This window comes from Streptomyces achromogenes (assembly GCF_030816715.1).
Classification (GTDB): domain Bacteria; phylum Actinomycetota; class Actinomycetes; order Streptomycetales; family Streptomycetaceae; genus Streptomyces; species Streptomyces achromogenes_A.
The window spans coordinates 3,719,188-3,776,858 of sequence record NZ_JAUSYH010000001.1 but is presented as its reverse complement, the minus strand read 5'-3'; the positions used below and the strand labels follow the sequence as shown (position 1 = coordinate 3,776,858).

Genomic DNA, 57,671 nt, shown 5'->3' with positions numbered 1-57,671 from the left:
CCGAACCCCTACGGCCAGCCGCAGCCCAACCCCTACGGCCAGCCGCAGACGAACCCCTACGGCCAGCAGCCGGGGTACGGCTACCCGGGTCAGCCCGGTTACGGATACCCGGGGCAGCAGACCGTGCCCATGCAGCCGCAGGTCGTCGGGAGCGGCGGCCCGCCGGGTTCCGGCCGGAAGATCAACGCGCAGGTGGCGATCATCGTCGCGGCGGTCGTCGCGATCGCGCTGATCGTCGGCGGCGGCGTCTGGTACGCGAACTCCGACAGCGGCGGCAAGAAGGAGGAGGCGAGCTCCGGCGGCGCGAACGGCGGCGGGGGCGACAAGGGGGACACGGGCCAAGGCACCGGCGGCACGACCTCCGGCGGCAGCGAGAAGGCGCCCGCCGACCCCTCCGCCGACGTGCTCTTCAAGCTGGCGATGCCGGTGGTCAAGAAAGACGACAGCGTCGGCGTCCGGGGTTCCTGGCTGACCGACAAGGCGTACGTGAAGACCGGCGTCAACGGGATCACCGGCTACGACCCGGCCAAGGGCACCAAGCTGTGGTCGATCGCGCTGCCGGGCCCGGTGTGCGAGGCCAGCAGGTTCGCCACCGACGACCACCGCACGGCGGTCGTCTTCCAGGCGAGCACCGCTGAGACGGCCCGCTGCGACCAGATCGCGGCGATCGACCTCACCGCCGGCAAGCAGTTGTGGAAGAAGACGGTCACCTCCGGGGACTACGCGATCGACTTCGACAACGTCACGGTCAGCGGGAACACGGTCGCCGTGGGCAGCACGGAGGGCGGCGCGGCCTTCGACATCGACTCCGGGAAGGTGCTGTGGTCGCCGAAGCCGGCCGACACCTGCTACGACGCCGGTTACGGCGGCGGCCCCAAGCTGGTGGCGGTGCGCAAGTGCGGCGCGTACGACAACCCCGAGCTGCACATCCAGACCATCGACCCGGTCTCCGGCAAGGTGCTCTCCGAGTACAAGCTGGCCACGGGCATCGACTACGCGTCCGTCGTCTCCACCGAGCCCCTGGTGGTGGCCGCCGACGTCGGCGACAGCGCCGGTGACGGCAGCGGCATCTCGGACTTCTTCTCCATCGACAGCAAAACCGGCAAGCTGCGCACCCGCATCTCGGTGCCGGGGGCCGAGTACGCGGCCGACTGCGAGGGCATCACCAGGATCGAGGCCTGCACGGGCCTGGCCGTCGGCAACGACCGCATCTACGTGCCCACCGAGGAGCACGACGGCAGCGGAACCTACGGCAGGGCGAACGAGATCGTCGCCTTCGACCTGGCCACCGGCAAGCAGACCGGCCAGCGCGCGGACGCCGGCGACGGCTACACGATCTACCCGCTGCGCATGGACGGCGGCAACCTGATCGCCTACAAGAGGCCGCCGTACGACAAGGGCGGACAGGTCGTCAGCATCGACGGCGGCTCCTTCAAGGAGACCGTGCTGCTGGAGAACGCGGCCACGGACGCGGTGCACGACCTGGAGACCAGCCTGTCCCCGGAGTACTCCGAGGTCCTCTTCGCGCAGGGGCGCCTGTACATGTCGGAGGTGTACGTCGACGACAGCGCCTCCTCGGGCGGCGACCCGGAGTACCTCGCGGTCGGGTTCGGCGCCGCGGGCAGCTGATCGTACTGATCGTCGGGTCACGGCCCCGCCCCCGAGTTGATTTCCGCTCGGGGGCGGGGCCTTCTCATTTATCGCCAACGTCGCCCTCGTGAGAGGAATTTCGGCGATCCGGGCAGTTCTCGCCGGTAGGGGGAGCGCAATGTCGAACAAGCGTGTAGCTTCCGGGGGCATGAGGACAGGGGTGCCGGGGGGCGCCCTTTGTTCGTCCGCGTGGGTTCGCGTGGGTGCGTGTGGGTCCGCGTGGATCCGTGTGGGCATCCACGGGGGGACTGGGGGGTTGCTCGATGGGAGTGCGGCTGATGGTGGTCGACGACCACCGCCTGCTCGCCGAGGCGCTGGCCTCGGCGCTGAAACTGCGGGGGCACCGGGTGCTCGCCGCGGCAGCGCCGGCGGCGGGGGCGGCGGAGCTGGTGATCACCCGCGCCCCCGAGGTGTGTCTGCTGGGCACGGCGGCTCCGGCCGAACCGGGCGTCTTCGACCCCGTGGTCCGCATCAAGCGGGAGCGCCCGCAGGTGGCGGTCCTGGTCCTCGGACCGGTGCCGAGCCCGCGCGGCATCGCCGCCGCCTTCGCGGCGGGCGCCTCCGGCTACGTACGCCACGACGAGCGCATAGAGGGCGTGGAGCGGGCCATCATGAAGGCGCGGGCGGGTGAGGCGGCGGTGGCGCCGCAGCTGCTGCAGGGCGCGTTCGGCGAACTGCTGAACCCGGCCGCCCAGCCCGACGACGAGGGCCAGCGGCTGCTGCAGATGCTCACCCCGCGGGAGGTGGAGGTCCTGGTCCGCGTCGCCGACGGCGAGGACACCCGGCTGATCGCCGCAGGCATGGGCATCGCCCCCTCCACGGCCCGCACCCACGTCCAGCGGGTCCTGATGAAGCTCGGCGTGGGCTCCCGCCTGGAGGCGGCCGCGCTCGCGGCGCGCACCGGCCTGCTGGACCGCGCGGGCCCGCTGCCGCACACGTCCCGCGACCGGGCGACGGAAGCGGAGTAGGGCGCGTGCGAGCACGTACGGTCATCGGTCGGGGCGCGCGCCTCGGGGTGCTCATCGGGGCGTGGCCCGCGGGGGCGGTCGGCGTTCTGTGCCTGGTGGCGGCGTTCGTCTTCCTGACCGGCGGCCTTTACGGGACTGCGTGGGCGCTGACGACGGCGGGCGTGTACGCGGCGCTGGGGAGCATGGCGGTGGGCGTCGCCCTGGGCACGGCCACCGGTCTCGCCCTGGCGATCGCCCCGCGCGGCCTGCTGGTGCGGGCCCCGCTGCGCGGCCTGCTGGCGGCGCTCACCGCGGGGCTGCCGGTCGCCGCGCTGCACATCGTCTTTTTGACCGGAGACGGCTACACCCTGGCGAGTTACCCGCTGTCGACGCACTTCGTCGACTGGGCGGTCATCCTGACGATCGCCCTGGTCGCGGCGGCACGAAGCGGTGAGATCGCCGGATACGGCAGCGATGCGACGACGAGCGGGGCGACGGACGATGCCGGGTCAGCGGAAACGGAAGCGGAAACGGAGCGCGGCGCCGCGCACTGACGGCCGCTGGGACGTGCTGCTCGAGACGCGGGACCGGTCCGAGCTGCGCGCGAGGCTGCTGCGCCTGCGTACGGAGCAGCCGTGCGTCGACGCGGCGGCGGTGCGTGTCGACACGCTGTGCGGCCGGTCGGACCGTCCCACCACGTACCGGCTGTGCCTGTTCGTGCCGACGCCCCGGTCCCCGACGCCCGGTTCCCCGTCGCCCGGGCGGGGCCCGGGCAGGGGGTAATTCGGGGCGGGCCAGGTCCGCGGCTGTCTAGGCTCGCTCCATGCCCACCCCGGAACTGCAGCAGATCAAGGCCTTCCTGTCGGCCTTCGCCCGCCGTCAGGCCGCGCGCGTCGTCGACCTCCCGGGCGGGTTCGCCGTGTACGACGACTCCTTCGCGCACTCCCACGCGGACAACCAGGTCGTCATCGACGCGGCCGTCGACCCCGAGGCGCTGCCCGCCCTCGCGGAGCGGGCTTTGGGGCATCTGCCGTTCCGCATGGTCTCCGTCCTCGACGACGACGTCGCCGGCGCGTGCGCGGAGCCGCTGACCCGGGCCGGGTACGCCCACTCCACCCTGCTGGTCATGCTGCACACGGGCCCGGTGCCGACCGGCGGGGCGACGGCGCGGGAGGTGGACCTCGACGCGCTCCGCGTCCCGCTCGCCCGGCGCTGGCGGGGCTTCCTTCCGGACGTCGACGACGAGGTCGTCCGCCAGCTCGTCGACCGGCGCGAGGCGCGTCGCCGCGGGGCCGACGTGGTCCGGTTCCTCTGCGCGCGCACGGAGGAGGGCGAGGCCGCCTCCTGGGCCGACCTCTATATGGACCCGGCGGCCGGCACGGCCCAGATCGAGGACCTGATCACCGCGGAGGCCCACCTCAGGCGCGGCCACGGCGACGCCGTCCTGAGCACCGCCCTGCGCATGGCCGCCGACCAGGGCTGCGGGACCCGGTTCCTGACGGCGGACGCGGCGGACTGGCCCCGCCACTGGTACGAGCGTCGCGGTTTCCGTGTCGTCGGCCGCTCGCACTGCTTCGAACGGAGCTGACTCGGGCTGACTCGCCGGTGACTGAGGTGCATATCGGACAAATAACGCATACGGTGTGTAATCGTACCGTTTCGTTCAGTGACGGGAATGACGTCGTTCATTGACGAAGCATGCCACTCAGCCGAAAAGGGAACGCAATGCGCAAGCTTCACCAGACCGCTCTCGTGGCCGCCATGATCGCCAGCCTCGGCATGGCCGGGGCCGGGATCGCCTCCGCCGGCGCCTCCGGCTCGGACGGGGACTCCCGCCGGTGCGCCAACCACGTGGAGAACATCTCGTTCGGTCTCATCAACATCCCGAACCTGAACCTCCCCCTCCTCGGCGTCTCGTCCAACCAGACGGCGACCCAGCAGATCTGCAACAACGGGGACGACGCCGTCAACGTGAACGTCGCCGACCGGGAGGACTAGGACCTAGGACCGGTCCGGTCGGCCACGGCCATGACGTGGGGCGGCTCCGGGTTCCGCATGCCCGGACCCCGGAGCCGCCCCGTTCCGCGGCCGGCGCGGCGGCGCGGCCGCCCTGCCGCTACCCGCCCCGCGGCGGTTCCCCCTCCACCGCCTCGGGCGGGAGTTTCGGGGTGACCGGCGCCGCGGGCCGCAGCTTCAGCCAGGCCAGGAAGAACAGGCCGAGGGCCAGCATCCCGAGGCCCGTCCACAGGTTGATGTTGATTCCCTGGGCCTTGTCGATCGCCGCGTCGCCGTCCGTGAGGCCGGCGATCGTGACGATCACGCCGTAGAGGACGAACAGGCCGCCGATGATGCGGCGCAGGTCGAAGATGCGGGCCGCGGTCGCGGACTTCTCCTCGAGTGCCGTGACCTCGCGCTGGACGTCGGCCTCGGACCAGCCCGCCCGCCGCAGCCGCTCGGCGGCCTCGTCGCGCTCGGACGGTTCGAACTGCTCGGACATGGTGTCTCCATCCTCCCGCGGGTGTCGCGAGGGCTCAGAACGAGAACGGGATGTAGCAGAGGGCGGCCAGGATCACCGCGCTCCAGCCCAGCAGCGCGGGCCGGCGGTACCAGGCGTCGTCGCCCGCCGCGGGCGGCTCGGCCATCCCGGGGGAGACGGTGCCGTAGACCAGACCCCGCAGCTCCTCGTCCGTCTTGGGGGCGGTGAACAGCGACACCGCCACCATCACGACCGCGCCCGCCACGAAGCCGGCGATCGCGGAGACGAAGTTGGCGCCCTGGTCGGTGGGGATGCCGATGACGTCCTGCTTGTAGAGGACGAAGTAGTTGACCATCGCCGCCGTGGTGCCCGCGAGCAGCCCCCAGAAGCCCGACTTCTTCGACGCCCGCTTCCAGAACATGCCGACGACGAAGACCACGAACATCGGCACGTTGAAGAAGCTGAAGAGCGTCTGCAGGTAGCTCATGATGTTCGAGAAGGACGACGCGAGGAACGCCGTGCCCACCGAGGCCGCCACGCCGACCGCCGTGATCAGTCGGCCGAAGCGCACGTAGTACGCGTCCTCCCGCCCCCGCACCACGTACCTCGCCCAGATGTCGGTGGTGAACACCGTGTTGAAGGACGAGACGTTCGCCGCCATGCCGGCCATGAACGCCGCCAGCAGACCCGTCACCGCGATGCCCAGCACGCCGTTCGGCAGCAGCTGCTCCATCAGGTACGGGATGGCGTCGTTGTACTGGAGGTCGGAGTCCGCGGTGCCGATCTTCGGCACCAGCACCGCCGCCACCAGGCCCGGGATCATCACCAGGAAGACGATGAAGATCTTCGGGAAGGCCGCGATGAGCGGGGTGCGCTGGGCCGCCGAGAGGTTCTTCGCCGACAGCGCGCGCTGCACCTCCGCGAAGTTCGTCGTCCAGTAGCCGAAGGACAGCACGAAGCCGAGGCCCAGCACGATCGTCAGCCAGTTCGCGCCGAGCGGGTTGGCGCTGCCGATGCCGGTGCCGCCCCAGGCGGTGACGAAGTCGTCCCCGTGGGACGCGGTGAGCTTGTCGGTCAGGCCGTCCCAGCCGCCCACCTTCTTCAGGCCCAGCACGGACAGCGGGATGAGGGCCGCCAGGATCACGAAGAACTGCAGGACCTCGTTGTAGATCGCCGAGGAGAGGCCGCCGAGCGTGATGTACGCCAGCACGAAGAAGCCGGCCACCACGATCGCCACCCACTGCGGCCAGCCCAGCAGCGCCTCGACGACGATGGCCAGCGCGTACAGGTTCACCCCGGCGATCAGGATGGCGGCGAACGCGAACAGGGCCGAGCTCAGCAGGTGGGCCGCCTTGTCGAAGCGCAGCAGCAGCATCTCCGGGACCGAGCGGACCTTGCTGCCGTAGTAGAACGGCATCATCACCAGGCCCAGGAACACCATTGCCGGGATGGCGCCGATCCAGTACCAGTGCACGGTGTACGCGCCGTACTGTGCGCTGTTCGCGGCCATGCCCAGGATCTCGGTGGCGGCCAGGTTCGCCGAGATGAACGCGAGACCGGTGATCCAGGCGGGCAGCGAGCGGCCCGAGAGGAAGAAGTCGAGGGTGGTCTTCACCGAGCGCCGGGCGGCGAAGCCGATGCCGAGGACCACGACGAAGTAGATGCCGAGGATCGTGTAGTCGAGCCAGTTCGTGGGGAGCCGTAGCTCTGCCGCCAGGCAGGTGGGGGTTCGCATGCACCGCTCGCTTCGCTTGGTGTTCTTTGTTTGGTCGTGCTGATGACTCGTCGTGGGGGTTTATGGTTTTATGTGTTCGGTTCTGTTTGAAGCTTCGCTAGGTGTACTGATCCGGGTCCGCGGGCCCGGGGTACGGATGGAGAGTCGCGGTGAAGAAGACCTCGACCCGGCTGGCCGACGGTCGTGAGCTGATCTACTACGACCGGCGTGACGACGTGGTGCGCGACGCGGTGGACAAGCGTCCGCTCGAGCGCACGGTCACCACTTCGGAGGTACGGCGCGACCCGCTGCTCGGCGATTCCGTCGCCGTCGCCTCGCACCGCCAGGGGCGCACCTACCACCCGCCGGCCGACGAGTGCCCGCTCTGCCCCTCCGAGGGCGACCGGCTGAGCGAGATCCCGGACTCGTCGTACGACGCCGTCGTCTTCGAGAACCGCTTCCCCTCCCTCGCCGGCGACTCCGGACGCTGTGAGGTGGTCTGCTTCACCTCCGACCACAACGCGTCCTTCGCCGACCTCACCGAGGAGCAGGCGGGACTCGTCCTCGAGGCGTGGACGGACCGGACGTCCGAGCTGTCACATCTGCCCTCCGTGGAACAGGTGTTCTGCTTCGAGAACCGCGGCGCCGAGATCGGTGTGACGCTGGGGCACCCGCACGGGCAGATCTACGCCTACCCGTTCACCACTCCGCGCACCGCCCTGATGCTGCGTTCGGTCGCGGCGCACAAGGAGGCGACCGGCGGCGAGAACCTCTTCGACGCCGTCCTGCGGCGTGAACTCGCCGAGAACCGGGTCGTCCTGGAGGGTGAACACTGGGTCGCGTTCGTGCCGTACGCCGCCCACTGGCCCTACGAGGTGCACCTCTACCCCAGACGCCGGGTGCCGGACCTGCTCGCGCTGGACGAGGACGCGCGCACAGAGTTCCCCAAGGTGTATCTGGAACTCTTGAGGCGCTTCGACCGGATCTTCGACGAGGCGGACGGAGGGAAGGGAGGGGACGGTGAGTCTCAGACGCCGTACATCTCCGCCTGGCACCAGGCGCCGTTCGGCACGCTGGAGGAGTACGAGGGCGTCAACCGCGACGACTTCGCGCTCCACCTCGAGCTTTTCACCATCCGCCGCACGTCCGGCAAGCTGAAGTTCCTCGCGGGCTCCGAGTCCGGCATGAACGTCTTCATCAACGACGTGCCGCCGGAGCGTGCGGCCGAGCGACTGCGAGAGGTAGCGAGTTGATGAGCAGCGGCAAGTATCTGGTCACGGGCGGCGCGGGATACGTCGGCAGCGTGGTCGCCCAGCACCTGCTGGAGGCGGGGCACGAGGTCGTCGTCCTGGACAACCTCTCCACCGGCTTCCGCGAAGGCGTCCCCGCCGGCGCCGCCTTCATCGAGGGCGACATCCGCGACGCCGCCAAGCACCTCGACGCCTCCTTCGACGCCGTGCTGCACTTCGCCGCGTTCTCGCAGGTCGGCGAGTCCGTCGTGAAGCCCGAGAAGTACTGGGACAACAACGTCGGCGGCACCATGGCGCTGCTCGCCGCGATGCGCGAGGCGGGCGTGCGCAAGCTCGTCTTCTCCTCCACGGCGGCCACCTACGGCGAGCCGGAACAGGTCCCGATCGTCGAGTCCGCCCCCACGAGGCCCACCAACCCCTACGGCGCCTCCAAGCTCGCCGTGGATCACATGATCAGCGGCGAGGCCGCCGCGCACGGGCTCGGCGCGGTCTCCCTGCGGTACTTCAACGTGGCGGGCGCGTACGGCGCGCAGGGCGAGCGCCACGACCCCGAGTCGCACCTCATCCCGCTCGTCCTCCAGGTCGCGCAGGGCCGCCGTGAGGCCATCTCCGTCTTCGGCGACGACTACCCCACCCCCGACGGCACCTGCATCCGCGACTACATCCACGTCGCCGACCTCGCCGAGGCGCACCTCCTCGCCGTCGCCGCCGCCGAGCCGGGCGAGCACCTCATCTGCAACCTCGGCAACGGCAACGGCTTCTCCGTCCGCGAGGTCGTCGAGACGGTCCGCAAGGTCACCGGCCACCCGATCCCCGAGGTCGTGGCCCCGCGCCGCGGCGGAGACCCGGCCGTCCTGGTCGCCTCCGCGGTCACCGCCCGCGAACAGCTGGGCTGGAACCCGTCCCGCGCGGACCTCGCGGGCATCGTCGCGGACGCCTGGGCGTTCGCCCAGCAGATCGCCGACAGCACGACGAGGGAGCGGTAATGGGGGCACAGCAGGTCCGGGACGGCTTCATCGAGCTGTACGGCACGGAGCCCGACGGCGTCTGGGCGGCGCCCGGCCGCGTCAACCTCATCGGTGAGCACACCGACTACAACGACGGCTTCGTGATGCCCTTCGCGCTGCCGCACACCGCGGTCGCGGCGGTCTCCCGGCGCGAGGACGGCCGGCTGCGCCTGCACTCGGCCGACATCGAGGGCGGCGTCGTCGAGCTGGAGCCGGACTCCCTGACGCCCGGATCGGACGACGGCTGGGCCTCCTACCCCGCCGGCGTCGTCTGGGCGCTGCGCGACGCCGGCCACCCCGTCACCGGCGCGGACGTCCACCTCGCCTCGACGGTGCCGACCGGCGCGGGCCTGTCCTCGTCGGCGGCCCTGGAGGTCGTGGTCGCGCTGGCGCTCAACGACCTGTACGAACTCGGGCTGCCGGGCTGGCAGCTGGCCCGGCTGTGCCAGCGCGCGGAGAACGTCTACGTCGGCGCGCCCACCGGCATCATGGACCAGACCGCCTCCGCCTGCTGCGAGAGCGGTCACGCGCTGTTCCTCGACACCCGCGACCTCTCCCAGAAGCAGATCCCGCTCGACCTCGCGGCCGAGGGCATGCGCCTGCTGGTCGTGGACACCCAGGTCACGCACGCGCACAGCGGCGGCGAGTACGGCAAGCGGCGGGCCGGCTGCGAGAAGGGTGCGGCCCTGCTCGGCGTCGACGCGCTGCGCGACGTCCCCTTCGAGGGACTCGACGCGGCACTGGCCCGGCTCGGCGACGAGGAGGAGATCCGCCGGCTGGTCCGGCACGTGGTCACCGAGGACGAGCGCGTCGAACGCGTGGTGCGGCTGCTGGAGTCGGGCGACACCCGGGCCGTCGGCCCGGTCCTCACCGAGGGCCACGCCTCCCTCCGGGACGACTTCCGGGTCTCCTGCCCCGAGCTGGACCTGGTCGTCGGGACCGCCGTCGCGGCCGGCGCCCTCGGCGCGCGGATGACCGGCGGCGGCTTCGGCGGCTCGGCGATCGTCCTCGCGGACGCCGCCGACGTCGACACCCTGACCAAGGCCGTCGAGGAGGCCTTCGCGGCCGCCGGGTACAAGGCCCCGCGCGTGTTCGAGGCGGTGCCTTCGGCGGGCGCCCGCCGGCTGAGCTGAGCGGTCCGGCGTCACGTCAGCGGGGTGCGGCGGTCTCCCGCCGCACCCCGGTCTCCGTCCCGCCGTCCCGGTTTCCGGATCACCCCGGTTGCGGCATCAGCCGCTTCGTCAGCGTGAACTCCGTGACGCCCGGCGGGTAGTCCTCGATCACGCACACCACCTCGTAGCCGTGCCGCCGGTAGAAGTCCGGCGCCTGGAAGTCCCAGGTCTCCAGGCGTACGCGGGTGCAGCCCCGTTCGTCGCGGGCGACGCGCTCCGCCTCGGCGAGGAGCCGGGAGCCCAGCCCCGCGCCGCGGTGCCGGGCATCGACCCAGAGGTAGACGACGTGCAGCCAGGCCGTCCAGGTGTGGCCCACCAGCCCGCCGGCCAGTTCGCCCCCGGGGCCCGTGGCCCACACGTGCAACGGAGACTCGCGTTCGGCCGGGGTCCCGCGCAGGGCGCGCAGCACCGGGGAGGCCTCCGTGTTCGTGGCCCGCAGCCGTGAACGGAGAAGATCGCGCCGGGTCCTGTCGACTTCTGTCTCAAGACGAAACATGTGGCACACCATAAACGCGCTGGCCAACCAGTTCTGCCATTTGCCTTCCGCTCTCCGCCCACAGCCCTACCCTGTGAACAGCACCGGTGGGGGCCGGTGTCGATCAGAGGGCGAGACGGTCGGGTAAGGCGCCCGTGGTGGGGGTAGCAGTCTCTGCACGGCGGCGGCCGGGCGGTCCTGGCCTCCCCGTCGGGGCGTCGTGCCCGCGGCGGTCGTCCGTTTCCCGTCTCCGGACCTTTGGGGTAACCCCTGCTCCGTCAAGGAGCTCGGGGAAGGGGGTTTCGTGGTTCGCATTCGTGTACTGGTCGTCGACGACCACCGTATCTTCGCCGAGTCGCTCGCCGCGGCGCTGGCGGCCGAGCCCGACGTCGACGTGTCCGCGGCCGGCAGCGGCCCGGCGGCGTTGCGCAGCCTGGAGCGCGCGGTCGCCGAGGGACGCCGGTACGACGTGCTGCTCGTCGACGCCGACCTCGGCGGCGGGCTGCCGGGCATACGGCCCGCGGTGCCCGTGCAGGAGGTCGGGGAGGACGGCCCGGTCGACGGGATCTCGCTGGTCGCGGGCGTCCGCGGCGCACAGCCCCACATCCGGATCGTCGTCCTCGCCGAGAAGGACGACCCCCGGCGCGCGGCCCTCGCCCTGCAGGCCGGCGCGGCCGGCTGGGTGGCGAAGGACTGCTCGCTGTCCCGTCTGCTGACGGTGATCCGCGGGGTGCTGCGCGACGAGACGCATCTGCCCGCCGCCCTGCTCACCGGCGTCCTGCGGGAGTTGACGGCCGCCCGCAAGCACCGCACCGAGAGCGAGCGGCTGGTGGAGTCCCTCACGCCGAGGGAGCGGGAGGTGCTGCGCTGCATGGTCGCGGGCCTGGGCCGCAAGGCGGTCGCCGAACGCCTGTTCCTCTCCCCGCACACCGTCCGCACCCATATGCAGAACGTGCTCGGCAAGCTGGGCGTGCACTCCACCCTCGCCGCGGTCGCCCTCGCCCGCCGGGCCGGGGTCGGGCCTGCGGACCTGGGGCAGGCCCTAACCGGGGATGTTGTCGAACGGGGCGGTCAGCTGGCGTAGCAGGCTCGCCAGGTCGCCGCGCTGGGACGGGGAGAGCTCGGCCAGGATCGCCCGCTCCTGGTCGAGCAGCCCGGCGAGCGCCTGGTCGGCGCGGTCCTTGCCGTCGTCCGTGAGGCGCACCAGCACCCCGCGCCGGTCGCTGGGGTCCGGCAGCCGCTCCACCAGGCCCTTCTTCGCGAGCCGGTCGATGCGGTTGGTCATCGTGCCCGAGGTGACCAGCGTCTGCGTCAGCAGCTGCCCCGGCGAGAGCTGGTAGGGCGCCCCCGCGCGCCGCAGCGCCGTCAGGACGTCGAACTCCCAGGGCTCGAGCTGGTGCTCGGAGAACGCCAGCCGGCGTGCCCGGTCCAGATGCCGGGCCAGCCTGCTCACCCGGCTGAGTACCTCCAGCGGTTCCACGTCGAGGTCCGGGCGCTCCCGGCGCCACGCTGCGACCAGCCGATCGACCTCGTCCTCCATGACGATCAGTGTAGTGGTTGTGTCGACATGAAGTCTCTTGATATCGAGCATCTTGACATCAAGATAAATGCCGGGGGACAGTGACGGGCATGACGACCAACCCCACCTGGGACCCCGCCCAGTACCTGCGTCACGCCGGCCACCGCGCCCGCCCCTTCACCGACCTCCTCGCCCGCGTCCCCGACCTGCCCGGCGACCCGCCCCGCATCGGCGACCTCGGCTGCGGGGCCGGCAACGTCACCGCACTCCTCGCCGACCGCTGGCCCACCGCCCACATCACCGGCTACGACAACTCCCCGCAGATGCTCGCCGACGCCGCCGCCCACGCCGGCCCGCGCCTCGACTTCGCCCACGCCGACCTCACCGACTGGACACCCCCCGAGACCTACGACCTGCTCGTGTCGAACGCCGCCCTCCAATGGGTCCCCGGCCACCTCGACGCCCTCCCCGGCTGGCTCGACGGCCTCGCCCCCGGCGGCACCCTCGCCCTCCAGGTCCCGCACAACACCGACGCACCCCTGCACGCCCTCATGCGCGGCCTCGCCGGCAGCCCCCGCTGGAAGAGCCGACTCCGCCATGTCCTGCGTCGCGAGGACTCCGTCCACGACCCCGGCCTCTACCTCGACCGGCTGACCCGCCCCGGCTGCACCACCGACGTCTGGACCACCACCTACCTGCACGTCCTCCAGGGCGAGGACCCCGTCCTCGACTGGGTCAGGGGCACCGGCCTGCGCCCCGTCCTCGACGCCCTCGCCGACGACCCCGAAGCCCGCGACGCCTTCACCACCGCCTACCGCGACCTGCTCCGCGAGGCCTACCCGAGCACGCCCCACGGCACCGTCCTGCCGTTCTGCCGCCTGTTCGCCGTGGCCACGAAGAACGGCGGCCCGGCATGCTGACCGCCGTCGACCACGTCCAGCTCGCCGCCCCGCCCGGCTCCGAAGACCTCGTGCGCCCCTTCTACACCGGCGCCCTCGGCATGACCGAGATCCCCAAACCGCCGGCGCTCGCCGCGCGCGGCGGATGCTGGTTCCAGGCCGGCGCCGTCCAGCTCCACCTGGGCGTCGAGCCCGGCTTCCGGCCCTCCCGCAAGGCCCACCCCGGGCTGCGGGTCACCGGCATCGAGGCGTACGCGGCCCGGCTGGCGCACCACGGCGTCCGCGTCGAGTGGGACGACGCGCTGCCCGGACACCGCCGTTTCTACGCCCTGGACCCCGTCGGCAACCGGCTGGAGTTCCTGGAACCCGACCCGCCTGGGGCGGGCGCGGAGCCGTGAGAGCGGCACGGCATGCGAGGGGCGGGCGGGTTTGACGGGCGTCAGGCGGGTCACTCGCAAAGAACAGACCACACGCAGACCTGACTGGGAGTGATGGACAGTGGCAGGCGAGCAGAAGTCCAAGGCGAAGATGGAACAGGCCAAGGGCAAGGCGAAGGAAACGGTCGGGCGCGCCGTGGGCAACGAGAGGCTCGAGGCCGAGGGCCGCGCCGACCAGGCGAAGGGCGACGCCCGGCAGGCCAAGGAGAAGACCAAGGACGTCTTCAAGCACTGAGCCCGGTCCGCGCACGCGGCAGGCCCCCCGTCCCAAAGGACCGGGGGGCCTGCCGCGTGCGCCGGTCGTGCCGGGCGGCTCAGCTCTTGCGGTGCCCGATCAGCCGCGGCTTGGCCTCCATACCGTCCAGGCCGTGCCAGGACAGGTTCACCAGGTGCGCCGCCACCTCGGCCTTCTTCGGCCGGCGCACGTCCAGCCACCACTGACCGGTCAGCGCGACCATCCCGACCAGGGCCTGCGCGTACAGAGGCGCCAGTTTCGGGTCGAAGCCGCGGTTCTTGAACTCGCGGCCCAGAATGTCCTCCACCTGCGTCGCGATGTCCGAGATCAGCGACGCGAAGGACCCCGTCGACTGCGGGATGGGGGAGTCCCGCACCAGAATGCGGAAACCGTCCGTGTACTCCTCGATGTAGTCCAGCAGCGCGAACGCCGCCTGCTCGAGAAGCTCACGCGGATGGCCCGCCGTCAACGACGACGTGACCATGTCCAGCAGCCGGCGCATCTCCCGGTCCACGACGACCGCGTACAGCCCCTCCTTGCCGCCGAAGTGCTCGTACACCACCGGCTTGGACACCCCGGCCTTCGCCGCGATCTCCTCCACCGACGTGCCCTCGAAGCCCTTCGCCGCGAACAGGGTGCGACCGATCTCCAGCAACTGCTCCCGGCGCTCGGCCCCCGTCATGCGGGTGCGCCGTGCGCGCCGCGGCTTCACATCACTGCTGGGACTGGAGTTACTGCTGGGATCGGTCGCCACGCCGTCAATCATGCAGCCTCGGCGGCCGCCTTCCCCTGCCGGGAGCCGTCCCCGTCCGTGATACGGCGTGAATCGATACGCGAGCGTGACGGCCAGCGCACGTCGTACGCCCAGCCGAGCATCTCGAACCACCGGATAAACCGGGCCGAGGAGTCCACCTGCCCCCGCATCACCCCGTGCCGCGCCGACGTCGGATCGGCGTGGTGCAGGTTGTGCCAGGACTCGCCGCAGGACAGGACCGCCAGCCACCACACGTTGCCGGAGCGGTCCCGCGACTTGAACGGACGCTTGCCCACCGCGTGACAGATCGAGTTGATGGACCACGTCACGTGGTGCAGCAGGGCCACCCGCACCAGCGAACCCCAGAAGAACGCCGTGAACGCGCCCCACCAGGACATCGTCACCAGCCCGCCCACCAGCGGCGGAATCGCCAGCGACACCACCGTGAACAGGATGAACTGGCGCGAGATCGCACGGATCGCCGGATCCTTGATCAGGTCCGGCGCGTACTTCTCCTGCGAGGTCTGCTCCTCGTCGAACATCCAGGCGATATGGGCCCACCACAGGCCCTTCACCAGCGCCGGGACCGTCTCCCCGAACCGCCACGGCGAATGCGGGTCGCCCTCCGCGTCGGAGAACTTGTGGTGCTTGCGATGGTCCGCCACCCAACGCACCAGCGGGCCCTCCACGGCCATCGAACCCATGACCGCCAACGCGATCCGCAACGGCCGCTTCGCCTTGAACGAACCGTGCGTGAAGTAGCGGTGGAAGCCGATCGTGATGCCGTGGCAGCCGAGGAAGTACATGAAGACCATCAGCCCGAGGTCCAGCCAGCTCACCCCCCATCCCCAGGCCAGCGGCAAGGCCGCCAGCACGGCCAGGAACGGGACGACGATGAAGAGCAGCAAGGAGATCTGCTCGATCGAACGCTTCTGCTCACCACCGAGAGTGGCGAGCGGCGCTGTGCTGTCGTCGGGTGCCTTGGAAGGGTCTTCGATCACGTTGGAGCCTGTGGTCATGCGCGTCCCCTGGGGGGTATGGGAATGAGGGAGAAGCCGTACCGCCGGAACCGCACGGTACTTCCTACGGTCCCGTAACCTACGGCATCGTAAGTATGGCAGTGCGCCGCCTCGCGGCAAGAGCCCGCCGACCTGCGCGTCCCCACAGACACCTATCCTTGGAACCGGTCGGACAGCGCGGTCCGCTTAGTTTTCTTCCCGGATGTCCGACCCCGTATGCGACGCCTGCCCGCGGGGAGGATGTCCGAGTTCCCTCTTGGACGAGCTTCAACACTGCAAGGAGCCGCACCTGTGAGCAGTGCCGACGACCAGACCACGACCAGCCCCGAGCTGCGCGCCGACATCCGCAGGCTCGGCGACCTCCTCGGCGAGACCCTCGTCCGGCAGGAGGGCCCCGAGCTCCTCGACCTGGTCGAGAAGGTCCGCCGCCTCACCCGGGAGGACGGCGACGCCGCCGCCGAGCTGCTGCGCGGCATCGAACTGGAGACCGCGGCCAAGCTGGTCCGCGCCTTCTCCACCTACTTCCACCTGGCCAACGTCACCGAACAGGTCCACCGCGGCCGCGAACTGCGCGAACGCCGCGCCGCCGAAGGCGGCCTCCTCGCCCGCACCGCCGACCGCCTCAAGGACGCCGACCCCGAGCACGTCCAGCAGACGGTCCGCCACCTCAACGTCCGCCCCGTCTTCACGGCGCACCCCACCGAAGCCGCACGCCGGTCGGTACTCAACAAGCTCCGGCGCATCGCCGCGCTTCTGGAGACCCCCGTCATCGAGTCCGACCGCCGGCGCCACGACACCCGCCTCGCCGAGAACATCGACCTCGTCTGGCAGACCGACGAACTGCGCGTCGTCCGCCCCGAACCCGCCGACGAGGCCCGCAACGCCATCTACTACCTCGACGAACTCCACGCCGGCGCCGTCGGCGACGTCCTCGAGGACCTCACGGCGGAACTCGAACGCGTCGGCGTGAAGCTTCCCGACGACACCCGCCCCGTCACCTTCGGCACCTGGATCGGCGGCGACCGCGACGGCAACCCCAACGTGACCCCCCAGGTCACCTGGGACGTCCTCATCCTCCAGCACGAACACGGCATCAACGACGCCCTCGAGACCATCGACGAACTGCGCGGCTTCCTCTCCAACTCCATCCGCTACACCGGAGCCACCGAGGAACTCCTGGAATCCCTCCGCGCCGACCTCGAACGACTCCCCGAGATCAGCCCCCGCTACAAGCGCCTCAACGCCGAAGAGCCCTACCGCCTCAAGGCCACCTGCATCCGCCAGAAGCTCGAGAACACCAAGCAGCGCCTCGCCAAGGGCACCCCCCACGAGAGCGGACGCGACTACCTCGGCACCGGCGAACTCCTCCAGGACCTCACCCTCATCCAGACCTCCCTGCGCGAACACCGCGGAGGCCTCTTCGCCGACGGCCGCATGAACCGCACCATCCGCACCCTCGCCGCCTTCGGCCTCCAGCTCGCCACCATGGACGTCCGCGAACACGCCGACGCCCACCACCACGCCCTCGGCCAGCTCTTCGACCGCCTCGGCGAGGAATCCTGGCGCTACGCCGACATGCCCCGCGAGTACCGCACCAAGCTCCTCGCCAAGGAACTGCGCTCCCGCCGCCCCCTCGCCCCCGTCCCCGCACCGGTCGACGCCGCCGGCGAGAAGACCCTCGGCGTCTTCCTCACCGTCAAGCGCGCCCTCGAGGTCTTCGGACCCGAAGTCATCGAGTCCTACATCATCTCCATGTGCCAGGGCGCCGACGACGTCTTCGCCGCCGCCGTCCTCGCCCGCGAAGCCGGACTCATCGACCTGCACGCCGGCTGGGCCAGGATCGGCATCGTCCCCCTCCTGGAGACCACCGACGAACTCAGGGCCGCCGACACCATCCTCGAGGACATGCTCTCCGACCCCTCCTACCGGCGCCTCGTCGCGCTGCGCGGAGACGTCCAGGAAGTCATGCTCGGCTACTCCGACTCCTCCAAGTTCGGCGGCATCACCACCAGCCAGTGGGAGATCCACCGCGCCCAGCGCCGCCTGCGCGACGTCGCCCACCGCTACGGCGTCCGCCTGCGCCTCTTCCACGGCCGCGGCGGCACCGTCGGCCGCGGCGGCGGCCCCTCCCACGACGCGATCCTCGCCCAGCCCTGGGGCACCCTCGAAGGCGAGATCAAGGTCACCGAACAGGGCGAGGTCATCTCCGACAAGTACCTCATCCCCTCCCTGGCCAGGGAGAACCTGGAGCTCACGGTCGCCGCGACCCTCCAGGCCTCCGCCCTGCACACCGCCCCCCGCCAGTCCGACGAGGCCCTCGCCCGCTGGGACGCCGCCATGGACCTCGTCTCCGACGCCGCCCACAACGCCTACCGCACCCTCGTCGAGGACCCCGACCTGCCGACGTACTTCCTCGCGTCGACGCCGGTGGACCAGCTCGCCGACCTGCACCTGGGCTCCCGGCCCTCCCGCCGCCCCGGCTCCGGCGTCTCCCTCGACGGCCTGCGCGCCATCCCGTGGGTGTTCGGCTGGACCCAGTCGCGGCAGATCGTCCCCGGCTGGTTCGGCGTCGGCTCCGGCCTCAAGGCGCTGCGCGAGGCAGGCCTGGACACCGTGCTCGACGAGATGCACGAACAGTGGCACTTCTTCCGCAACTTCATCTCCAACGTCGAGATGACCCTCGCCAAGACCGACCTGCGCATCGCCCAGCACTACGTCGACACCCTCGTCCCCGACGAGCTCCGCCACATCTTCGACGCCATCAAGGCCGAACACGCCCTCACCGTCGCCGAAGTCCTCAAGGTCACCGGCGAACGCGAACTCCTCGACGCCACCCCCGCCCTCAAGCAGACCTTCACCATCCGCGACGCCTACCTGGACCCCATCTCCTACCTCCAGGTCACCCTCCTCAAGCGCCAGCGCGACGAAGCCGCCACCGGCGCCGAACCCGACCCCCTGCTCTCCCGCGCCCTCCTCCTCACCGTCAACGGCGTCGCCGCAGGCCTGCGCAACACCGGCTGACCCCACCCCCCACACCACGACACAGCACGAGGGGCGCCCCCGAGTCCGCACGGACCCGCAGGCGCCCCTCACCCGTCCCCGCTCACACCGTCACGAACGCCGCCGTCAGCAACGCCACCCCCGACCCCGCCAGCACCCAACCCGCCCGCACCCGACCCAGACCCCCCGCCACCACCACCGACGCCAACAACAACGCCCCACCGAACGGCACCCACGCGTACAACACCCCCGCCGGCCCCGAACGCACCGCACGATCACCGCCCGGCTTCAGCACCACCGTGTACGTCCGCCCCTCGCGCACCGCCACCGACTGATCCAGCACCACCCGTGCCCGCGCAGTCGACCCCGCCGACAACGGCGTGTACGGCCCCGCACACCTCCCCCCGGCACACCCCGTCACCTCGACCGTGCCCTGCTCCCGCCCCTTCGTCAGCATCACGTGCTGCGCCGAACCCCAGGAACCCCACACCCCCGCCACCAGGATCAGCACCGCGAGCGCACCCATCACCGCGAACCGCCCGAACCGCAGCACCGCCACGGAGACGGAACCCCCCGCCGCACCCCGGCCCCCGCCCGCACCCCGGCCGGACCTCTTGGCCGAGTGCTTCCCGGACGGACCCGCACGGCGATGCGACGAGACTGCAGAGCCAGACATGGCCGGGATCATCAGCCATCACTGAACCAACGTCAACCTCCGCGGGTGACAAGTCAGGAGTTGTACGTGCTTTGCGCCCGCTCCAGACCCTCCAGCACCAACGCCTCCACCGCGTCCGCCGCCCGGTCCACGAAGTAGTCCAGCTCCTTGCGCTCCGCCGACGAGAAATCCTTCAGCACGAAGTCCGCCACCTGCATCCGCCCCGGCGGACGCCCGATCCCGAACCGCACCCGGTGGTACTCCGCACCCATCGCCTTCGTCATCGACTTCAGACCGTTGTGCCCGTTGTCACCGCCGCCCAGCTTCAACCGCAGCACGCCGTAGTCGATGTCCAGCTCGTCATGCACCGCCACCACGTTCGCCAGCGGCACCTTGTAGAAGTCCCGCAACGCGTTCACCGGACCACCCGACAGGTTCATGAACGACATCGGCTTCGCCAGCACCACCCGCCGGCTCCCCACCCCCGGCGGACCGATCCGGCCCTCCACCACCTGCGCCTGCGCCTTCCCCGCCCGCTTGAACCGCCCCCCGATCCGCGTGGCCAGCAGATCGGCAGCCATGAAACCCACGTTGTGCCGGTTCATCGCGTACTCCGGACCCGGATTGCCGAGACCCACGATCAGCCACGGCGCGTTCGCATCGGTCGTCACCTGCATGTCTCCTTGATACGCGCAGACCGCCGCCCCCCGAAGGGAGCGGCGGCCGACGAAACGAGATACCGGGAAAATCAGGCCTCGGTGGCCTCGGCCTCGGCCTCCGCCGGGGCCTCCTCCGCCTGAGCGGCCAGGACCTGAAGGACGACCGCGTCCTCGTCGATCGCCAGCGTCGTGCCCTTGGGCAGCGGGATGTCCTTGGCCAGGATCGAGGCACCGGCCTCGAGACCCTCGATGGAGACCGTGACCGACTCCGGGATGTGCGTCGCCTCGGCCTCGACCGTCAGCGTGCTCAGCACGTGCTCGAGCAGGTAGGCGCCCGGCGCCAGGTCACCCTCGGTGTGCACGTAGACCTCGACGTTGACCTTCTCGCCGCGCTTCACGAGAAGCAGGTCGACGTGGTCCAGGAAGCCCTTGATCGCGTCACGCTGGACGGCCTTCGGGATCGCCAGCTGCGTCTTGCCCTCGATCTCCAGGCTGAGCAGCACGTTCGGGGTACGCAGCGCGAGCTGGAGCTCGTGGCCCGGCAGCGTGATGTGCACCGGGTCGGCACCGTGGCCGTACACCACGGCCGGAACCTTGTTGGCACGACGGATACGACGGGCAGCGCCCTTGCCGAACTCGGTCCGGGACTCGGCGGCAAGCTTCAGCTCAGCCATGTTCACTCCTCGTAGAACGGGGGAAAGGTGGTCACCCGGCCAAACCATCGGCCTGCTACGAAGAGCGCGTCGATAACGGACCGCCGTACACACGCGCCACACACACGCGTACGGCCTCCCTCGCCGAGCAACTGTCACAGCTTACGCAGCGGGAAGGCCGTACACGAAATCGATCTAGCCCTGTCGTACTAGAACCTGCCCCGGAAGGCAGCCGTCACTGCTCGTCGAACAGGCTCGTCACCGAACCGTCCTCGAACACCTCACGCACCGCGTTCGCGATCGTCGGAGCGATCGACAACACCGTGATCTTGTCCACTTCCAGCTCACCCGGCGTCGGAAGCGTGTTCGTGAACACGAACTCACTCACCTTCGAGTTCTTCAGACGATCCGCCGCCGGACCCGACAGCACACCGTGCGTCGCCGTCACTATGACGTCCTCCGCACCATGCGCGAACAACGCGTCCGCGGCCGCACAGATCGTGCCACCCGTGTCGATCATGTCGTCCACGAGAACACAGACACGGCCCTTGACCTCGCCCACGACCTCGTGGACCGTCACCTGGTTCGCCACGTCCTTGTCACGCCGCTTGTGCACGATCGCCAGCGGCGCGCCCAGACGGTCGCACCAGCGGTCCGCCACCCGCACCCGGCCCGCGTCCGGCGACACCACCGTCAGCTTGTCGCGGTCCACCTTCTGCCCCACGTAGTCCGCCAGCAGCGGCAGCGCGAACAGGTGGTCCACCGGACCGTCGAAGAACCCCTGGATCTGGTCCGTGTGCAGATCCACGGTCAGGATCCGGTGCGCACCCGCCGTCTTCATCAGATCGGCGATCAGCCGCGCCGAGATCGGCTCACGCCCACGGTGCTTCTTGTCCTGACGCGCATAGCCGTAGAACGGCACGATCACGGTGATCGAACGCGCGGAAGCCCGCTTCAGCGCATCGATCATGATCAACTGCTCCATGATCCACTTGTTGATCGGAGCCGTGTGGCTCTGGATCAGGAAGCAGTCCGCACCGCGCGCGGACTCCTGGTAGCGAACATAGATCTCACCGTTGGCGAAATCGAAGGCCTTCGTCGGGACGACCCCGACACCCAGCTGGTGGGCGACCTCCTCGGCAAGCTCGGGGTGGGCGCGGCCGGAGAAGAACATCATCTTCTTCTCGCCGGTCGTCTTGATCCCGGTCACAGCACTGTCTCCTCAGAGGTGTCTCAGCTGGATGTCGAGAACCCTTCGCCGCTGGGCGCGACAAGGACGTCTCAGCTGGTAGGTGCGGGTGTGCACTTATCACGGTACGCCGTGTTCGACGCGCCCGTTTCCGGTCAGCTCCCGCTCTCGCCCTGGCGGGACGCCGCCTCGGCCGCCTTCGCCGCCGCGCTGCCCGGACGCTTACGGGCCACCCAGCCCTCGATATTCCGCTGCTGACCACGGGCCACGGCCAGCGAACCGGGCGGCACATCCTTCGTGATCACGGACCCGGCCGCGGTGTACGCGCCGTCCCCGACCGTGACCGGAGCCACAAACATGTTGTCCGAACCCGTCTTGCAGTGCGAGCCGACGGTGGTGTGGTGCTTGCTCTCCCCGTCGTAGTTCACGAACACGCTCGCCGCGCCGATGTTGCTGTACTCGCCGATCGTCGCGTCACCCACGTACGACAGGTGCGGAACCTTCGTCCCCTCACCCAGCGACGCGTTCTTCGCCTCCACGAACGTACCGATCTTGCTCTTCGTCCCCAGCCGCGTACCGGGACGCAGATACGCGAACGGCCCCACCGACGCGCCCGCCCCGATCTCCGAGTCGTTGGACACCGTGTTGTCGACCCGGGCCCCCGCACCGACCACCGTGTCCGTCAGCCGGCTGTTCGGACCGACCTCGGCACCCTCGCCGATGTGCGTGCTCCCGTGCAGCTGCGTACCCGGATGCACCACCGCGTCCCGCTCGAACGTCACCGTGACGTCCACCCACGTCGTCGCCGGGTCGATCACCGTCACCCCCGACAGCATCGCCGCGGTCAGCAACCGGTCGTTCAGGATCCGACGCGCCTCGCTCAGCTGCACCCGGTTGTTGATCCCGGCGATCTCCCGGTGATCGGCGGCCACCGACGCACCCACCCGGTGACCGGCCTCACGCAGAATCCCCAGGACGTCCGTCAGGTACTCCTCACCCTGACTGTTGTCCGTGCGCACCTTCTTCAACGCGTCCGCGAGCAGCTGCCCGTCGAACGCGAACACCCCGGAATTGATCTCCCGGATCGACAGCACCGCGTCATCCGCGTCCTTGTGCTCGACGATCGCCGTCACGGCCCCGGAAGCCTCGTCCCGCACGATCCGCCCGTACCCCGTCGCATCCGGCACCTCGGCGGACAGCACGGTGACCGCGTTGCCGTCCGCGTGATGCGTCGCGGCCAGCTCCGCCAGCGTCGCACCCGTCAGCAACGGGGTGTCGCCGCACACCACCACCACCGTGCCGTCCACACCGCCGCCCAGCTGCTCGAGCCCCATCCGCACGGCGTGCCCGGTGCCGTTCTGCTCCTCCTGCACGGCGGTGCGCACGGCGGCGTCGACCTCGGCGAGGTGCGCGGTGACCTTCTCGCGTGCGTGTCCGACCACCACGACCAGGTTCTCGGGGTCCAGCTCACGGGCGGCGGCCAGCACGTGGCCCACGAGGCTGCGGCCGCAGAGCTCGTGGAGGACCTTCGGTATGGCCGACTTCATACGGGTGCCCTCACCCGCTGCGAGTACGACGACGGCTGCCGGGCGAATGGCGCTCACGGAGTTGCCCTTCGGCTGTGGAGAGGTGGGGACATCCGAAGGATACCGGGGCGTTTTCCGACGGACATGAGAGCGGGCCCCGACGGTGATGTCGGGGCCCGGTTCAGCAGCTCCGCCGGCTGGATTCGAACCAGCGTCTCAAGGCTCCAAAGGCCTGCGGGATGCCGCTACCCCACGGCGGATTGCTGCCTTAGACCTTACCGGAGGAGGGGAGGGGCATGATCCCGCCCGGCGGACTCCACCATCCCGGACCACCAGCCTTCGATGCGCCGGTACAAGTCGGCTCCCTTCGCCACCCGGATCACCAGGCAGCCCCGGTAGGTTTCACCAACGTTCTTACGGAGGGTCTTGGGGTTGTGCTTCTTGATCGTCGTCTTCTGGAAGGCGGACGTGTCGACGCCCGCCAGCTCCGCCCAGTAGCGGACCGCCCCCTCCACGTCCGCGGTCATGTGAATCATCAGCCGGTAGGTCATACGCGCGGGCTCTACGCCCAGGAGGTTGAGCCAGGCCAGGTAGAGCTGGATCACGCCGGGGTCGCTGTTGACGAAAGTGACGTTCTCCCGGCGTGAGTAAGGCTTGTCCTTCGAGCCCTCGGCCCAGTACAGAGCGATCCCGGCGATGAAGAGATCGCGCTCGGACATGGTGCCGAGTTGAGCGGCTGCGGCCGTCTTGGTGCGTCGACGTGCCTCGTCTCGTACCGCCAGTTCGTGTTCCCAGCGCTTCCGACTGGCCATGCGTGCTTGCTCGGCCGGGTCGCGCCGCTCCGGTTTCGGCAGATCCCGCACCCACAGTGAGATCGAGCTCTTCGAACAGCCCAGTTCCAGCTGGATCTGGTCGTACGTCCTGCCCTGCAGCCGGAGCTCCCTCGCCCGGTGCCTGAGGTCGTCCTTCGCGTTCGGGCGCTTCGTCCACTCCGGTGGGGGCTCGCCCTCCAGGAGGCGGTTGAGGATGTCGTTGTTGTCGACGTGGAGCCGATCGCGGATCTGCCGTCGGCTGAGGCCCTCGCGGCGCAGTGCCAGCGCCCGTTCCCGTAGTCCCTCGAAGTCGGCGTACTTGCTATGCGCATGTGTCATACGCATACCGTCCGGGCGGAATGTGGGGTTCCGGGGTCGAACGGGTGGAGTTCAGCCGTTCGAGGGATGCCGGGGGGTTTCGATGCTGTTCGGTTGCGGTGCGTGGTGGGGGGCGGTCGCGGAAAGTCGCCGGAAAAGGCGGGGGGTGCGCCCGTAGGCTGGAGGCATGACCATGACGGGGGCAGAGGACACGGCGGTCCGGGGAGGGCCGCTGTGGTGGGCCAGACGGCGTAGCGCGGTGTTCGACTCGGGCCTGGGGCTCGTGTCGGCGGTGGAGTGTGCGGTGGAGGGGGTGCCGTTCGCGCGGGACGCGGGGATCCCGGTGGCGGTGGGGGTGGTGTTCGGTCTGCTGGCCGGCTCGGTGCTGGTGGTGCGGCGGCGGTGGCCGATCGCGGTGGTGCTGGTGGCGATCGCGATCACGCCGGCGCAGATGGGTTTTCTGATGGGGATCGTGGGGTTGTACACGCTCGCCGCTTCGGAGCTGCCTCGGCGGATCATCGCGTCGCTCGCCGGGATGCAGTTGGTGGGGACGTTGATCGTGACGTTCGTGCAGGTGCGGCAGAGCATGAACCGGGGGAGTCTGACCCTGGGCGACTGGTTCGTGCCGTTCGCGGCGATCACGACGTCGCTGGGGTTGACGGCGCCGCCGTTGCTGCTGGGGCTGTATGTGGGGGCGCGGCGACGGTTGATGGAGAGTCTGCGGGAGCGCGCGGACAGTCTTGAGCGGGAGTTGCAGTTGCTCGCGGAGCGGGCGGAGGAGCGGGCGGAGTGGGCGCGTAACGAGGAGCGGACCCGGATCGCGCGGGAGATGCACGACGTGGTGGCTCATCGGGTGAGTCTGATGGTGGTGCATGCGGCGGCGTTGCAGGCGGTGGCGCGGAAGGATCCGGAGAAGGCGGTGCGCAACGCGGCGTTGGTGGGTGACATGGGGCGGCAGGCGTTGACCGAGTTGCGGGAGATGCTCGGGGTGTTGCGCAGTGGGGTCGGGGTGGAGCGGGCGGCGGCTTCGGTGGCGGTGGGGGTGGCCGCGCTGGTGGTGGAGGAGGGGGAGGGGCCGTGTCTGGCGGAGTTGGAGGAGTTGGTGGGGCAGTCGGCGGCTGCGGGGATGGTGGTGGATCTGATGGTGGAGGGTGAGGTGCGGTCGTATGCGCCGGAGGTGGAGCAGACGGCGTATCGGGTGGTGCAGGAGGCGTTGACGAACGTCCACAAGCATGCGGGGGGTGCGAAGGCGCAGGTGCGGTTGGCGCATCGGGTGGGGGAGATCGCGATGCAGGTGGAGAACGGGGCGCCGCCGGAGGCGGGGTCGGCGTCGTCGGCGGGGTTGCCGTCGGGGGGCAACGGGCTGGTGGGGATGCGGGAGCGGGTGGTGGCGTTGGGCGGGGTGTTCGTGTCGGGGCCGACGGAGGCGGGGGGTTTTCGGGTGTCGGCGGTGATTCCGGCGTCGTAGGCGGGTGGGGTGGTGGCTGTGTGTCCCGGCCGGTGTCCGTGTCCCTGGTGGGGGTCGGGGGTCAGCCTGCGGTGAGGCGGGTGGGTTCGGTGCCGGAGGTGAGGGTGCCGAGGGCCTGGTCTATGTCGGGGCCGAGGTACCAGTCGCCGGTGTGGTCGAGGGCGTAGACGCGGCCTTCGGCGTCGATGGCGAGGAGGGCCCGGTCGTCGGCTTCGGCGCCGAGGGGGGCGACTTCGCTGTCGAGGGCGCGGCCGAGGTCGGCGAGGGTGCGGGCGAGGTGGAGGCCGTGCAGGGGGTCGATGTGGAGGGTGCTGGGGGCGATCTGGCGGCCGGGTCCGGTGGGGGTGATGGTGAGTCCGCCGAATTCGGCCCAGGCTTCGACGGCGGCGGGGAAGACGGCGTGGCGGTGGCCGGCGGGTGAGGTGTGTTCGCGGAGGGTGTCGGCCCAGATTTCGGCTTGTTTGATGTCCCAGCGTCCGGGTTGCCAGCCGGCGGCGCGCAGGGCGGCGTCGACGGGTACGGGGAAGCGCGTGGTGGAGGTGCGGTCGGGGTGCATCTGCCCTTCGTCCGTGGTGTGTCGGGGTGGTGCGGGTGTGCCGGTGTGCTGGTGGGGGTGGGGTTCAGGAGCCGGTTGCGGGGTCGACGACGCGGACGCCGAAGTGGGCGCTGAGGGCGGTGCAGGCGCGGCAGGGGGTGGCGAAGGCGCCGTGGAGGGGGTCGCCGTCCTCGCGGATGTGGCGGGTGGTGAGTTTGGCTTGTTTGAGGGTTTTCCGGGCTTCGCCGTTGGTCATGGGGCGGCGGGCGGCGCGTCTGCTGCGGGCGGCGTCGGCGGCGGTGATGTGGCGGGAGATGAGGAGGGCTTCGGCGCAGCGGCCGGTGGAGCGGTCGCGTTGGGGGCTGGGGAGGGTGTCGAGGAAGTCCTGGACCAGGGGGTGCAGGAGTGGGGGCTGGTCTCCGCGGGCGGCGGTGCCGGTGAGGGTGGCGCCGCGGACGGAGAGGGCGGCGGCGACGGTGGGGAGTATGCCGTCGCGGCGGTGGAGGAGGGTGGGGGTGTGGGGTGTGGTGGTGGCGGACCAGCCGATGCGGGGGTCGCCGGTGTGGGCGGTGTGCAGGTCGTCCGGCCTGCCGGTGTGTGGCCCCGTCTGTGTGGTGTTCATGATCGTTTCCCCTCCGTGCATCCCCCCGGAGGTCACAGGGTGCCAAATGGCGGGGCGGGTGCGGAAGCTGGGGCGGTGCGACACGCCCGGGGCGGGGTGGGTCGTCACGGCGGGGTGACGGCTGGTCACGGAAGTGGAGGGCCGGTGACCGCTGTCGCCGTACCGCATAGGCTGTCGCACCGTGAGCGCGTGGTTGACGCGCGTCGGAGATCGTTGGAGACAGTCGATACGGGTCGTGGTGGGTCGGGTCCGGAAGCGGAGCCGCCTGTCGCGGGCCGTACAGAGTGCCGCAGGGGGCAAACCGCCATGACGACAGGTCGGCTCGGGCTGGGGGCGCCTCCCGGCCGCCAGGTGGGGGGACAGGGCACGCCGCCGAACGCGGCCTATGCCGGGCAGGTCGTGCATTTCCCGGATCCGGTCCGGGCGGCGCGGCACCCGAGGGGTGTGCGGGTGGACGAGCGGGGTTATCCCGATTTCTCGCCGTATGCGCGGGCGGTCGCGGAGATCGCGGATCCGCCGGAGGGTTTCGGTGTGGACGAGTTGCGGTTGACGGACTACGTGTCGGCGAACGCGGCGTCGGCGGCTTCGGGGCACGAGTTGTGGGACACGGTGCCGGCGGTGGCGACTCCGCACGGCTGGACGTGGCATCACGTGGTGGGTTCGCGGCGGCTGGAGCTGGTGCCGGTCGAGGTGAAGGCGTTGCTGCGGCATCACGGTGGGGTGTCGACGGCGTTGGTGGATCAGGGGAAGCGGGGGACGCGGCCGTTGCAGGAGACGCGTCCGGCGCATTTCGGTCTGCCGAAGTCGGGTGTGGCGGTGTCGGAGCAGCAGGTGCAGGGGGTGGAGGAGGATCTGGGGTATCGGCTGCCGGGGGCGTACCGGTCGTTCCTGAAGGCGGCGGGCGGGTGTGCGCCGGTGGGCGCGGCGTTGGACGCGGAGTTGGGTCTGCTGGTGGATCAGCCGTTCTTCACGGTGCGGGACGAGGCGGCGGTCAACGACCTGGTGTATGTGAACAAGTGTCTGCGGGATCATCTGACGAAGGACTATCTGAGCGTCGGTTTCGTGCAGGGCGGTCTGCTGGCGGTGAAGGTGCGGGGCGAGCGGGCCGGTTCGGTGTGGTTCTGCTCGTACGACGATGTGCGGGACGTGGATCCCGGGTGGTCGCCGTCGGAGCGGATGGAGCGGTTGTTGTTGCCGTGCGGTGAGGACTTCGACGTCTTCCTGTCGCGGTTGGCGGGCAATCCGCCGGAGTTGGCGACGGTGGCGAATCTGATGGTGGACGGCGGGTTCGCGCGGGCTGTGCCGGCGTCTTCGGTGTCTTCGGCGGGGGAGTGAGCTGGACGATGGTGACGTTCGCGCAGGCGCAGGAGCGCGCCGAGGAGTGGGTCAACGGGGATGTGCCGGCGTATCAGCATCGTGAGGTGCGGGTGCGGGAGTTCGAGCTCGGGTTCGTGGTGTGGGCGGAGGACCGTGCGGAGGGGCCGCGTTCGGACGGGGGTGCGCAGCGGCTGGTGATCGCCCGGGACAGCGGGGAGGCCACGTTGTGGCCTTCGGTGCCGGTGGGTGAGGTGATTCGCCGGTACGAGGAGGAGTACGGCCGTCCGGAGGGGCCCGCGGACGCGGTGCCGGCGCCTGCGGCGCGGGTGGATCTGCATCAGACGTCGTTTCTGTTGTCGCCGCCGGAGTGGTTGCAGGAGGCGGCGGACAAGCTGGGGATTCCCGACCGGCGGGAGTCCGGCTCGGGGTCCGGGGACGCGGCGTCGGCGTCCGGGGCGGCTGCGGGCGCCGGGTCGGGTTCGGGAGCGTCGTCGGGTCCCGGGTCGGGCTCGTTCGGTGCGGGTGCGGGTGCGGGTGCGGGTGCGGGTGTCGGTGGGGATCCGTCGCTGCCTCGGACGCAGGGCGGCGTGCCGGGAAGCCGGCTGCCCGAGACGCAGGCCGGTGTGCCGGCGGGTCCGGCGGCTGCTGCGGCTGCCGCTCCGGCCGGCGCGACGCCGTGGGCCGGGACGGACACCAACGCCGACGCCGGTGACGACCGTTCCGTACCGCTGCCCGCGACCGTGTTCGCGCCTCCGCTGAGCGGGTCCGACGACGAGGCGGGGCCGCCGACGGCCGCGCCGGACGCCAAGACGGCGTTGATGTCCGGTGGCAGTCAGCTTCCGCCGACGGCGGTCGCCCCCGTGCTCGGCGATCCGGGTGCGCCGGGCCCGCAGGGCGTGCAGCAGGCGTCCGGGAGTGCGCAGGCCGGGTCGTCCGCGACGCCTCCGCCCGCGGGCCCGACGCCTCCGCCCGCGGGCCCGCCCGGGTCGTCGTACGGCTATCCGCAGGGTGTGGGTGCTCCAGGTGCTCCAGGTGCTCCAGGTGCCGCGGGTGCTGCGGGTGCGCCGCAGCCGCCGGCCGGTCCGGGCGCCCCGGCGCGGCCGCTCGCGCCGAACGCCGGTGACATCGCCGACGCGGCGACCAGCAAGGCCGCGCCGCCTCCGCGGCGCAACCGCGGTGCGGGAGCGCCGCCGCCTCCGCCGGGCGTGCCCGGAGCGCCGGGTGCGCGGCCGGGCGGCACGCCTCCGCCGCCGGCCGCGCCGTCCGGCCCGGGCGCGCCGGGCACTCCGGCGGGCGGCTATGTGCCGACGCAGCTGATCTCGGCCCTGGAGCCGGGTGCGCCGGGTGCGCCGGGCGGCCCGGGTGGCCCGGCGGGTTCCGGTCCTGCGGCTCCCGGTGCTCCCGGCGCGCCGCATGTGCCCGGTGCGCCGAACCCGCCCGGGGCCACGCCTCCCGGCGCGGTGCATCACGCCGCGACGATGTTCGCCGACCCGGGTCAGTCGGGTCCGGGCGCCGCTCCGTATCCGCCGGGGGCCCCTGGCGCCCCCGGTGCCCCCGGCGCACCGCAGTTTCCGGGTGGTGTCCCCGGCGCTCCGGGCGGGAACGGCTCGGCGGGCGGCGGGCAGGGTGCCGTCCACCATGCCGCGACGATGCTGGCCGGTCCGCCGGCCGGCGGACCGGGCGCGCCCCCGCCGCCACAGGCTCCCGGGGCGCACGGGGCCCCTGGGGCGCATGGTGCTCCCGGTTTTCCGGGTGGCGGTCCCGGTGTGCCTCCGGGGCCTCCCGGGATGGCGCCGGGCGTCCCGCAGCCGCCGATGCCGCCGGGTGCGATGCCGCCGCCGGGCGGCCCGCCGCCGGGGCAGCCGCCGTCGTACGGGTATCCGCAGCAGCAGGGTCTGCCGACGGTCGGACCCGGTTATCAGGCCGTGCTGCGCTTCCGGGCGCAGGACGGTTCGGAGCAGCAGCTGATCCGGCGTTCGGCGCCGGGCACCCCGCACCCGGAGTGGCAGATCTTCCACGAGCTGCGGGCGATGAACGTGCCGCCGGACCAGGTGCTGGAGCTGCACACGGAGCTGGAGTCGTGCGAGCTGCCGGGTGCGTACTGTGCGCGGATGATCCGGGAGCAGTGGCCGCAGGCGCGGATCACGAGCATCGCGCCGTACGGCACGGATCATGCGAGCCGGCAGCAGGGCATGCAGCAGTTGCTGGCGCATCAGGGCGAGTTGCACCAGGTGGCGGACGGTCCCGCGCGCCCGGGGCCGGTGCGTGCGCCGTTGGCCGCGGTGCCGCCGGTGCCGCCGGTGCCGCCGGAGGCGATCGGGCAGGAGCTGGCGGCGGTGTTCGGGCCGGCGGTGTTCCGGTTCGAGCAGGCGGCGGTGTCCCGGCAGGGTGTGCCGCCGGTGGTGGCGCACACCCTGGTGGTGGCGGGTCTGCCGGCGGACATGGGGCCGTTCTTCTGGGCGCAGGCCCAGCCGGGGCGGCCGGTGCCGACGCTGGCGGAGCTGGCGGCGGAGCGGGGCGTGCAGCCGGCCTCGGACGCCGGTTCGTACCTCGTGATGGGCAGCGACTTCGGCAAGGCGATCTGTGTGCAGTACGGGACGGCGAACATCGTCGCGGTGCCGGTGGAGGCGGGTCTGGGCGGTGCTCCGGTGCCGCCGCAGTTCGTGAACACGGGGCTGCCGGAGTTCGCGCGCTGTCTGGCGCTGCTGGGGCGGATGTGGCGGCTGCGGTTCGGTCTGAACCAGGAGCAGGCGGGTCGCTGGACCGTCGACTTCCAGGCCCAGCTGGCCTCGCTCGACCCGGCGGCGCTCGGTTCGCCGGAGAGCTGGTGGTCGGTGCTGCTGGAGCAGATGTGGGACGGACTGCTGTGACGGGTGTTCGCTGAACCCCACAGGACGCGGAACGCGGGACGGAGTGCGGGCCGGGCCCGGTCGGAAGACCGGGTCCGGCCTTTTCGTGTCCGGGTGGTGGCCGGGGTGGTGACGTCGGTGACCGGGACCTGAACGCGGAGTGTCGCGTTATGAACACTTACGCCCGATACATCAAGATATGCGCGAAATCATCATGTCGTGTCCGTCGGGTGGCGAGGGGTTCAAGGATGAGCAGCGCATCGGTGTCACCGCCGGGGTTCGTGACCGTTCGCGGCCGCGGCTACCGTCCCGAGCAGGTCGAGGCGTACACGGCCGCGCTCTGCGCCGACCGGGACGCGGCGTGGGAGCGGGCCGCGCGGCTCACCGTCCTCGCCCGGCGGATGGAGGAGGAGGCCGAGCGGTTGCGCGAGGTCGTGACGGGGCTCGCGCCGCAGACCTACGACGTGCTGGGGGAGCGTGCACAGCGCGTTCTCCAGCTCGCGACCGAGGAGGCGGAGGACGTGCGCGCGTGTGCGCGGCGTGCGGCGGCGGACGAGGTCGCGCACGCCGAGTCGTGCGCCCTCGGGACGCGACGGGCGGCGCAGGAGGAGGCGGACGCGTTGCGCGCGGAGGCCGAGGAGCGCGCACGGCAGCGGCTGCTCGCGGCGCGCGCCGAGGCCGACGAGGTCCGCATCGGCGCCCGGCGCGAGGTGAAGGAGAACCGGGGCGAGGCGCTGGCCGCCCTGCGCGAGGTGCGCCAGCGCACCGCCGCGATGCTCGCCGAGCAGCACAGGGAGCACGCCGAGCGGTGGGCCGCGGTGGAGGACGAGGCCGCCGAGCGGGCCGCCGCCCTCGACGCGCGGCACGCCGGTGCGGTGGCGCGCGCCGAGGCGGCGCTGTCCGAGGCGAAGCAGGCCTTCGCCGAGGCCGAGGAGTCGGCCCGCCGCGGTCAGGAGGAGGCACACGCGCGTGCGGCCGGGATCCTCGCCGAGGCGCGCGCCCGGGAGGAGCGCACCGAACGGGAGACGGAGCGCGTCCTGCGGGAGCACGGCGCGCGCGGGGAGGACGTCCAGGCGCACATGGATCACGTCCGCAACAGCCTGACCGCGCTCACCGGCCGTGCGGTCGACTGACGACCGCCGGCCGGTGATCCGGTCGCCCGGCGACCCCTGTGCTCGTTCGACCTGCATGCATGCATGCATGTATCCATGCATGCATGCATGCATGCATGCCTGCCCGCCCGCCTGCCCGCGCGCGTGAGGGGCGGGCGTCGGTTGCCGGGTCAGTCGCCCCTGCGGACCGCGCCCGCCAGGATCCAGCCCTCCACCTCCTCGTACCGGCGGCGCTGCTCCTCCGCCTTGCGGTGGCCCGAGAGCGCCGTCCCCAGCCAGCCGAGGGCGAAGCCCAGCGGGACGGTGACGATGCCGGTGGTGGTGAACGGGAACCAGTTGAAGTCGGCCTCGGGGAAGGCGGAGACGGGCGAGCCGGAGACCAGGTTCGTGCCCGGCATGAGGAGCAGGACGGACACGGTCCCGCCGATGAGCGTGGTGAGCAGGCCCGTGCGGGTGTAGCGGCGCCAGAAGAGGCTGTAGACGAGGGCCGGGGCGAGGGCCGACGCCCCCAGGCAGAAGGAGAGGGTGACCAGGGGCTGGAGGCTGCGGTGCTGGACCTGGGTGGCCAGCAGGATCGTCGGGACGCCGACCGCGAGGGCGGACAGCCGGGCCACGAGCATCTCGCGCCGCGGGGACGTCCGTGGCTTCTGCGCGGCGAACACGTCGTGGGCGAGGGAGTTGGCGCAGGCGAGGATCATGCCGGCGACCGAGGCGAGGACGGTGAGGAAGATCGCCGTCGTGACGGTGGTGAAGAGGAGGGTCTCGGCGGTGGACACGTCGGCGCCGAACGCGGCCCGGGAGCCCAGCAGGTAGGCGGTGTTGCCCCGGGGGTCGGCCCGGGCGATCAGCGCGCGGCCGACGAGCGCGGTGGCGCCGAACCCGACGACCGTCATGACCAGCACGAACAGGGCGACGCCGGACACCGCCCAGGACATCGAGCGGCGCACCTGGCGGGCGCTGGAGGCGGTGTACATGCGCATGGTGATGTGGGGCAGGCACGCGCCGCCCAGCACGACCGACAGCTGGGAGACGATCATGTCGAGGCGGGGGTAGGGGCCGCCCGCGAACTCCAGGCCGGAGCGCAGGAAGGCGTCGCCGACCCCGCTCCCCTCGGCCGCCGCGTCGAAGAGCGCGCCGGGGCTGCCGTCGAAGCGGTACAGGATGATCACCGCGATGACCGTGCCGGAGCCGAGCAGCGTGACGATCTTCAGCATCTGGATGAGGGCGGTGCCCTTCATGCCGCCGATGGCCGCGTAGCTGATCATCAGTACGCCCATGCAGACGACGCAGCCCGTCTTCACCGAGTCGCCGGAGAAGCCGAGGATGAAGGCGAGGAGCTGGCCGGTGCCGGCGAGCTGGACGAGCATCATCGGCAGGAGCGCGGCGAGGGTGACCGCGCACGCCGTCATGCGCACCGCGCGGCCCGGCAGCCGGCGGGCGAGCGCGTCGCCCATGGTGAACCGGCCCGCGTTGCGCAGCGGTTCGGCCAGCAGGAACATCAGCAGCATCAGGGAGAGCACGGTGCTGAGGGCGAGGACCACGCCGTCGTAGCCGCACAGGGCGATCACCCCGCCGGTGCCCAGGACGGTGGCGGCGGAGATGTAGTCGCCCGCGACGGCCAGGCCGTTGCGCAGCGGGGAGAGCGAGCGGTAGCCGGTGTAGAACTCGTCGAGGTCGTCGCGGTCGGGGCCGGTCATCACGCACAGCAGCAGCGTGATCGTGGCGACGGCGGTGAACGCCACGAGGGACATGGTCTGGGCGTCGCCGGTGAGCTCCGTCATCGTCGGGCCTCCCCGGGGCGCGTTGCGCGCCGGTCCCGGGTGTCCCGTGCGGTGCGGGTGTCCCGTCTTGCGTCGATCTCGGCGAGTTTGCGGATGCGGTCGGCGAGCGGGTCGACGTGCCGGCGGGCGGTGCGCTCGTACAGGGCGATCGCCAGCCAGGTGACCGGGAGTTGGAGCAGGGCGAGCAGCAGTCCGACGGGGAGGCCCGGGGCGGGTGTGGCGGTCATCAGGGATGGCGCGAACGCCGACAGGACGAGGAAGACGACGAAGTACCCGAGCGCGGTGAGGGTGGCCACGCGTCGCTGACGGCGGTAGGCGCCGCGCAGGATCCGCAGATCGCTGTGGCGGCCGAGGGGGGCGTGGCGGTCCGGGCGCGGTCGCTGTGGCTCGGGCTGTGGAGGCGGCGGCTGCCAGGGGTAGGTCGGGTGGGGGGACGAGGGGTAGGGGTAGGACGGGTGGGGGGACGACGGGTCGTGGGACATCCCGCTCCTTGCATGGCTCGGATCCGAGGCGGCGGACCGCAGGGAGGTGGGGGGCGAGGGAGGCACGTTACTCGGGAGTACGGTCGCTGCGAAGCCTTTTCGCCAAACTGGTCGGTCGGTATGCGCTTGCTATGCGAAACGGGCTCCCACCTGGGGTGTTACCCGCGTTAACCCGAGGCTTTTCCGTGGGCGTCGGGCCGCGTCCCGCGCCCGCCCCCGCCCGCGCGGAAGCCGGTGCCCCCGCCCGCGCGGAAGCCGGCGCCGAGGCCCGCGTGGAAGCCGGCGCCGAGGCCCGCGCGGAAGCCGGCGCCGAGGCCCCTCGTGAGGCCGCACCGGGGCCCGCGGAAGCCGGTGCCGGGGCCCCGGGCCGGGCGCGCGTCTGCGTGCCCCCTGCATCCATCTGCCGGAACCAGGCTTTCCACTTGATCCTCACGCGACGAGAGGGCCCAGCCTGGGCGGAGCCGAGGGTGGAGAGACCCCCGAGTGCCTCTCCACCTGGCGGTGGACAGCCCCTAGGGGTCTCTCCGTACTACGGCTGGGGGCGGGTTCGTTCCGTCGGAGGAGGAGAACCCCCTCCGCCGTCCTTAACCTGGCTTTACGCCGTCGACGGGGGGCGTACGGGGACCGGCGGGGCGGCCGACCCCACCCACGGGGGGTGGGGTTAACCCCCCGGGAAGACGGGCCCGGGCACCAGCGCGCGGGACCGCCTCCCGCCGACACACTTCTCGACGTGGCGCTTCACCGTCCGGCGCCGCCGGCACACCGTCCGGCGACACCGGTGCGGCGCGCTCGTCCACCGCAGATTTTCGACTGAGGAGACTGACCGTGACTTCGGCTGTGACCATTCCCAGGCACGGGGGCACTGGAGGGCGTACGGCCGTTGCCGCGCGAGCGCGACAGGTCGTCAAGGCGTACGGGTCCGGGGAGACCCGGGTCGTCGCCCTCGACCACGTCGACGTGGACATCACCCGTGGCCAGTTCACCGCGATCATGGGCCCCTCGGGGTCCGGCAAGTCCACGCTGATGCACTGCCTCGCCGGTCTCGACACCGTCTCGTCGGGCCAGATCTACCTGGACGAGACCGAGATCACCGGGCTGAAGGACAAGAAGCTCACCAAGCTGCGCCGGGACCGGATCGGGTTCATCTTCCAGGCGTTCAACCTGCTGCCCACCCTGAACGCGCTCGAGAACATCACGCTGCCCATGGACATAGCCGGCCGCAAGCCCGACAAGGCGTGGCTGAGCCAGGTCGTGGAGACCGTCGGGCTCGCCGACCGACTCAAGCACCGTCCCACCCAGCTCTCCGGCGGTCAGCAGCAGCGCGTCGCCGTGGCCCGCGCCCTCGCCGCCCGCCCGGAGATCATCTTCGGGGACGAGCCCACCGGAAACCTCGACTCGCGCGCCGGCGCCGAGGTCCTCGGCTTCCTGCGCCGCTCGGTGGACGACCTGGGCCAGACCATCGTGATGGTCACGCACGACCCGGTCGCCGCCTCCTACGCGGACCGGGTGCTGTACCTCGCGGACGGCAGGATCGTCGACGAGATGTTCAAGCCGACCGCCGAGACCGTCCTCGACCGCATGAAGGACTTCGACGCGCGGGGGCGTACGTCATGACCGTGCTGAAGACCTCGATGCGCAACTTCTTCGCGCACAAGGGACGCATGGCCCTGTCGGCCGTGGCGGTCCTGCTGTCCGTGGCGTTCGTCTGCGGGACGCTGGTGTTCACCGACACCATGAACACGACGTTCGACAAGCTCTTCGCCGCCACCTCCTCCGATGTGACGGTGAGCGCGAAGGGCGCCTCGGACACCGGTGAGACGACCGCCGACAACGGCAAGCCGCCGGTCATGCCGGCCTCCGTGCTCGACGAGGTCCGCAAGGCGCCGGGCGTGAAGTCCGCGGAGGGCTCGGTCTTCACCAGCGCGGCGACGGTCGTCGACGCCGACAAGGACAGCCTGTCGCCGTCCAGCGGCGCGCCCACCATCGTCGGCGGCTGGAACGCCAACGAAGCCCGCACCATGAAGATCACCGAAGGCGCGGCGCCCAAGGGCTCCGGCCAGATCATGGTCGACGAGGACACCGCCGACAAGCACCACCTGAAGCTCGGCGACGAGATCGGAGTGATCACCGCGGTCGGCACGCACACCGCGAAGATCTCCGGCATCGCCGCCTTCCAGGTCACCAACCCCGGCGCGGCGATCTTCTACCTGGACACCGCGACCGCGCAGAAGGCGCTGGTCGGGGAGGCGAACGTCTTCACGAACGTCAACGTCACGGCCGCGGCCGGGGTCAGCGACGAACAGCTGAAGAAGAACGTCGCGGCCGGGATCGGCGCCGACTACAAGGTGCAGACCGCCAAGGAGACCGCGGACGCCAACCGCAAGGACGTCGGGAGCTTCCTGGACGTGATGAAGTACGCGATGCTCGGCTTCGCCGGGATCGCCTTCCTCGTCGGCATCTTCCTGATCATCAACACCTTCTCGATGCTGGTCGCCCAGCGCACCCGTGAGATCGGCCTGATGCGGGCCATCGGCTCCAGCCGCAAGCAGGTCAACCGGTCCGTCCTCGTGGAGGCCCTGCTGCTCGGCGTGGTCGGCTCCGTCCTCGGCGTCGGCGCGGGCGTCGGCATCGCCGTCGGCCTGATGAAGCTCATGAGCATGACCGGCATGAACCTCTCCACCGACGACCTGACGGTCGCCTGGACGACCCCGGTGGTCGGCATGGTCCTCGGCATCGTCGTCACGGTGCTGGCGGCCTACCTGCCGGCCCGCCGCGCCGGCAAGGTCTCCCCGATGGCCGCGCTGCGCGACGCCGGCGCCCCGGCCGACGCCAAGGCGGGCGTCGTGCGGGCCGTCATCGGCCTGCTGCTCACCGTCGGCGGCGGCGCGGGCCTCTACCTCGCCTCCGTCGCCGACAAGGCCGCCGAGGGCTCGATGTGGCTGGGCCTCGGCGTGGTGCTGAGCCTGATCGGCTTCGTGGTGATCGGCCCGCTGCTGGCCGGCGGCGTGGTGCGGGTGCTGGGCGCGGTCCTGCTGAGGGCGTTCGGCCCGGTCGGACGGATGGCGGAGCGCAACGCGCTGCGCAACCCGCGCCGCACCGGCGCCACGGGCGCGGCCCTCATGATCGGCCTCGCGCTGGTCGCCTGCCTGTCGGTGGTCGGCTCCTCCATGGTCGCCTCGGCCACCGAGGAACTCGACAAAAGCGTCGGCACGGACTTCATTATCCAGAGCGACAAGGGCGAGCGCGTGACCGCCGACGCGGTGCAGGCGATCAAGTCGGTCCCGGGTCTGGAGCGGGTCACCGAGTACAAGGGGACCCAGGCCGACTTCACCACCCCCGACGGCAAGACCCTCGACGACACGTCGATCACGGCGGCCGACCCGACCTACGCGACCGACCTGCGTGTCGAGACCGTCGCCGGCAAGCTCGCCGACGCCTACCGCCTCGACTCGATGTCCGTCCACGAGAAGTTCGCCGAGGACCACAAGGTCAAGCTCGGCTCCCAGATCTCCGTGGCCTTCAAGAACGGATCCACCGCCCGGCTGACGGTCCGCGCCATCACCAGCAGCGACGGCGTCATCGACCAGGGCGCGATGTACACCTCCATCGCCACCCTCAAGAAGTACGTCCCGGCCGGCAAGCTGCCGCTGGACCAGCTGGTCTTCGCCTCGGCGAAGGACGGGCAGCAGGACGCCGCGTACACGGCTCTGAAGTCGGCGCTGCACGACTACCCGCAGTACGTCGTGCGCGACCAGACCGACTACAAGCAGGAGCTGAAGGACCAGATCGGGCAGCTGCTGAACCTGATCTACGGCCTGCTCGCCCTCGCGATCATCGTCGCCGTCCTCGGCGTGGTGAACACCCTGGCCCTGTCGGTGGTGGAGCGCACCCGGGAGATCGGCCTGATGCGGGCGATCGGTCTCTCCCGCCGCCAGCTGCGCCGCATGATCCGCATGGAGTCGGTCGTCATCGCCCTGTTCGGCGCCCTGCTCGGCCTCGGGCTGGGCATGGGCTGGGGCGCGACCGCCCAGCAGCTCCTCGCCCTCCAGGGGCTGGACGTCCTCGACATCCCGTGGCCGACCATCATCGGCGTGTTCATCGGCTCCGCGTTCGTGGGCCTGTTCGCGGCACTGATCCCGGCGTTCCGCGCGGGCCGCATGAACGTCCTGAACGCGATCGCGACGGACTAGCCGCGAGGGGTCCGGCTTCCCCGAACAGCCCGGCATCGAGAAGGACGGGGGTCTTCTCGGTGCCGGGCTTCCGCGTGCTCGCGGCGTGGCCGGGGCGGTGGCATCAACTCCGCGCAGGGCCGTAGGGCCGGTAGGGCCGTGGGGCCGAGACACCGCGGTGCCGAAAAGAGGGCAGTGCCGAAAAGAGGGCAGGGCCGAAAAGATCCGGTCATCGCCCCACACCGGCCCCCGCGGTTGTCCACAGCCCCCGGCGAACGACCCCGCCCCGTCGTACCCTGGACACCCCCGGCCCGTGACACGCGTCGGGCCCTTCGCGTTGCCCACCCCGGACCCGGTGCACCCGTGTCACCGCGAGAGACATCCCGCGAGAACGAGACGTGCCCGGGCCCCTCGACGGAAAGCCCTCCATGAGCCTGCACGGTCTGCTCGACGCCGTCGTCAAGGACGCCGCCCTCGCGGAAGCCATCCCGGCGGCCGCCGACGGCAACCGCATGCACGTCGATCTGGTCGGTCCTCCGGCGGCCCGCCCCTTCGCGATCGCCGCCCTCGCCCGCGAGACCGGCCGCACCGTCCTCGCGGTGACCGCCACCGGCCGCGAGGCCGAGGACCTCGCCGCCGCCCTGCGCTCGCTGCTCCCGCCGGACGGCGTCGTCGAGTACCCCTCCTGGGAGACGCTCCCGCACGAGCGCCTCAGCCCGCGCAGCGACACCGTCGGCCGCCGCCTCGCCGTGCTGCGCCGGCTGTCCCACCCGCGCCCCGACGACCCGGAGACCGGCCCCGTCTCGGTGGTCGTCGCACCCGTCCGCTCCGTGCTCCAGCCGCAGGTCAAGGGACTCGGCGACCTGGAACCGGTGGCGCTGCGCTCCGGCGGGACCGCCGACCTGAACGAGATCGTCGAAGCGCTAGCCGCGGCCGCCTACGCGCGCGTGGAACTCGTCGAGAAGCGCGGCGAGTTCGCCGTCCGCGGCGGCATCCTCGATGTGTTCCCGCCCACCGAGGAACACCCCCTGCGCGTCGAGTTCTGGGGCGACGACGTCGAGGAGATCCGCTACTTCAAGGTCGCCGACCAGCGCTCCCTGGAAGTCGCCGAGCACGGCCTGTGGGCGCCGCCCTGCCGTGAACTGCTGCTGACGGACGACGTGCGCGCGCGTGCGGGCGTCCTCGCCGAACAGCACCCCGAGCTGGGCGAACTGCTCGGGAAGATCGCCGAGGGCATCGCGGTCGAGGGCATGGAGTCCCTGGCCCCGGTGCTCGTCGACGACATGGAACTGCTGATCGACGTCCTGCCCAAGGGCGCGATGGCCGTCGTCTGCGACCCGGAGCGGGTCCGTACCCGCGCCGCCGACCTGGTGGCGACCTCGCACGAGTTCCTGCAGGCCTCCTGGGCGGCCACGGCGGGCGGCGGCGAGGCGCCCATCGACGTCGGCGCGGCCTCCCTGTGGTCGATCGCCGACGTCCGCGAACACGCGCGCGAGCTGGACATGATGTGGTGGTCGGTGTCGCCGTTCGCCGCCGACGACGAGCTGGACGACGGCACGCTGAAGCTCGGCATGCACGCACCCGAGACCTACCGCGGCGACACCGCGAAGGCCCTCGCGGACACCAAGGGCTGGCTCGCGGACGGCTGGCGCGTCGCCTTCGTCACCGAGGCGCACGGCCCGGCCGCCCGCACGGTCGAGGTGCTCGGCGGCGAGGGCGTGGCAGCCCGCCTCGACAGCGACCTGAGCGAGCTGAGCCCCTCCGTCGTGCACGTCTCCTGCGGCTCGATCGACCACGGCTTCGTCGACCACGAGCTGCGCCTCGCCGTCCTCACCGAGACCGACCTGACCGGTCAGAAGGCGGCCGGCAAGGACGGCGCGCGCATGCCCGCGCGCCGCAGGAAGACCATCGACCCGCTCACCCTCGAGGCCGGCGACTACATCGTCCACGAGCAGCACGGCGTGGGCCGTTACATCGAGATGGTGCAGCGCACCGTCCAGAGCGCCACGCGCGAGTACCTGGTCGTGGAGTACGCGCCCGCCAAGCGCGGCCAGCCCGGCGACCGCCTCTACATCCCCACCGACCAGCTGGAGCAGATCACCAAGTACGTCGGGGGCGAGGCGCCCACCCTGCACCGGCTCGGCGGAGCCGACTGGACCAAGACCAAGGCGCGCGCCAAGAAGGCCGTCAAGGAGATCGCCGCCGACCTGATCAAGCTGTACAGCGCGCGGATGGCGGCCCCCGGCCACGCCTTCGGCACCGACACGCCCTGGCAGCGCGAACTGGAGGACGCCTTCCCCTACGCGGAGACGCCCGACCAGCTCACCACCATCGCCGAGGTCAAGGACGACATGGAGAAGACGGTCCCGATGGACCGCCTGATCTGCGGCGACGTCGGCTACGGCAAGACGGAGATCGCGGTCCGCGCCGCCTTCAAGGCCGTCCAGGACGGCAAGCAGGTCGCCGTCCTCGTGCCGACGACCCTGCTGGTGCAGCAGCACTTCGGCACGTTCAGCGAGCGGTACGCGCAGTTCCCGGTGAAGGTCCGCGCCCTCTCCCGCTTCCAGACGGACGCGGAGGCGAAGGCCACCCTGGAGGGGCTGCGCGAGGGCTCCGTGGACGTCGTCATCGGCACCCACCGCCTGTTCTCCTCCGAGACGAAGTTCAAGGACCTCGGACTGGTCATCGTCGACGAGGAGCAGCGTTTCGGCGTCGAGCACAAGGAGCAGCTGAAGAAGCTCCGGGCGAACGTGGACGTCCTGACGATGTCGGCGACCCCGATCCCGAGGACCCTGGAGATGGCGGTGACGGGCATCCGCGAGATGTCGACGATCACCACGCCCCCGGAGGAGCGCCACCCGGTGCTCACCTTCGTCGGCCCCTACGAGCAGAAGCAGATCGGCGCCGCCGTCCGCCGCGAACTGCTGCGGGAGGGCCAGGTCTTCTACATCCACAACCGGGTCGAGTCGATCGACCGGGCGGCGTCGAGACTGCGCGAGATCATCCCCGAGGCGCGCATCGCCACCGCGCACGGCCAGATGTCGGAGTCGGCGCTGGAGCAGGTCGTCGTCGACTTCTGGGAGAAGAAGTTCGACGTGCTCGTCTCGACGACGATCGTCGAGTCCGGCATCGACATCTCCAACGCCAACACGCTGATCGTGGAGCGCGGCGACACCTTCGGCCTGTCCCAGCTGCACCAGCTGCGCGGCCGGGTGGGCCGGGGCCGGGAGCGCGGCTACGCGTACTTCCTGTACCCGCCGGAGAAGCCGCTGACGGAGACGGCCCACGAGCGGCTCGCGACGATCGCCCAGCACACCGAGATGGGCGCGGGCATGTACGTGGCGATGAAGGACCTGGAGATCCGCGGCGCGGGCAACCTGCTCGGCGGCGAGCAGTCCGGCCATATCGCGGGCGTCGGCTTCGACCTGTACGTGCGGATGGTCGGCGAGGCCGTCGCGGACTACCGGCGTCAGCTGGAGACCGGCGAGATCGAGGAGGAGCCGCCGCTCGAGGTCAAGATCGAGCTGCCGGTCGACGCGCACGTCCCGCACGACTACGCGCCCGGCGAGCGGCTGCGGCTGCAGGCCTACCGGGCCATCGCCTCCGCCAACTCTGAGGACGACGTCAGGGCGGTCCGCGAGGAACTCGTCGACCGGTACGGCAAGTTGCCCGAGCCGGTGGAGAACCTGCTGCTGGTGGCGGGACTGCGGATGCTGGCACGCGCGTGCGGTGTCGGCGAGATCGTGCTCCAGGGCGCCAACATCCGCTTCGCGCCGGTGGAGTTGCGCGAGTCGCAGGAACTGCGCCTGAAGCGGCTGTACCCGGGGTCCGTCATCAAGCCCGCCGCGCACCAGGTCCTCGTGCCTCGCCCGAAGACCGCGAAGGTCGGCGGCAAGCCGCTGGTCGGGCGGGAACTCCTCGGCTGGGTGGGCGAGTTCCTGGCGACGGTGCTGGGCTCGTAGCGGGCGGGGAGGACCCGGGCCGTCGCGGGGGCGCCGGCGCCGACGCGCGACCGTCCGCGGAGCGGCTTGCTCCGCGGACGGTCGCGTCAGGCTTGCGGACGGACGAACGGGCGGTCGGAGGGGGCGGTGAAAGGGGTTCCGGCAGGGTTCCCGGTCACGGGTTCTCGGGCCGGTCCTCGTCCATCCCCATCCGCTTGTGCAGCTGCTGCTGCCCCGAGTCGACCTGGGACTCGTACTTGTTGCCCGTCTTCTCGTTGGCCTGCCGCTCCGCGGCGTCGGACATGTTCCTGGCCTTGTCCTGTGCCGACTTGTTGCTCTTGAACCTGTCGAAGATGCCCATGCGGAGCTCCCTTCCCGGAGGTGACTCTCCACCGACGATATTCCCGTGATGTGCGAGATGCCCACTTTAAGGCCGATGTGGTCTGGACCTCCCGGCTGCTTCCGGGCGCCCGTCGTTAGGGTGTGTGCCAGTCCGCGTCAGGGGAATCCGCCCTGTGCGGGGTGGGCAGCGGCCAGGCAGGGGAGGGGCGCGTGCGGCGTCTGAGGGTGTTTGCGCATGCAGTCGGGGAGCGTCGACCTATGGGCGCTGAGGGGCGGGTGAGTCGTGACGGAGCGGTGAGGGCGCGTTTCTTCCGCGCGGCGACCGTGTCGGCGGCTGCCGTGCTTCTCGTCTCGGGATGCGAGGGTCTCGGCGAGGACGGCTCCGCCGCGGGACCCGGTCCGGCCGCGCCGGACGGGCGGGCGGTCAGTCCGCTCAGGAATCCGGACGGTACCGAGCCAGGGCTCGCGCCCGTCACCGCGGACGCGGACAAGGCGGCGGCCCGCAAACTCATCGAAGAGTTGCCCACGAAGGGGCGAGGGCCGAAGACCGGCTACGACCGTGACAAGTTCGGCTACGCGTGGATGGACACGGCCGACGGGGTGCCGCTCGCGAGGAACGGGTGTGACACCCGGAACGATCTCATGCGCCGCGACGGTCAGAACCTGCGTTTCCGGACCGGCTCCGACTGCGTGGTCATCGCCATGACGCTGCACGACCCGTACACGGGGACGACCATCGACTGGCGCAAACAGAAGGCCGCCGAGGTGCAGATAGACCACGTGGTGCCGCTGTCGTACAGCTGGCAGATGGGTTCGTCGCGCTGGCCGGCGGCCAAGCGCAAGCGGCTCGCGAACGACGTGCTCAACCTGATCCCGGTGGAGGGGAGGGCGAACTCGGCCAAGGGTGATTCGGGCCCCGCTTCCTGGCTTCCCCCGGACAAGTCGATCCGCTGTGCGTACGCCGTCCGATTCGCCCAGGTCGCCGTCAAGTACGAGATGCCGGTGACGGCCGCGGACGAGCAGGCGATGCTGCGGCAGTGCGGCGGCTGAGAAGAGCGGTCGAGAAGAACGGTCGAGAAGAGCGGTCGAGGAGAGCGGCCGATAAGGGTGGCCGGGAAGGGCGGCTGATCCGTCGCGGCGGATCAGCCCGCGGTCGGCTGCCTCTCGGGCTGCCTCCCGGTGTCTACGGCCTCGCTCCGACGGTGAAGGTCCGGTGTGGCCGGATCTATTTGTTCGCAAAGATCGACATCGGCCGCAAAGGGGTGGGTGACGGCAAAGCGGTCACGTTCGGTAAGAGCCGGTCAAGCTAGGTGCAAGACCTCGTGCGGAAGCTGTGCATAAGTAGTTCAAGGCAGGCAGGATCAGCGAGCTTCTGTGTCGCTTTCCGATGTGTTGGAGTCCTGCCGTGCCGCCCTTCCGGCCGCTGAGTCGTCGCCCGCGCCGTCTGCCCCGTCTGCGCGGCATGCTCCGACCACGCCCTGCAAGACGTACGAGTGGCGCGTTTCGTTCCCGCGGCACCCTGCGCGGGCTCGCCGCGCTCCTGCTGACGACTCTGGCGCTGATGCTGACGACCGACCAGGCCGTCGCCGAGGGACTGGAATTCGGCAGCGTCGATCTGCCGAGCATGAGCCTCACCTCTCTCGCGTCCTGGTTCACGGACCCGCAGTGGGGCAAGCTGCCCCACCAGAAGTCCGGCACGGCGGCCGGCCACCGCCACCACGTCGACGCCACCGCGACCGCCGCCCACCGCGGAGCGGGGCGCGCCCCCGGCAAGGGCAGGGGCGAACTCCCCGCCTACCAGGCGCACAAGCCGGCCACGAAGGCCGGCAGAAGCGCCGGCGGCGCCGGCTTCGACGCCAAGACCAGCAAGCGCAGCGCCGCCAAGTCCACGCGCACGGACACCGTCTACGACAACGCCGACGGGTCCGTCACCCGCCAGATATCACCCACCCCTGTCAACTACCAGGTGGGCAAGGGCAGATGGGCCCCCATCGACGTGGACGTGCGGGCCGGACCGGGCGGGCGCTGGTACGAGGCGGCCAACTCCGTCGACGTCGACTTCGCCGCGAAGGCCACCGACGCCGCGCTGACCTCCCTCGCCACCGACACGAAGCATCGCGTCGCCTACGCCCTGAAGGGCGCCGCCCCCGTAGAGGGCACCGCCGACGGCTCGACCGTCACGTACGACCAGGTCCTCCCCGGCACCGACCTGAAGCTCGCGCCCACCGCCACCGGCGTGAAGGAATCCATCGTCCTGGACTCGGCCGACGCGGCCGCCACCTGGACCTTCCCCCTCACCCTCCAGGGCCTCACCCCGGTCCAGAGCACCCCCAACGGCTGGATCGACCTCCGGGACTCCGCCGGTACGACCGTCGAGCGCATCCCTCCGTCGTACGCCTACGACTCCAAGGTCGACCCGCGCTCCGGTGACCCGGCCACCACCCACGCCGTCACCACCGAACTCGTCGAGGACGGCACCGGATACGCACTCCGGATCACCCTCGACAGCGCCTGGCTGCACAGCGGCGACCGCGTCTTCCCCGTCACGGTCGACCCCACCGTCACGGACGGCTGGACCACCACCTACGCCGAGTCCGGCACCGGCAACGACGTCGACCACTCCTTCGAGCAGACCATCAAGGTCGGCTCCTACGACTCCGGCACGCACTCCGCCATCAGCTTCGTCAACCACTGGGACACCGCCTGGGACGGCAGCGGGGCCACCGTCACCGCCGCGAGCCTGCACCTGTTCGACACCTGGGCCTCCACCTGCACGCCGGAACGTTTCGACGTCGCGCTCGTGACCAGCGCCTGGACGCCCGAGGGTGTGACCAGCTACCCGGGGCCGTCCAAGGGCGCCTCGATCGGCAACGCCACCCCGACGGTCCCCAACGCCTGCGCCAACACGGCCGCCGACCGGACCGTGGGCGACTCGGTGACCGTCCCGCTGTCCGTCTCGGCGATCCAGGGCTGGCTCAGCGGCACCACCGCCGACCACGGCCTCGCCGTCTACGCGTCCACCACGGACACCCTGCACTGGAAGCAGTTCGGCAGCTTCAACGACCCGGGCAAGGGTCCCAACATCTCGGTCACCTACACCGGCAACACGGCCCCGCAGCTCTACGAGCAGTTCCCGGCGGACAACGCCGTCGTCGGCACCACCACCCCGGAGTTCACCGCCTGGGCCGGCGGCGCCAACTCCACCTCCGGCAGCACCAACAAGTACCTGTTCCAGGTCTTCGACTCCGCCGGCACCAAGGTCGCCGACTCCGGCCTGGTCGCGGCCGGCGACTGGACGGTCCCGGCCGGCAAGCTCGCCTGGGGGAAGAACTACAGCTGGACCGTCCAGGCGTACGACGCCACCACGGCGCTCTACTCGCCGGCCGACCCCTACGAGATATCCGTCCAGGTCCCGCAGACCGTCATCACCTCGGGCCTCTCGCAGAACAGCAGCGACCACGGTTTCGACGCGTCCATCGGCAACTACACCACCTCCGACACCGACGCCTCCATCTCCACCGTCGGCCCGTCCCTCGACGTCGACCGCGACTACAACTCCCGTGACCCGCGCTGGACGGGCGCGTTCGGCGCGGGCTGGTCGAGCATCTTCGACGCGAGGGTGACCGAGCAGTACACGGCGGCCGGAGCGGTCGCGAGCGTGCAGGTCACCTACCCCGACGGCGCCCAGGCGGGCTACGGAAAGAACAGCGACGGCACCTTCACCCCGGGCAACGGACGGTTCGCCACCTTCAAGACCGTCACCGGCGGCTACACACTCACCGACAAGGACGACACCCTCTACACCTTCACCCAGTCCCTGGGCTCCGGCGCCTACGGACTGACCTCGGTGACGGACGCCAACGGGCGGGCGCTGAACCTCACCTGGACCGGCACCCCGGCCCACATCACCAAGATGACCTCGGCGGTCTCCGGCCGCGCCCTCGGCCTCACCTGGACCACCCCGACCGGCGCGCTCGCCCCGCACGTGGCGACCGTCGTGACCGACCCGGTCACTTCCGGGGACCAGGCCACGGTCCAGACCTGGACCTACGGCTACACCGGCGACCAGCTCACCAAGGTGTGCACACCGCTGTCGGCCACCAAGTGCACGGTCTACGGCTACACCACCGGCTCCGGCTACCAGAACGCGGCGCTCGACCTCGACCCCCACACCTTCTGGCCGCTGTCGGAGACCTCCGGCGCCAGCGCCAAGGACGCCGTCCTCGCCAACGAAGGCACGACGAACGCGACGTACGAGAACGTCACCGTCGGCCAGAGCGGCGGCCCGCTCACCGGCTCCTCCGCCAAGGTGGCCACCTTCAACGGCACCACCTCCGACGTGTCCCTCCCGAAGAACCTCGGCAACGACACCGACTCCGGCGCGCTCTCGCTCTGGTTCAAGACGTCCGCCGGTCCCGGTGTGCTCTACTCCTACGCCTCCCAGCCCATCGGCTCCGGTCAGGCGTCCGGTTTCTACACGCCGTCGATCTACGTCGGCTCGGACGGCAAACTGAACGCCGAGTTCTGGTACAGCGGCGGCATCAACCCGATCGTGACCTCGGCGTCCGTCGCCGACGGCAAGTGGCACCACGTCGTGCTGTCCGCGGCGGGCAACTCCCAGTCGCTCTACCTGGACAACGCCAAGGTCGGTTCCCGCACCGGCACCGTCTCCATCAAGAGCGCGACCGCCTTCGGCAAGAACCAGTCCTTCAACTACCTCGGCACCGGCTTCCTCGGCGGCAGCTGGCCCGACCACCCGACGTACAGCGACGACGACGGCCACGCCACGTACTTCAACGGCTCCATCGCCGACGTCGGCTGGTACAGCCGCCCGCTCGTCGCCGCCGACGTGAGCGCGCTCTACACGTACGGCACGCACAGCGAGTCCCTGCTGACCTCGGTCAAGCGGCCGTCCGGCAAGACGTACGCGGCGATGACGTACGACACCGACTCCACCGTGCTCACCCGGATGACGGACGAGAACGGCGGAACCTGGGTGCTGGGCGCCCCCACCGTCTCCGGCTCCAGCGACACCTACCGGGGCGCGGTGCTCGGCGGGGCGCCGAGCGAGTACTTCCGGCTCGGCGAGGCGGCGGGCGCGACCACGGCCGTCGACCAGGTGCGCGGCGGAGACGGCACCTACAGCGCGGTCACCCTCGGCTCGGCCGGCCCCTTCAGCGACCAGAAGGCCGCCGCCTTCGACGGGACCACCTCCTCGCTGACCCTGCCGAACGGCTCGGTGCCCGGCTCGGGCGCGGAGTCGGCGAGCATGTGGTTCAAGACGACCACGGCGGGCGGCGTGCTGCTCGGCGCGAGCAAGGACCCGCTGAGCGCGGGCACCACGACGACGAGTTACACGCCGGTCCTCTACGTCGGCACCAGCGGCAAACTGCACGGCGAGTTCTACTTCTCCGGCGGCTCCACCAAACCGCTCGTCTCCGCCGCCGCCGTCACCGACGGCAAGTGGCACCAGGTCGTCCTCTCCACCAGCGCCACCAGCCAGTCCGTCTACCTCGACGGCGCCCTCGTCGGCACCCAGACCGGCACCGCCGCGATGACCGGACAGCCGTACACGTACGTCGGCGCGGGCTTCAACGGCGGCAACTGGCCGGACGAGGCGCACACCAGCTCCACCTCCAACACCGGGTACGCGACCCGCTTCAAGGGCTCCATCGCCGAGGTCGCGCTGTTCCGTTCGCAGCTCTCCGCCGCGGACGTCGCCCAGAGCTACGAGGCCGCGCAGAACTCCACCGGCCTGCTCCCGGTCGAGACGGTGACCGTGACCTCCCCGACCACCGCGGTCCTGAAGTACACCTACGACGTCACCAACGGGAACCGCGCCCTCACCGAGACCGACGGCCTCGGCAACAAGACCAGCTTCGGCTACGACTCGGCCGGTTTCGAGCACACCGTGACCGATCCGAACGGCGCGATGACCATCACCGGTCACGATGTGCGCGGCAACGTGGTCTCGTCCACGTCCTGCCAGGACCAGGCCGCCAACAAGTGCAACACCGAGTACTACACGTACTACCCCGACGACACGACGGCCCAGCTGACCACCGCCGACCCGCGCAACGACCAGCTGCTGACCGAGCGTGACGGCCGGTCCGCCTCGGCCACCGACAACACGTACCTCACCTCGTACACCTACGACGCGGCGGGCAACCAGACCGCGATCACCGGCCCGGCCGTCCCGGGCTTCCCGTCGGGGCGCTCCACGACCACCGTCTACAGCGACGGCACCAGCACCTACCCGTCCGCCGACGGCGGGGTGGTCCCCAAGGGCCTGCCGGTGAAGACCGTCTCGCCCGGCGGCGCCGTCAACCAGGTGGCGTATCTCAAGAACGGTGACATCGCCTCCACGACGGACGCCGTCGGACTCGTCACCTCGTACACCTTCGACGGCCTGGGCCAGGTCCTCACCCAGAAGGTCGTCTCCGACACCTACCCGGCCGGACTGGTGACGTCGTACACGTACGACACCGCGGGGCAGGTGCTCGAGGAGCACGACCCGCAGCTCACCGACCGCGTCACCGGCGCCACCCACGCCGCCGTCACCACCTCCGTGTACGACGACGACGGCGACGTCACCTCGCAGACGGTGGCCGACGCGAGCGGCGGCGACCACTCCCGCACCCAGAACTGGACCTACGACGCCTACGACCGGGTCCTGACCGAGTCCGACGCCAACGCGGCCGAGGGCGCGGCCAACGGCAACACGACGACGTACACCTACGACACCTCCGGCAACAAGACCAAGGAGGTGACGACCGCCGGGACCGAGACCCGGTACACCTACGACGACAACGGCGACCTGCTCACCCAGGGCCTGATGTACACGGGCGACCCGGTGAACCCGCAGCCGGCGGTACTCCTCACCGAGTCCTCCCGGGCCTACGACCCGGCCGGGCGGCTCGCGTCCATCACGGACGCGATGGGCAACACCACCGCGTACACCTACACCGACGACGGTCTGACCTCGACGGTGAAGCGGACCAGCGCCGACGGCAACAGCACCTACACGCTCGAGTCGGACGTCTACGACGCGGCCGGCAACCTCACCCAGTCGACCACCGACAACGGCGAGACGGTCAGCAAGTACACCGTCGACGCGGCGTCGCGGACCACGTCCACCGAACTGGACCCGACCGGCGTGGACCGGGTGACGACCGTGTCGTACACCCCGGACGACCAGGTCGCCTCCGAGAACGACCACGACTCCTCCGGCTACGACCGCACCACCACCAACAGCTACGACGACATGGGCAACCTGCTCGCCGAGACGCTGTACGGGGACGCCTCCGGGCACCCGGCCGCCTGGTGGAAGCTGGACCAGACCGCCGGCCGCTCGGTGACGGACGCCTCCGGCACCGGGAACACGGCCACCGCGGGCCCCGGGGTCACCTGGGCGGACGACGCGGCCAAGTTCGCCGGCACGACGACCGGCACGGGTGACGTCGTCGCCACGAACAGCCCGGTCCTGGACACCACCGCCTCCTACACGGTCTCCGCGTGGGTGAACCTCGCCGACGCCTCCACCTTCCGTACCTTCGTCGCCCAGGGCGGCGCCAACCGGGCCTCCTTCTACCTGCAGTACTCCAAGACCGACAACGCCTTCCGCTTCCACGCCGCAGGCTCCGACGTGGCCTCCCCGTCCGCGTTCTACGACGCCACCGCGTCCACGGCCGCGCCGCTGAACACCTGGACCCACCTGGTCGGCGTCTTCGACTCGGCCAACGGCTCGATGAAGCTGTACGTCAACGGCGCACAGGCGGGCTCCGCCACCAACACCTCGCCGTGGACCGGCACCGGACCGCTTACCGTCGGCGGCACGAAGACGGCCGGGGGCGCCACCTCCGACGTCGTCAACGGCGAGGTCGGCGACGTGCAGGTCTACCAGCGGGCGCTCTCCGCGACCGACGTGACCTCCCTCTACGGCAAGGGCCGCAGCGGCGGCACGGTCGGCTCCTCCGACGCCCAGACCACCCGGTACACCTACGACCGGCGCGGCCTGCCGACGTCCATGACGGACGCCGAGCAGCACACCACCGACTACGCCTACGACGAGGCCGGCAACCTCGCGGTCACCACCGCGCCGGCCGTCCAGGCGGAGCCCGACGGCACCACCGCCTCCACCGTCCGCCCCGTCACCACCAGCGGCTTCAACACCTTCGGCGAGGGGGTCGAGGAGCAGGACCCGGACGGTCTGGTCACGACGACCGTCTACGACGCCGAGGGCAACAAGGTCTCCGAGACGCTCCCCGCGTACACCCCGGCGGGCGCGTCGGCTCCCAACGCGGGCACCACCGTGTGGACGTACGACAGCGAGGGCAACCAGACCTCGGTCACCTCCCCCGGCGGGAAGACCTCCTCCTACCTCTACGACCAGCTGGGCGACGTCGCCCAGGTCACCGACCCCGACGGCACGAAGACGCACGCCGTCTACGACGCGGACGGCGACCAGCTCTCCGCGACCGACGGCACCGGCGCCCAGGCGCAGGCCACGTACGACTTCCTCGGCCGCCAGGTCACCTCGACGACGATGGAGCGCCGTCCGTCGACGAGGACCCTGACGAGCACCACGTCCTACGCGGTCACCACCGGCAACCCCTACGGGGCGCACGCCTCCTCGACCACCTCGCCGGGCGGGGTGACGTCGTCCTACGGCTACAACCGGGCCGGTGACGTCACCTCGGTCACCGACGGCGCGGGCAACACCACCCGCTACACCTACGACTTCGAGGGCAACCAGCAGAAGACGATCCTGCCCGACAACACCTGGACCCAGACCGACTACAACGCCGCCGGCGACCCGACGACCACGCGCGCCTACGACGCGAACAACGTCCAGCTCTGGTCGACCTCGCAGGCCTACGACGGCGTCGGCAACGTGACCGCCGCCACCGACGCCCGCGGCCACACCAGCCACTTCACCTACGACGCGGCCGGCACCGTCACCCAGGAGATACAGCCGGTCGACGCGTCGACGTCGATCACGACGACCTTCGGCTACGACGCGGCCGGCAACCGCACCCGCTTCACCGACGGCCGCGGCAACTCCTGGCGCTACGCGTACACCCCGTGGGGGCAGCAGGAGAAGATCACCGAACCGTCCACGGCCCAGTACACCTCGGCCGCCGACTCGACCACGACGTTCGCCTACGACGCCGACGGACAGCTGACGGGCGCCACGCTCCCCGGCGGCACGACGACGTCGATGACGTACGACAACGTGGGCCAGCTGAAGTCGATGTCCGGCGCGGGCGCCGACGCGGCGACCGCGAGGCGCAGCTTCACCTACGACGCCGACGGCCGTGTGTTGTCGGCCGACACCGACGAGGCGGGCATCGCCGGCGCGGCCGACCACCAGGACGCCACGCACGACGCGTTCACCTACGACGACCGCGGCGACCTGCTGACGACGTCCGGTTCGGCGGGCACGTCGAGCTTCGCCTACAACGACGACGCGAACGTCACCTCCCGCACGGACGCCGCCGGCACGACGACCTACGGCTACGACACCGCGGGCCGCCTGTCGTCCCTGAACGACCCGGCGACGGGCAACCAGTTGACGTACACCTACGACCAGCTGAACGACCTGAAGACGGTCAAGTACGGCTCGACGGGCCAGACCCGCACCTTCACCTACAACAGCGCGCACGAGCTCACCAACGACGTCCTCGTCCAGGGCGCCTCGACGATGGCGAGCTTCGCCTACGGCTACGACGGGAACGGCAACCTGACGTCGAAGACGACGACGGGCGTGTCCGGCGCGTCGGCGAACACGTACGGCTACGACTGGGCCAACCGCCTGACGTCGTGGAACAACGGGTCCACCACGACCGCGTACGCCTACGACGCGTCGGGCAACCGCGTCCGCAACGGCGCGGACGTCTACACCTACGACCAGCGCGACGAACTCACCTCGGACGGCACGCACAGCTACACGTACTCGGCGCGCGGCACGATGACCCAGGAGTCGTCGACGGCCGGCGGGACGGTCGCGTACAAGACGGACGCCTTCGGCGGGCAGATCGTCGCGGGCGAGCAGTCCTACACGCTGGACGCGACCGGCCGCAACATCACGGACCGCGTCACGTCGACGGGCATGACCCGCACCTTCGCCTACTCGGGCGCGGGCAACACCATCGCCTCCGACGGGGACGACACCTACACGTTCGACCCGGGCGGCGGCCTGGTGGGCGTCAAGAGCATCGGCGGCACAGGGGTCCTGGCCCTCACCGACCAGCACAACGACGTGGTCGGGTCCTTCACCTCCGGCGCGACGACGCTGGCGGGCTCGGCGTCCTACGACCCGCTGGGCAAGGTGGTCTCCCCGACGAACACGGTCATCGGCCACCTCGGCTTCCAGTCCGGCTGGACCGAACCCGGCACGGGTGACGTGGGCACGGCGTCCCGCTGGTACGACCCGGACACGGGCGTGTTCCTCAACAAGGACAGCGTGTCGCTGAACCCGGTGCCGAACTCGGTCTCCGCGAACCCCTTCGCGTACGTCAACGACAACCCGATGGCGGGCACGGACGAGTCGGGCAACTGCTCCTGGTACGACGTGGTGTGCGGTGCGAAGAAGGCCGTCCACAAGGTCAGCAAGACGGTGAAGCACGCGGCGAAGAAAGTCTACCACGCGGCCAAGCACGTGGCCCGCAAGGTCGTCCACGCGGTGAAGCACGCGGCGCACAAGGTGGTCCATCACGTCCGGGACGTGTACCACGCGACGGTGCGGGTGGTGCGCCGCGTCTACCACTACACGGCCCGGAAGGTGAAACGCGCGGCCCGCCGGGTGGTCCATGCCGTCCATACCGCCTATCACAAGGCGTCGAAGGCGGCGCACCGCGTCGTCAGCACCGTGAAGAAGGCGGCGAAGAAGGTCGCGCACACCGTGAAGAAGGCGGCGCACGCGGTGGCGTCGGCCTCGAGGACGGCGTACCACGCCACGGTGAAGGCGGCGAAGGCCACGGCGACCTACGCGAAGCACCACGCGGCGGCGATCACGTCGTTCGTGGTCTCCACGGCGGTCTTCGCGGGCTGCGAGGCGTTGACGGCCGGTGTCGGTTCGATCGGCTGTGCGGCGGTGGCGGGCGCGGTGGGCTCCCTGGTGGAACAGGGCTTCGCGTGCGCGCAGAACGGCGGCGACGACTGTGACGCGGGTGCCTTCGCGGGCGCGGCGGTGACTGGTGCGATCGCCGGCGCGGTGGGCGGCGCCCTGGGCAAGATCGGCGGCAAGCTGCTGGCCAAGGCGGCTCCGAAGGCGATGAAGGTCGTCGGCGGCCTCTTCGGCAAGGGCGCGACGGAGGCCGAGGAAACAGCGGCGACGGACGCGACGGAGGCGGCGGCTTCCCGGGCGGACTCGGAGGGGGCGGGGTCTCGGTCGCAGTCGCATTCGGATGAGGCGGGGCCGACCTGTCACAGCTTCACCGGCTCGACCCCCGTCCTGATGGCCGACGGCACGACCAAGGCCATCGACCAGGTGCGAGTGGGCGAGAAGATCACCAACTCGGTGCCGGGCGCGACGGGCACCCAGGCCCACACGGTGACCGCGGTCATCGTGACGCACACGGACCACGACTTCGTGGACGTGACGGTGAAGGCGACGGCGGCCAAGACCGCTGAGAAGGCCGATGAGAAGGCCGGCGTGAAGAAGGCCGGGGTGAAGTCTCTCGGCAAGAAGGTGGCGCGCAAGGCGGCGTTCGGCCTGGCGGCGTCGGCGGCGGTGCTGGGCGCGCTGTCGGCCGGTCACGGCCACGGTGAAGCTAAGGCGCCGGCGACCCAGCCGGTGGCGGCGGTCAGCACGGTCGCCGGAGCGGCCACGCAGGACGACGCTCACCTCCAGACGACCTTCCACCACCCCTTCTACGACAGGACCCAGTCCGCCTTCGTAGAGGCCAAGGACCTCGAGCCTGGCGACGTCCTCCAGACCCCGACCGGCACGACCGAGGTCACGGGCATCCGCCTGTACCACGCGAACACCACGACGTACGACCTCACCATCGGCGACCTCCACACGTACTACGTGACGGCCGGAGACACTCCAGTCCTCGTCCACAACTGCGACGAGGAGGAGATCGCGGCAGGGGCGAAGCGGCTGGCCGATGACATCCATAGCAAGATCAAGAGCCCGTTCGCGCGTGACGTCTTCCGGACGACTGCGGTAACAGCCGCCCGTAGAACCGATGGTTCGCTCGTGCATGTGGTCTCAGGTGCTGGTGGCGGCCTGGAGAAGGCGCAGCTCGACTACATCAGGTCGCTTGCGCGTGACGACATCGAAGTCGCGGCCAATATGAACGGGGGCCACGCTGAGGCGACCGCTGTCAACCACATGGCAGCGAACGACTTGACTCCAGTGGCCGGTGGTGTGTCTCGCAACGCTTGCGCACCGGACGGCTGCGAGGACTTCCTGGGAGAGGTGGGTGCCCAGATGGTCGGACCCACTACCCTTGGCACGAAGGCGAAGATACCAGGACAGTCCATGTACGTTTGGAAAGACCATGAGGCATGGTCGAACTTCCTGGCAACCATGGGATACCGATGAGTGCGATGGGGAGCCCAGTGGACTGGCGGTTCGACGGGATTTTGACAGCGCAGATTCGAAGGATGGACCGGGCCCAGCGGCACCAGGCTGTGTTCTTCGCGCTGCGCCGATTGCAGGCGCCCCTGACAGACATCACCATGCCAGAGGAATGGGGCGTCGATCCGACAGCGCTCGCGGTTCTCCTTCGCCAAGGCGCAGCCCAACTGAATGGTGAGCCTGATGATGCTTTCCAGCAGGCGCTCGATCGATTCAGTGAGGCGCCACTGTTCGAGTCCGAATTCGATCCGCAGCTTGCCGAGAACTTCCAGTTGGAGGCCATCAGCGGTTGGATGCTGGCGAGTGAGGCGCTGGGCGAGATGAGTGAGGACCAGACAGACGCTATCGTCGTCCGCACCCGGGAACTGGCCGATTACCTCGACGTGTACTTGCACGATACGTTGACAGTGGTGCCGGGGGAGGAGGAACGCGAGCGGTACCTCGGGAATGTCGCCGAACCACTCCGCGCCTACAATGTGGGCTATTTCGCCACTCGGAATCTCGAAGTCGAGGGTCGGTGCCACGAGGCGATCCTCACCGCCGTCGACGGCACCGACCTGCTGGCGTCAGTGACGGGGCGCGACTTGCTGGCCCTCTGCGACAACTACAGCCGTGAGCTGGTAGCGGTGCTCTCGGCGTTCCCACGCGACTGATAATTCTTCCGCGCCAACCTGTTCAGGGCAGGCATGTGGTGCGAAGAAGACCGGGGTGAAGTCTCTCGGCAAGAAGGTGGCGCGCAAGGCGGCGTTCGGCCTGGCGGCGTCGGCGGCGGTGCTGGGCGCACTGTCGGCCGGTCACGGCCACGCTGAGGGTCAGGCGCCGGCGACCCAGCCGGTGGCGGCGGTCAGCACGACATCCACGGCTGCCGCCCAGGACGCGCACCTCCAGACGACCTTCCACCACCCCTTCTACGACGAGACCCAGTCGGCCTTCGTCGACGCCAAGGACCTCAACCCCGGCGACGTCCTCCAGACCCCGACCGGCACGACCGAGGTCACAGGCATCCGCCTGTACCACGCGAACACCACGACCTACGACCTCACCATCGGTGACCTCCACACGTACCATGTGCTGGCTGGGGACACCTCATTACACCAGGCCACGAGCAAAACACGGGTCCACCTGTTTCAGCCGTACTCCCGTCAGCGCGTCACCGGCAATCCCGAGACGAACCGCGGGCCGTCAGCGCGGTGTTGCACCGGAAAGGTGACCTTGAGGGCCTTCTCCTGGCCGGAGACCGAGAGGTGGGTGACGTACTGGAGCCCGAGGAACGCCTTCTTCGAGCCGCCCGCCGAGACGTACGGCCGCGGCAGGTTCAGCACGAGCCCGCCGGGCCTGCCGCCGCGGTTGCCGTCGAAGAAGAGGAGACGCCGGTCGGTGAGAACCACGTACAGGGGGCGGGGGGTGACCGTGGCCATCACGGTGCCCGCGGACAGGACACCCACCGCCGCCGCGGTGAGCGCCTGCCTGCGGGCGGAGACCGAGCCGACGCCCGCCAGGCTGGTGAGTTCCACCTGCTCACCTTCGAGCAGCAAGGGGGCGGCGCATTCCAGGAGTTGTCTGTTGCGGCGGGCGTTGAGGGCCATGTGGAACTCCGGGACTCAGGGCTGGGGGAAGGAGAAGACTCTCGGGGTGCGCTGGATGGGGCGCGCTGGACGGGGAGCGCGTGTCGGACCCGTCGACCCGTGAGCGATGGCGTGGGAACCGCGGCCGGAAGGCACGCTCGGCCAGACAGCGGACGATATGGAGTTCAGGTGAACGGCGCTTGGCCGGACGGTATGGGGATGGTCAAGTAACAGTACGGTTTTGCCTGGTCAGAGCCGGTATGACCCGGCGGGGTGCACGGTCACAGGTCGGCGGTTCCGCCCGGTGCGCGGTGACGGCCCGGCGTTGGTGGTCGGGGCCGAGGGAGTCGGCCTGACAGTGGCGCTCGCCGTCACCGTGTTCGGCGCCGACGATCCGGAGACCGGCACCGGGGAATGGGCGGCCCTCTCGGGTTTCTTGTGGGGAGTCACCGCGTTGGCCGTATGGCCCGCCGTACGGATCCTGCGGCGCACCCGGCGGAGGTGAGCTCCCGGTGCTGCGACGAGCAGGACCT

General features: G+C 70.8%; 42 protein-coding genes, 1 tRNA gene and 1 pseudogene (1 of these 44 running past the window's edge). 25 read left to right on the top strand and 19 right to left on the bottom strand.

Annotation, left to right across the window (positions count from 1 at the left end):
• The 5 genes from QF032_RS16825 to QF032_RS16805 all read left to right on the top strand — a co-directional run.
• Positions 1 to 1,629: the 3' portion of an outer membrane protein assembly factor BamB family protein gene (locus QF032_RS16825; protein ID WP_307056377.1), read on the top strand. 474 nt of this gene lie to the left of the window's left edge; 1,629 of the gene's 2,103 nt are visible here — the last part of the coding sequence; the start codon falls outside the window, past its left edge; the stop codon is at positions 1,627 to 1,629.
• A gap of 284 nt (positions 1,630 to 1,913) precedes the next feature.
• The gene (locus QF032_RS16820) at positions 1,914 to 2,618 is read left to right on the top strand and encodes a helix-turn-helix transcriptional regulator (protein WP_266721235.1); all 705 of its coding nucleotides are present in this window, start codon (positions 1,914 to 1,916) and stop codon (positions 2,616 to 2,618) included.
• A 5-nt stretch (positions 2,619 to 2,623) separates the two neighbouring features.
• Positions 2,624 to 3,151, top strand: a complete 528-nt coding sequence (locus tag QF032_RS16815; RefSeq protein ID WP_307043626.1) for a hypothetical protein — start codon at positions 2,624 to 2,626, stop codon at positions 3,149 to 3,151.
• A gap of 269 nt (positions 3,152 to 3,420) precedes the next feature.
• On the top strand, positions 3,421 to 4,185 hold the full coding sequence (locus tag QF032_RS16810; RefSeq protein ID WP_307043624.1) for a GNAT family N-acetyltransferase: 765 nt from the start codon (positions 3,421 to 3,423) through the stop codon (positions 4,183 to 4,185).
• A gap of 137 nt (positions 4,186 to 4,322) precedes the next feature.
• Positions 4,323 to 4,595, top strand: coding sequence for a hypothetical protein (locus QF032_RS16805; RefSeq protein WP_307043622.1), 273 nt, complete (start codon positions 4,323 to 4,325; stop codon positions 4,593 to 4,595).
• A gap of 118 nt (positions 4,596 to 4,713) precedes the next feature.
• On the opposite strand, the gene QF032_RS16800 is transcribed toward QF032_RS16805, so the two are convergent.
• Both QF032_RS16800 and QF032_RS16795 read right to left on the bottom strand, forming a co-directional pair.
• The gene (locus tag QF032_RS16800) at positions 4,714 to 5,094 is read right to left on the bottom strand and encodes a hypothetical protein (protein WP_307056376.1); all 381 of its coding nucleotides are present in this window, start codon (positions 5,092 to 5,094) and stop codon (positions 4,714 to 4,716) included.
• A 34-nt stretch (positions 5,095 to 5,128) separates the two neighbouring features.
• On the bottom strand, positions 5,129 to 6,808 hold the full coding sequence (locus tag QF032_RS16795; RefSeq protein ID WP_307043618.1) for a sodium:solute symporter family protein: 1,680 nt from the start codon (positions 6,806 to 6,808) through the stop codon (positions 5,129 to 5,131).
• A gap of 149 nt (positions 6,809 to 6,957) precedes the next feature.
• Between QF032_RS16795 and galT the strand changes: the two genes are divergently transcribed.
• From galT to galK, 3 genes are read left to right on the top strand one after another with little or no spacing between them, the layout of a single operon-like run.
• On the top strand, positions 6,958 to 8,040 hold the full coding sequence (galT, locus tag QF032_RS16790; protein ID WP_307043616.1) for a galactose-1-phosphate uridylyltransferase: 1,083 nt from the start codon (positions 6,958 to 6,960) through the stop codon (positions 8,038 to 8,040).
• Positions 8,040 to 9,023, top strand: coding sequence for a UDP-glucose 4-epimerase GalE (gene galE / locus QF032_RS16785; RefSeq protein WP_307043613.1), 984 nt, complete (start codon positions 8,040 to 8,042; stop codon positions 9,021 to 9,023). Before galT ends, galE begins: the two co-directional genes overlap by 1 nt.
• Positions 9,023 to 10,177, top strand: coding sequence for a galactokinase (gene galK, locus QF032_RS16780; protein WP_307043611.1), 1,155 nt, complete (start codon positions 9,023 to 9,025; stop codon positions 10,175 to 10,177). The genes galE and galK overlap by 1 nt, the downstream gene beginning before the upstream one ends.
• A 79-nt stretch (positions 10,178 to 10,256) precedes the next feature.
• Here the strand turns inward: galK and QF032_RS16775 are convergent, their stop codons facing one another.
• Positions 10,257 to 10,724: a GNAT family N-acetyltransferase gene (locus QF032_RS16775; protein ID WP_307050133.1), complete on the bottom strand. Its 468-nt coding sequence runs from the start codon at positions 10,722 to 10,724 to the stop codon at positions 10,257 to 10,259.
• Between the two features lie 271 nt (positions 10,725 to 10,995).
• Between QF032_RS16775 and QF032_RS16770 the strand changes: the two genes are divergently transcribed.
• A complete protein-coding gene (locus QF032_RS16770) occupies positions 10,996 to 11,775 on the top strand; it encodes a helix-turn-helix transcriptional regulator (protein WP_307043608.1) in 780 nt (259 codons plus the stop codon).
• On the opposite strand, the gene QF032_RS16765 is transcribed toward QF032_RS16770, so the two are convergent.
• Complete coding sequence (locus QF032_RS16765; RefSeq protein ID WP_107443563.1) at positions 11,734 to 12,231, bottom strand: MarR family winged helix-turn-helix transcriptional regulator; 498 nt, start codon at positions 12,229 to 12,231, stop codon at positions 11,734 to 11,736. The two genes, QF032_RS16770 and QF032_RS16765, sit on opposite strands and share 42 nt — an antisense overlap.
• A gap of 89 nt (positions 12,232 to 12,320) precedes the next feature.
• On the opposite strand from QF032_RS16765, the gene QF032_RS16760 reads away from it, so the two are divergent.
• From QF032_RS16760 to QF032_RS16750, 3 genes are all read left to right on the top strand, one after another.
• The gene (locus tag QF032_RS16760) at positions 12,321 to 13,130 is read left to right on the top strand and encodes a trans-aconitate 2-methyltransferase (protein WP_307043606.1); all 810 of its coding nucleotides are present in this window, start codon (positions 12,321 to 12,323) and stop codon (positions 13,128 to 13,130) included.
• On the top strand, positions 13,124 to 13,507 hold the full coding sequence (locus QF032_RS16755) for a VOC family protein (protein ID WP_307043603.1): 384 nt from the start codon (positions 13,124 to 13,126) through the stop codon (positions 13,505 to 13,507). The genes QF032_RS16760 and QF032_RS16755 overlap by 7 nt, the downstream gene beginning before the upstream one ends.
• Positions 13,508 to 13,607: 100 nt before the next feature.
• Positions 13,608 to 13,781 carry a CsbD family protein gene (locus tag QF032_RS16750; protein ID WP_069768604.1) on the top strand — a complete coding sequence of 58 codons (174 nt, stop codon included), beginning with the start codon at positions 13,608 to 13,610 and terminating at the stop codon, positions 13,779 to 13,781.
• A gap of 79 nt (positions 13,782 to 13,860) precedes the next feature.
• Here QF032_RS16750 and QF032_RS16745 read toward each other — a convergent pair whose 3' ends face one another.
• Positions 13,861 to 14,547: a TetR/AcrR family transcriptional regulator gene (locus QF032_RS16745; protein WP_307043600.1), complete on the bottom strand. Its 687-nt coding sequence runs from the start codon at positions 14,545 to 14,547 to the stop codon at positions 13,861 to 13,863.
• Positions 14,544 to 15,554 (bottom strand): acyl-CoA desaturase, encoded by a 1,011-nt coding sequence (locus QF032_RS16740; protein ID WP_306951719.1) that lies wholly within the window; start codon positions 15,552 to 15,554, stop codon positions 14,544 to 14,546. The genes QF032_RS16745 and QF032_RS16740 overlap by 4 nt, the downstream gene beginning before the upstream one ends.
• A 291-nt stretch (positions 15,555 to 15,845) precedes the next feature.
• Between QF032_RS16740 and ppc the strand changes: the two genes are divergently transcribed.
• Positions 15,846 to 18,575, top strand: a complete 2,730-nt coding sequence (gene ppc, locus QF032_RS16735; RefSeq protein ID WP_307043597.1) for a phosphoenolpyruvate carboxylase — start codon at positions 15,846 to 15,848, stop codon at positions 18,573 to 18,575.
• Between the two features lie 82 nt (positions 18,576 to 18,657).
• Here ppc and QF032_RS16730 read toward each other — a convergent pair whose 3' ends face one another.
• The 7 genes from QF032_RS16730 to QF032_RS16700 all read right to left on the bottom strand — a co-directional run bounded on the left by QF032_RS16730 (position 18,658) and on the right by QF032_RS16700 (position 24,387).
• Complete coding sequence (locus tag QF032_RS16730; RefSeq protein WP_307043595.1) at positions 18,658 to 19,242, bottom strand: hypothetical protein; 585 nt, start codon at positions 19,240 to 19,242, stop codon at positions 18,658 to 18,660.
• 41 nt (positions 19,243 to 19,283) lie between these two features.
• Positions 19,284 to 19,886, bottom strand: a complete 603-nt coding sequence (gene pth / locus QF032_RS16725) for an aminoacyl-tRNA hydrolase (RefSeq protein ID WP_306951723.1) — start codon at positions 19,884 to 19,886, stop codon at positions 19,284 to 19,286.
• Between the two features lie 71 nt (positions 19,887 to 19,957).
• Positions 19,958 to 20,542: a 50S ribosomal protein L25/general stress protein Ctc gene (locus QF032_RS16720; protein WP_306951725.1), complete on the bottom strand. Its 585-nt coding sequence runs from the start codon at positions 20,540 to 20,542 to the stop codon at positions 19,958 to 19,960.
• A 214-nt stretch (positions 20,543 to 20,756) separates the two neighbouring features.
• Positions 20,757 to 21,731 (bottom strand): ribose-phosphate diphosphokinase, encoded by a 975-nt coding sequence (locus QF032_RS16715; protein ID WP_306951727.1) that lies wholly within the window; start codon positions 21,729 to 21,731, stop codon positions 20,757 to 20,759.
• 134 nt (positions 21,732 to 21,865) lie between these two features.
• Positions 21,866 to 23,314, bottom strand: coding sequence for a bifunctional UDP-N-acetylglucosamine diphosphorylase/glucosamine-1-phosphate N-acetyltransferase GlmU (glmU, locus tag QF032_RS16710; RefSeq protein WP_307043593.1), 1,449 nt, complete (start codon positions 23,312 to 23,314; stop codon positions 21,866 to 21,868).
• Positions 23,315 to 23,424: 110 nt separating this feature from the next.
• A tRNA-Gln gene (locus QF032_RS16705) sits at positions 23,425 to 23,496 on the bottom strand.
• A 15-nt stretch (positions 23,497 to 23,511) separates the two neighbouring features.
• Complete coding sequence (locus QF032_RS16700) at positions 23,512 to 24,387, bottom strand: hypothetical protein (protein WP_307056374.1); 876 nt, start codon at positions 24,385 to 24,387, stop codon at positions 23,512 to 23,514.
• Positions 24,388 to 24,553: 166 nt separating this feature from the next.
• Between QF032_RS16700 and QF032_RS16695 the strand changes: the two genes are divergently transcribed.
• Entirely contained in the window at positions 24,554 to 25,834 is a 1,281-nt protein-coding gene (locus tag QF032_RS16695) for a sensor histidine kinase (RefSeq protein ID WP_307043589.1), read from the top strand.
• 61 nt (positions 25,835 to 25,895) lie between these two features.
• Here QF032_RS16695 and QF032_RS16690 read toward each other — a convergent pair whose 3' ends face one another.
• Both QF032_RS16690 and QF032_RS16685 read right to left on the bottom strand, forming a co-directional pair.
• Positions 25,896 to 26,390, bottom strand: a complete 495-nt coding sequence (locus tag QF032_RS16690) for an SUKH-3 domain-containing protein (protein WP_306951735.1) — start codon at positions 26,388 to 26,390, stop codon at positions 25,896 to 25,898.
• Between the two features lie 64 nt (positions 26,391 to 26,454).
• Positions 26,455 to 26,991, bottom strand: coding sequence for a YwqJ-related putative deaminase (locus tag QF032_RS16685; RefSeq protein WP_307043587.1), 537 nt, complete (start codon positions 26,989 to 26,991; stop codon positions 26,455 to 26,457).
• Between the two features lie 306 nt (positions 26,992 to 27,297).
• Here QF032_RS16685 and QF032_RS16680 point away from each other — a divergent pair, with 306 nt between their 5' ends.
• From QF032_RS16680 to QF032_RS16670, 3 genes are all read left to right on the top strand, one after another.
• Positions 27,298 to 28,326, top strand: coding sequence for an SMI1/KNR4 family protein (locus QF032_RS16680; protein ID WP_307060286.1), 1,029 nt, complete (start codon positions 27,298 to 27,300; stop codon positions 28,324 to 28,326).
• An 8-nt stretch (positions 28,327 to 28,334) separates the two neighbouring features.
• Positions 28,335 to 31,178: an SUKH-4 family immunity protein gene (locus tag QF032_RS16675; protein ID WP_307056372.1), complete on the top strand. Its 2,844-nt coding sequence runs from the start codon at positions 28,335 to 28,337 to the stop codon at positions 31,176 to 31,178.
• Between the two features lie 227 nt (positions 31,179 to 31,405).
• On the top strand, positions 31,406 to 32,290 hold the full coding sequence (locus tag QF032_RS16670; RefSeq protein ID WP_307043583.1) for a cellulose-binding protein: 885 nt from the start codon (positions 31,406 to 31,408) through the stop codon (positions 32,288 to 32,290).
• A 149-nt stretch (positions 32,291 to 32,439) separates the two neighbouring features.
• On the opposite strand, the gene QF032_RS16665 is transcribed toward QF032_RS16670, so the two are convergent.
• Together QF032_RS16665 and QF032_RS16660 are read right to left on the bottom strand one after the other, a co-directional pair.
• Positions 32,440 to 34,050 carry a sodium/solute symporter gene (locus tag QF032_RS16665; protein ID WP_307043581.1) on the bottom strand — a complete coding sequence of 537 codons (1,611 nt, stop codon included), beginning with the start codon at positions 34,048 to 34,050 and terminating at the stop codon, positions 32,440 to 32,442.
• Entirely contained in the window at positions 34,047 to 34,532 is a 486-nt protein-coding gene (locus QF032_RS16660; protein ID WP_307056370.1) for a DUF485 domain-containing protein, read from the bottom strand. The genes QF032_RS16665 and QF032_RS16660 overlap by 4 nt, the downstream gene beginning before the upstream one ends.
• An 825-nt stretch (positions 34,533 to 35,357) precedes the next feature.
• Here QF032_RS16660 and QF032_RS16655 point away from each other — a divergent pair.
• The 3 genes from QF032_RS16655 to mfd all read left to right on the top strand — a co-directional run bounded on the left by QF032_RS16655 (position 35,358) and on the right by mfd (position 42,663).
• Positions 35,358 to 36,146 carry an ABC transporter ATP-binding protein gene (locus QF032_RS16655; protein ID WP_057578643.1) on the top strand — a complete coding sequence of 263 codons (789 nt, stop codon included), beginning with the start codon at positions 35,358 to 35,360 and terminating at the stop codon, positions 36,144 to 36,146.
• Positions 36,143 to 38,722, top strand: a complete 2,580-nt coding sequence (locus QF032_RS16650; RefSeq protein ID WP_307056368.1) for an ABC transporter permease — start codon at positions 36,143 to 36,145, stop codon at positions 38,720 to 38,722. The genes QF032_RS16655 and QF032_RS16650 overlap by 4 nt, the downstream gene beginning before the upstream one ends.
• A gap of 407 nt (positions 38,723 to 39,129) precedes the next feature.
• The gene (gene mfd, locus QF032_RS16645; protein WP_307043574.1) at positions 39,130 to 42,663 is read left to right on the top strand and encodes a transcription-repair coupling factor; all 3,534 of its coding nucleotides are present in this window, start codon (positions 39,130 to 39,132) and stop codon (positions 42,661 to 42,663) included.
• 154 nt (positions 42,664 to 42,817) lie between these two features.
• Here mfd and QF032_RS16640 read toward each other — a convergent pair whose 3' ends face one another.
• Positions 42,818 to 43,003, bottom strand: a complete 186-nt coding sequence (locus tag QF032_RS16640) for an antitoxin (RefSeq protein WP_306951743.1) — start codon at positions 43,001 to 43,003, stop codon at positions 42,818 to 42,820.
• A gap of 257 nt (positions 43,004 to 43,260) precedes the next feature.
• Here QF032_RS16640 and QF032_RS16635 point away from each other — a divergent pair, with 257 nt between their 5' ends.
• From QF032_RS16635 to QF032_RS40625, 4 genes and pseudogenes are all read left to right on the top strand, one after another.
• Positions 43,261 to 44,034: an HNH endonuclease family protein gene (locus tag QF032_RS16635; protein WP_373430351.1), complete on the top strand. Its 774-nt coding sequence runs from the start codon at positions 43,261 to 43,263 to the stop codon at positions 44,032 to 44,034.
• Between the two features lie 511 nt (positions 44,035 to 44,545).
• A complete protein-coding gene (locus tag QF032_RS16630) occupies positions 44,546 to 55,537 on the top strand; it encodes a LamG-like jellyroll fold domain-containing protein (RefSeq protein WP_307056364.1) in 10,992 nt (3,663 codons plus the stop codon).
• Positions 55,538 to 55,554: 17 nt separating this feature from the next.
• Positions 55,555 to 56,226, top strand: a complete 672-nt coding sequence (locus tag QF032_RS16625; RefSeq protein ID WP_307056361.1) for a hypothetical protein — start codon at positions 55,555 to 55,557, stop codon at positions 56,224 to 56,226.
• Between the two features lie 55 nt (positions 56,227 to 56,281).
• A pseudogene (locus tag QF032_RS40625) lies at positions 56,282 to 56,635 on the top strand (polymorphic toxin-type HINT domain-containing protein); the annotation flags it as partial.
• Between the two features lie 80 nt (positions 56,636 to 56,715).
• Here QF032_RS40625 and QF032_RS16620 read toward each other — a convergent pair.
• On the bottom strand, positions 56,716 to 57,159 hold the full coding sequence (locus QF032_RS16620) for a hypothetical protein (RefSeq protein ID WP_306951750.1): 444 nt from the start codon (positions 57,157 to 57,159) through the stop codon (positions 56,716 to 56,718).
• 337 nt (positions 57,160 to 57,496) lie between these two features.
• Between QF032_RS16620 and QF032_RS16615 the strand changes: the two genes are divergently transcribed.
• Complete coding sequence (locus QF032_RS16615) at positions 57,497 to 57,643, top strand: hypothetical protein (protein WP_306951751.1); 147 nt, start codon at positions 57,497 to 57,499, stop codon at positions 57,641 to 57,643.
• The last annotated feature ends 28 nt before the right edge of the window (positions 57,644 to 57,671 follow it).

What these genes read in the sequence shown, in the direction of transcription:
- QF032_RS16775 (WP_307050133.1), bottom strand. Translation starts at nt 10,724, where the DNA reads ATGGTGTGCCACATGTTTCGTCTTGAGACAGAAGTCGACAGGACCCGG.
- QF032_RS16820 (WP_266721235.1), top strand. Translation starts at nt 1,914, where the DNA reads ATGGGAGTGCGGCTGATGGTGGTCGACGACCACCGCCTGCTCGCCGAG.
- QF032_RS16690 (WP_306951735.1), bottom strand. Translation starts at nt 26,390, where the DNA reads ATGCACCCCGACCGCACCTCCACCACGCGCTTCCCCGTACCCGTCGAC.
- galE (WP_307043613.1), top strand. Translation starts at nt 8,040, where the DNA reads ATGAGCAGCGGCAAGTATCTGGTCACGGGCGGCGCGGGATACGTCGGC.
- QF032_RS16700 (WP_307056374.1), bottom strand. Translation starts at nt 24,387, where the DNA reads ATGACACATGCGCATAGCAAGTACGCCGACTTCGAGGGACTACGGGAA.
- QF032_RS16755 (WP_307043603.1), top strand. Translation starts at nt 13,124, where the DNA reads ATGCTGACCGCCGTCGACCACGTCCAGCTCGCCGCCCCGCCCGGCTCC.
- QF032_RS16685 (WP_307043587.1), bottom strand. Translation starts at nt 26,991, where the DNA reads ATGAACACCACACAGACGGGGCCACACACCGGCAGGCCGGACGACCTG.
- galK (WP_307043611.1), top strand. Translation starts at nt 9,023, where the DNA reads ATGGGGGCACAGCAGGTCCGGGACGGCTTCATCGAGCTGTACGGCACG.
- QF032_RS16670 (WP_307043583.1), top strand. Translation starts at nt 31,406, where the DNA reads ATGAGCAGCGCATCGGTGTCACCGCCGGGGTTCGTGACCGTTCGCGGC.
- QF032_RS16745 (WP_307043600.1), bottom strand. Translation starts at nt 14,547, where the DNA reads ATGATTGACGGCGTGGCGACCGATCCCAGCAGTAACTCCAGTCCCAGC.
- QF032_RS16675 (WP_307056372.1), top strand. Translation starts at nt 28,335, where the DNA reads ATGGTGACGTTCGCGCAGGCGCAGGAGCGCGCCGAGGAGTGGGTCAAC.
- QF032_RS16660 (WP_307056370.1), bottom strand. Translation starts at nt 34,532, where the DNA reads ATGTCCCACGACCCGTCGTCCCCCCACCCGTCCTACCCCTACCCCTCG.
- pth (WP_306951723.1), bottom strand. Translation starts at nt 19,886, where the DNA reads ATGCAGGTGACGACCGATGCGAACGCGCCGTGGCTGATCGTGGGTCTC.
- QF032_RS16720 (WP_306951725.1), bottom strand. Translation starts at nt 20,542, where the DNA reads ATGGCTGAGCTGAAGCTTGCCGCCGAGTCCCGGACCGAGTTCGGCAAG.
- QF032_RS16680 (WP_307060286.1), top strand. Translation starts at nt 27,298, where the DNA reads ATGACGACAGGTCGGCTCGGGCTGGGGGCGCCTCCCGGCCGCCAGGTG.
- QF032_RS16740 (WP_306951719.1), bottom strand. Translation starts at nt 15,554, where the DNA reads ATGACCACAGGCTCCAACGTGATCGAAGACCCTTCCAAGGCACCCGAC.
- QF032_RS16650 (WP_307056368.1), top strand. Translation starts at nt 36,143, where the DNA reads ATGACCGTGCTGAAGACCTCGATGCGCAACTTCTTCGCGCACAAGGGA.
- QF032_RS16800 (WP_307056376.1), bottom strand. Translation starts at nt 5,094, where the DNA reads ATGTCCGAGCAGTTCGAACCGTCCGAGCGCGACGAGGCCGCCGAGCGG.
- QF032_RS16695 (WP_307043589.1), top strand. Translation starts at nt 24,554, where the DNA reads ATGACCATGACGGGGGCAGAGGACACGGCGGTCCGGGGAGGGCCGCTG.
- QF032_RS16765 (WP_107443563.1), bottom strand. Translation starts at nt 12,231, where the DNA reads ATGGAGGACGAGGTCGATCGGCTGGTCGCAGCGTGGCGCCGGGAGCGC.
- QF032_RS16760 (WP_307043606.1), top strand. Translation starts at nt 12,321, where the DNA reads ATGACGACCAACCCCACCTGGGACCCCGCCCAGTACCTGCGTCACGCC.
- QF032_RS16640 (WP_306951743.1), bottom strand. Translation starts at nt 43,003, where the DNA reads ATGGGCATCTTCGACAGGTTCAAGAGCAACAAGTCGGCACAGGACAAG.
- QF032_RS16630 (WP_307056364.1), top strand. Translation starts at nt 44,546, where the DNA reads ATGCTGACGACCGACCAGGCCGTCGCCGAGGGACTGGAATTCGGCAGC.
- QF032_RS16805 (WP_307043622.1), top strand. Translation starts at nt 4,323, where the DNA reads ATGCGCAAGCTTCACCAGACCGCTCTCGTGGCCGCCATGATCGCCAGC.
- mfd (WP_307043574.1), top strand. Translation starts at nt 39,130, where the DNA reads ATGAGCCTGCACGGTCTGCTCGACGCCGTCGTCAAGGACGCCGCCCTC.
- QF032_RS16730 (WP_307043595.1), bottom strand. Translation starts at nt 19,242, where the DNA reads ATGATCCCGGCCATGTCTGGCTCTGCAGTCTCGTCGCATCGCCGTGCG.
- QF032_RS16620 (WP_306951750.1), bottom strand. Translation starts at nt 57,159, where the DNA reads ATGGCCCTCAACGCCCGCCGCAACAGACAACTCCTGGAATGCGCCGCC.
- QF032_RS16665 (WP_307043581.1), bottom strand. Translation starts at nt 34,050, where the DNA reads ATGACGGAGCTCACCGGCGACGCCCAGACCATGTCCCTCGTGGCGTTC.
- QF032_RS16810 (WP_307043624.1), top strand. Translation starts at nt 3,421, where the DNA reads ATGCCCACCCCGGAACTGCAGCAGATCAAGGCCTTCCTGTCGGCCTTC.
- QF032_RS16795 (WP_307043618.1), bottom strand. Translation starts at nt 6,808, where the DNA reads ATGCGAACCCCCACCTGCCTGGCGGCAGAGCTACGGCTCCCCACGAAC.